The sequence below is a fragment of the Flavobacterium davisii genome (assembly GCF_019565505.1).
Classification (GTDB): Bacteria; Bacteroidota; Bacteroidia; order Flavobacteriales; family Flavobacteriaceae; genus Flavobacterium; species Flavobacterium davisii.
Genome location: NZ_CP067378.1, coordinates 3072501 through 3130171, shown reverse-complemented (window position 1 = coordinate 3130171; position 57671 = coordinate 3072501). Strand labels below are relative to the sequence as shown.

Here is a 57671-nt window from a genome sequence, read left to right as displayed (position 1 = left end):
AAATACAACCCAACAACCTAAACCTACTAAAGGAGATCTTGTTTTTTTTAATTATGAAATTAAAGATATAAAAGGGAACATAATTTATACTCAAACTGAACTAAAACCACAGACTTACAAAGTAGACCAACAAGATTTTATTAAAGGTCTGCAAGACGGAATAAAACTAATGCAAAAAGGAGAACAAGTAACCTTCTTATTACCATCCCATTTAGCTTTTGGATACCATGGAGATAACAATAAAATAGGAACTAATCAACCTTTAATTTGTACTATTATTCTTCATGATATTAAAAAGAAAAAAATAACAAAACAAACCCTCCTATAGATATAGAAAAAAATAATAACTAAAAATCAATTATTAACTAAAATGAGAAAAATGATAAGTTTAATTTTAAGTCTTTTTACTTTTTTATTTTCTTTTTCATCTTGTAATTCAAAAGGTGAAAAACAAACAGGCGAAGGATTATTTGCCGAAATAGAAACGAGTAAAGGAAAAATTGTAGTCGAACTAGAATTTGAAAAAACCCCTATCACAGTAGCCAACTTTGTTTCTTTAGCTGAAGGAAAAAATCCTATGGTAAATACAAAATACACAGGAAAACCTTTTTACAATGGTCTAAAATTTCACCGTGTAATTGCTGATTTTATGATTCAAGGTGGAGATCCTGATGGTAATGGTAGTGGCGGACCCGGATATAAATTTAAAGATGAAATTGTATCCGATTTAAAACACACAGGACCAGGAATCCTTTCTATGGCTAATGCAGGACCGGTACTAACGGAAGCCAATTTTTTATTACCCATAAGGCCACACCTTGGTTAGATGGTCGCCATACTGTTTTTGGTCATGTCGTAACAGGGCAAGATATAGTAAATAAAATTGCTCAAGACGATGTAATAAACAAAATAACAATTATAAGAAAAGGGGCAAAAGCTAAAAAATTTGATGCCGCAAAAATTTTCAGAGAAAGCGTTGACAAAGAAATAAAAGCCCAAAAAGAAATGGAAACTAAATTACTAAAAGTTAAAGCCGATAAAACTGCTTATTTTGCCCAAGCAAAAGTAAATGCCAACAAATCAGATACTGGCTTAACTTACCAAATAGTTACCAAAGGAACAGGTAAAAAACCAGAAGCAGGATCTACCGTATATGTTCATTATGCTGGTTATTTTGAAGATGGAACTCTATTTGACACTAGTTACGAACAAGTAGCCAAAACTTTTGGTAAATTAGATGAACGTAGAGCAGCAGCTAAAGGCTACCAACCTTTCCCTTTTCAAATTGGTAAAAAAGATGGCTTAATCCCGGGTTTCTTAGAAGGATTAGAAAAAATGAATATCGGAGACAAAGCTGTTTTATTCATCCCTTCAAATCTAGGTTACGGAGCACAAGGTGCTGGTGGAATAATTCCTCCTAATACTAATTTAATTTTTGAACTTGAATTATTAGATAAAATGCCAGATGCTAACGCTAATAGTAGATAAAATAGCAAAAAAATAATTACTTTAGCAAATACTATAACGAAAAAGGACTCTAATAATAGACTCCACCCAAAAGTTTAGACAAATTTAAACTTAATTTTGATAATAATGAGCTCGATATTTAATCGGGCTCATTCCTTTTAAATTAGACTTGACTCTTTCGTTGTTATAGTAATTTATATATTGTTTTATTTCCTTTTTAACTGTTCAATACTTACTAAACTTTTTTATATAAAAAAGTTCAGATTTAAGTGTACCAAAGAAATTTTCAATAATAGCATTATCTAAACAAATTCATAAATAAATATTTAAGTCCTTACTAACTCCTCTTATTTATAATAAAACCAAATTACGCATTAAAGATTTATTCTATATAAATGACTTTGAATCTAAAAAAGTGCTTTGTTTTTTGACTTCAATCAAAATATCTTAAAAGATTATAATCTTATTTCAATCAAAGCGAAACTCAAATAAAATAAATCACATAACTCCAACAATATAACCTCTTCTTTCGAAATCACAAATTACACCTTAAACTGGTTCTTTTTAGACACCTCATTTAGTAGAAAAAATTGCGTGTCTCTTGATCTTCTTTATTCTTCTATATTTATATCGAATCTGCTTAAATCCAAATTCAGCATTAGAAATCTATTCAACTTTATTTTATTCAAATTCAAGCACATAATCAAATTTTATTCATCGAAATAGTTCACTATTTCATCTTCTACAATTTTCCGTGAGCACTTAATTTATTGAAATTTTTTGCTTCAAAACGAAGCCTAATCCGGAATTCTATCCAACTTAGCTAAAATTATTCTATACAAGACAACATGGTGTTTGATCATTGATTGTCTAAAAGAGCTTCCAAATAGAAGCCTTTTTACATTTCATCCAAAACTTTGGGAGGGGATAAATTCAACGTTTTATACATAGGCTTCGCTGGCAAGTGCAAGTTAGCTCTCATTTGTCAAAGAACAATACTTTCTTGAAATCTGGGTTAAAAAATGTCCCCCTTTTTTAGAACAATAGCTTTAAAAAGGGGGACAAAATTCAAAAATAAGCAGATTTTTAAGCTTCTTTTATGGATACATTTTATTTCTGAATGTAACTATTTAACTTTAGAATAAATTATATCAACATCATAATTTATAAATTATCTTTTCAAATGTGTATCAAAATAATCCGCAATTTTAGCATACATGTGAATTCTATCTCTTCCTCCTACATTATGCTCATGATTAGGATACAAAAAATAATCTACCTGTTTACCCGCTTTAATACATGCCTCAATAAAATTCATACTATTTTGTTGTACGACAACAGGATCTTGTGCACCATGAATAATTAATAAACGTCCTTTTAAATTTTTAGCTTTATCCAATAAAGATGTTTTAGCATACCCTTCTGGATTTTCCTGTGGTGTATCCATATAACGTTCTCCATACATTATCTCATAATACTTCCAATCAATTACTGGACCACCAGCAACACCTACCTTAAAAGTATCAACTTGGCTTGTCATTAGGCTAGTCGTCATAAATCCACCAAAACTCCATCCAAAAACGCCAATTTTATCTTGATTCACAAATGATTTTGATTTTAAAAATTTAATCCCTTCCATTTGATCTGCCATTTCATTTACTCCTAACTGACGATGATTTATATCACAGAATTTTTTACCACGAGAATCACTCCCTCTGTTATCCATAGTAAACACCACATAACCATTTTGTGCCATATAATAATCAAAATACCCCGCTCCTCCTAACCAACGATTATTAACTAATTGCGCATGTGAACCTCCGTAAACATATATCATTACAGGATATTTTTTAGTAGCATCAAAATTAGCTGGATAAATAATTCTCCCATTTAAAGGTGTCTTACCATCAGCTGATGTAATTGTTACTAACTCCATTTTAGGCATATCTATTTTTCCTTCAAAAGGATTATTCGATTTTACCAATTCCGTTTCTTTTTTTGTTTTGATATCAATAACTGAAATTTTATTAGGAATTAGCGTATTACTATATTGATCTAATACCATAGTACCATCTGAAGAAACAGAAGCTATATGTGTTCCTGATACCGTTGTTAATTGTATTGTATTACCTGTTTTTAAATCAACTTGATATAGTTGTCGGTCTAATCCATTATTAGCAGTTCCTATATAATTAAGTTTTTCTGACTTTTCATCAAACCCTAAGAGTTCTTTTACTATTACCTCTTTATAACCTAAATTTTTTAACAACTTTCCTTCCGTATTATATAAATACATCTGATTAAACCCATTGTAATCTGTTTGATAAATAAATTCTGAAGAATTATTCGGTACAAAAGTCAATGAATGTTGTGGTTCAATCCAAGTCAAAGCTTTTTCTTCAAATAAAGTTTTTACAAAAACTCCTGTTTGTGCATCGTATTTATTAAATTTTAGATGATTTTGTTGTCGATTTAAAATTCCAATAAAAATATATTTCCCTGTTGGTTCCCATGAAACCATCGTTAAATATTGATCTTTGGGTTCTCCCGTTTGAATCGTTATTTTTTTATGTGAAGCTACATCAAAAACAACTACCGTAACATTTTCACTGGTCATCCCCACCATTGGGTATTTAATTTCCTTATTAACTGCTTCTGGCTCATTCCAATTAGTTAACGGATAATTAGCAACCATCGTTTCATCTTTCCTGTAATAAGCTAATTGGGTTCCTGCTTGATTCCACCATATACCGCCATCAATACCAAATTCTTGACGATGTACATAATCAGAACCATTAACAATACCTTTATTTGTATCGTTAGTAACATCTATAACATTTCCTGAAGAAGTTGTAATTCTTATATTATTGTCTTTTAACCAAGCTACGTTTCCATTGGATGCAAATTTTGCTTGACTTCCTTCATTACTATAAGTTAATACATTTAAAACCTTCTTATTAACAATATCATAAGTAACTTTATAATTATTTTTTTTACCTGCTATTTCTGTTTCAAAAGTATCAACCGTTTTCCATTCAATAATCGTTGGAAAACTTTTTAACGAAAACTCATCTAAATTTATTTTGTTTTTTAAAGCCGCTTCAAAATCATTTTTTGTAACTAAAACTGTTTCTTTCCAACCATTAGAAGCACTTTTTTCTAATAAACTTGAAAAATCAGGACTTACGTAGGTAATTGCTCTCGAATTTTTACGCCATTGCTGCGCTAATTGTGTACTTGGTGCAAATTTTCTTCCACCTGTAACAGTTTCCTCAATAGTCAACTTTTGTGCAAATGTCATACTCCCTATCAAAAGTAAACTAAAAGTGTATTTTTTCATTAATTATTTTTTTTTGAATTATTTCCAAAAATAAGAATACTTAATAAATTTAAATATTAATCAAAAGTTTTAGTTTTTTTTTCGGTATATAAATATATTATAATACTTTTATAGAAAATTTTAAAAAAAATGGACATCATAGATAAAAAATTATTGAAATTACTTCAAGAAGATAGTAAACAAACAACAAAGGAACTTTCTGGAAAACTCAATTTATCCGTTACAGCAGTGTATGAACGTATAAAAAAATTAGAAAAAGACGGTACTATTAAAAAATACGTAGCACTCGTTGATCGAAAAAAATAAATAAAAATTATGTTGTTTTTTGTCACATTAAACTAATACAACACAATCATGAGTTTATTGCTGATTTTGAAAATGCCATATTAAAATTAGATGAAGTCCTAGAATGCTTTCATGTCAGTGGTGATTATGATTATATTTTAAAAATTTGTGTTGCGGATATGGAAGAATATCGAGAGTTTATGGTTACCAAATTAACATCTATTAAACATATCGGAAGCACGCATTCCTCATTCATGATTGGAGAAGTAAAAAGCACAACAGTATATGATATTTAGATAAAATAGTACTTTAAACTATTATTGTCGTTCTAACTAAATCATTCTTTTTTTTAAAACATCAAATACTTACAGAAAACCTATTTAATCATAAAACCATATATAAAAGAAAAAAATTGAAACCTTTTTAGAAATCCTTGATAATTAAAAAGGAAGTACGTGCTTAAATTTAAATTAAAGTCAAAAAAAATGTTTCAACTCAAATTACGCGATAGACTTTATAATGAGGATGAAAAGGTAAAGAAAATAAAAATACACGGATTTTTTTCCTCCTAGACATGACTATTTTAAAAAGGAACAACTTAAGGTGTAGCCTATCTTTTCAACCAAAAAAATTACATTATCAATATTATGATTTTTACTATTATATAAGTAACAAAATTTCGATCTTTTAGAACCATTTATTAAGAACAAAAAGAATCTATTTTTTAGATTCAAATTCTTTTTGTTTATTAATAAATTATTAACACATAATCCCGTTTTAATACTACAAAAATAGAATCATTAAAAGTTTTTATAAATGAAAAAAGAAAATATATTTTGTCGTTCCTAATTAGAATTAAATATCACAAATTATCTCATTTTTTTCTATTATAAATTATTAATTTTGCAATCAACTTTTTTAAAACAACATAAAATAGATATTATGAGCTCATTTGACGTAGTTGTAATAGGTTCTGGGCCCGGTGGATATGTAGCAGCAATTCGTTGTGCGCAACTAGGAATGAAAACGGCTATTATTGAAAAATATGCCACTCTTGGAGGTACTTGTTTAAATGTAGGATGTATCCCTTCAAAAGCATTACTAGCTTCATCTCATCATTATGAAGAATTACAACATTTTGCAGATCACGGAATCGAGGTTTCTGGGGATGTAAAGATTAATCTTCAAAAAATGATTGAACGCAAACAATCTGTCGTTGATCAGACATGCGGTGGAGTTAAATTTTTAATGGATAAAAACAACATTACCGTGTTTCAAGGAGTTGGATCGTTTGAAAATGCAACTACTTTGAACATAACAAAGGAAGGTGGTTCTATTGAAAAAATTGAAGCAAAAAATACAATTATTGCCACAGGCTCCAAACCATCTAGCCTTCCATTCATAAAAATTGACAAAGAAAGAATTATTACTTCTACTGAAGCTTTAAAATTACCCGAAGTTCCTAAACATTTAATTATCATTGGTGGCGGTGTAATCGGATTAGAATTAGGCCAAGTTTATTTACGCCTAGGAGCTCAAGTATCAGTAGTAGAATTCATGGATAGAATTATTCCGGGTATGGACGGTGCTTTATCAAAAGAATTGACTAAAGTATTAAAAAAACAAGGAATGAAATTCTATACTTCACACAAAGTTAAAGAAGTATCTCGTAACGGAAATGACGTAATCGTAAAAGCAGATAATGCAAAAGGACAAGAATTAATCCTTGAAGGAGACTACGCTTTAGTAGCAGTAGGACGTCGTCCTTACACAGATGGTTTAAATACAGAAAAAGCAGGTGTAAAACTTACAGAAAGAGGGCAAGTAGAAGTTAACGATCATTTACAAACTACAAGTTCAAACATCTATGCTATTGGCGATGTAATCCGCGGCACCATGTTAGCACATAAAGCAGAGGAAGAAGGCGTTATGGTAGCAGAATATTTAGCAGGTCAAAAACCTCATATTGATTATAACTTAATCCCCGGGTAGTTTATACATGGCCAGAAGTGGCAGCAGTAGGTAAAACAGAAGAACAATTAAAAGCTGAAGGCAAAAACTACAAAACTGGTAATTTCCCATTCAAAGCTTTAGGACGTGCTCGTGCAAGTGCTGACACTGATGGTTTTATCAAGATTTTAGCAGATACTGCTACTGACGAAGTATTAGGCGTACATATAATTGGTGCCCGTGCAGCAGATTTAATAGCAGAGGCTGTTACAGCTATGGAATTCCGTGCAAGCGCAGAAGACATCTCCAGAATGTCGCATGCCCATCCTACTTTTGCCGAAGCAATTAAAGAAGCCGCTTTAGACGCTACTAACAAGAGAGCTTTGCACATTTAAAACTCATTTAAATATATCTCGTTAAAGGCTGTCCAAAAAGACAGCCTTTTTTATATTACTAAAACATTCGGACACCTATCGAAGGCAGTTTTCATATAAGTAATTCCCAGAAAAAAAGGGTTCGCCTATTAGAACACCTTCTTTTTATAAAAAAATTTAAATATTTACACCTCAAACCAAAATCTACCCAACTAATTAACAACAACTTACAAAAAAACAACAAAAAAAAAAAAAAACCTACAAAAAACCTTGTTTATCTAGAAAAGATATGTAAATTTGCAACGCAATCAAGCAATCACAAATACGTGAGGGGGAGATACTCAAGCGGCCAACGAGGACGGACTGTAAATCCGTTGGGAAACCTTCGCAGGTTCGAATCCTGCTCTCCCCACTAAAAAAACCGGTAAATATAATTTATCGGTTTTTTTTATACCTCAACACAAAAAGAATCAAGAACAAAAGTTGGGGATTAAGCAAAAAGATTGAATAATCTGAATAAGAAGAAACCCATATTTCCTAACCTTCCTAAATAGGTCAGAGTCATTTTCAGAGGATTTGACTATATGCAAAAAAGTTAGATAAGTAATGGATTTAAAATTTTTAAAGTTTTTCCACATTCAACAATCTTTTATTCTTCATCACAAACAAAAACTACTATCCACCTCAACAAACACAACATTTACAAAATACTCATAATTCACAAAAATCTCAAATAAATACAAAAAAACACTTACCAAAAATCATTTAGTAAGTGTTTCATCTAATCTAACTCCTTACAAGAAATCTTAGATTGACTTTTTTTTAATCAAAACTATTTATTACCCTTTTCGTAATCCGCAATAAATTGCGCTATCCCAATATCCGTCAAAGGATGTTTTAACAAACCTGTAATAGCAGACAAAGGCCCCGTCATAACATCCGCTCCTATTTTTGCACAATTTACAATATGCATCGTATGACGAACCGAAGCTGCTAGAATTTGTGTTTCAAAAGCATAGTTATCATAAATATCACGAATTTCTGATATTAAATTCAATCCATCTGTAGACACATCATCTAAACGTCCCAAAAAAGGTGAAACATAAGTAGCCCCAGCTTTTGCTGCTAACAATGCCTGCCCTGCTGAAAAAACTAATGTTACATTCGTTTTAATCCCTCTATCTGAAAAATATTTACAAGCTTTAATCCCTTCTTTAGTCATTGGTAACTTAACCACAATTTGCTCATGCAATTCTGCTAATTCTTCACCTTCTTTTATCATTCCTTCTAAATCCATCGCATTCACTTCTGCACTCACATCACCCTCTACTATATTACAGATATCAACATAATGTTTTAAAATATTATTTTTACCTGTAATACCTTCTTTCGCCATTAAGGAAGGATTGGTTGTTACACCATCTAAAATACCTAACGCTTGTGCTTCTTTAATTTGATCTAAATTGGCCGTGTCAATAAAAAACTTCATCTCTTTTTTTTTATGTTAAATTATAGTTGTGTCTAAAGCAAATTTACAAATTCAATTTTAATATAAATAATAATCACTCTAAACAATTCCGTCAAAATATAATAACAAACCTAAAGCTTATAATGATTCATCAACATTTTTTCATACACCTTGTCTGGCAATATTCTTTTTAAAAAAATGGATGTTTTTTGCATAAAAGCTCCTACTTTATAATGTATTTTAGGTTTTGAAGTACAAATTACACTCAAAACCGCTTTTGCCATTTCCATAGGATCATGTCCTCCATCAACATGATCATTCATTTCTTTCAAAGTATCACCATACACTTTTTCATAAACAGACCCTTTTATCAGAGGAGCATGATAACGTCCTGCCGCAATATTCGTTGCAAAATCTCCCGGCGCAATATTCGTTATTTCTATACCAAATTGCTTTGTTTCCATACGCAAAGCTTCTGTTAGCAATTCTAAAGCACCTTTAGAGGCTGAATAAATCCCTCTATACGGCAGCCCCATATAAGCTGCTATAGAAGTTATATTAATAATCAAACCTGATTTTTGTAAACGCATTTGCGGCAAAACAGCTTTAATAACCTCAATAGGTCCAAAAAAATTAGTTTCAAAATGAGCACGCATTTCTTTCGTCGGAATTTCCTCTATAGGTCCCGTAATACCTACACCTGCATTATTAATCAATACATCTATCCTACCCGATTCAGCAACAATTCTTTTTATCGCTTCATTTATAGTATTTACATCCCTGACATCCAATGCAACTAATGGAATTTTAGAATTTTGATTTTTTTCTGGATTTCTACTCGTTCCATACACCATATACCCCTTATCCTGTAAAAACTCTCCCACTGCTCTTCCTATACCGGAAGATCCTCCTGTAATAACTATTACTTTTTTATTCATTATTTTTATCTCCCTTTTTTCTATTCTTTATCTAATTGATATACCTAAACCAGGACACTCGCTCAAAACAACCTTACCCATTATTACTTCTGACCCATGAGCTATATCCGATGCTAACAAATTAGCACCATCTAAATCTACATAATCCACTAAAGGAGCTAATACTGCACCAGCAGAAATACCAACGGTGGACTCTGTCATACAACCTATCATTATCTTGTACTGTCTTTTCCTAGCTTCTGTAATAATTTTCAGAGCAGGAGTTAAACCTCCACATTTAACCAACTTTATATTTATACTTTTATAATGTTCTTCTAATTGTTTTAAATCCAAACTATCTTGAAAATCTTCATCTGCCATCCAATTAGCCTTACCTAGCCTATTCAAAATATTATATTGCCCAACTTTCATAGGTTGTTCCAAATAAACAAACTCAGAAATAAACTCTTGTTTTTCCAACCATTCACAATCTTCTTTTGTAAAACTCCCATTTGAGTCAATAGCTATACTTTTTTTCATTTGAGATAACAAATAAAGAGTTTCTCTTTCCAACCCTTTGCATTTCACTTTAAAATTATTCCAAGAAGACGCATTTATTTTTGCTTGTTGATTTTTTAATGAATCCACACTAATTGTAATAGAAGATTCGGGTATGACATCAGATTTTATCTTATTTAACTCTAAAAAACTTTTTTTTTCGAGTTTCCCGTACAAATCCCAATAAGCACAATCTAAAGCGGAACAAACAAAAGCAGAAAGAGAAGACTTAGAAATTATCTCATAAAACGCGAGAGGATGAACTATTTTTTGAGTTTCAACAATAGTTTTTATCTTTTTCAGTTCTTCGATTAAATTTTCAATTTTAATTTGATAATAATCTATTTCGGTACATTCTCCATACCCTGTAGTATTCGATTTTTTTAAAACTACAATCAAAGCATTTCTATAAGAATAATTCCCATAAGCTATAGAAAAAGTTTCTTTTAACGGTAATTTAATCTTTTGCCAAGTTAATTGCATGCAGTAAAATTTTGTCTAAAATAAAAAATCCCGAATAAATCGGGATTATATAGTGTAAACATTTTCTGGTCAAAAAGGCAAGCGACCTACATCGCACCGCTACAACCGCTTACCTTTGCTGCGTTCCCACCCCGGAGGAGTTTGCAGGAGCTGGTCGTGTAGGACTTGCCGTTGCAAATATACAACCTTTTTATATTTTTGCAAGCATTTTTGAGAAACAAAATACCTTTTGTATATTGTCATTGAAAAAAAACATACAATGAAAAAATATAACTTACTAACAATCATATCATTACTAGTAATAGGAACTGGTTGCGAAGGTGATAAAAAAAATTTATTTTCTATTGATGAGTCGCAATTTAAAGCTCTTTATCACCCAGGTGATGAAATTCCCATCATTATAACCAATAAAAATGAAAAGAATATTGATTCTGTTTCTTTTTTTAGCAACGAAAAAAGAATTGGATCAACAAAAGGAAATAACACCTTTAAATATATCTTAAATGAAGCAAAATTAGGTTATCAAAACCTAAAAGCTATTGTATATTACGAAGGAGATGTACAAGAATTAACATCTAGAGTAGAATTAGTTTCAAAAGAAGAGCCTAAACTTTTAAAATATCAGTTAATTGCTACTTATCCTCATGATTTAAAGGCTTATACACAAGGATTAGAGTTTTACAAAGGTTTTTTATATGAAGGCACAGGTAACGGCTCAGGTGTATCTACTGGTCAAAAAGGAATTTCTAGTCTTCGAAAAACAGATTATAAAACAGGGAAAGTTATTCAAAAAATAGAGTTACCTGAATCTATTTTTGGAGAAGGTATTACTTTTTTAAATAATAAAATTTACCAATTAACTTGGTTAAATAATGAGGGATACGTGTATGATGCTAATACATTTAAAAAAGAAAAAACTTTCCAATATTTTAAAAAAATGGAGGGATGGGGATTAACCACAGATGGCAAAAATTTTTATATGACTGATAGTTCTGAAAGAATTAGCATTATAAATCCTAATACTTTTAAAGAAGTAGATCATATCAATGTATATACTAATAGTACAAAAGTACCTGCTATTAACGAGTTAGAATGGATAAATGGCAAGATATACGCTAATGTTTACCAAAAAGATGCTATTGTTATTATTAACCCTGTATCAGGTGCTGTAGAATCGGTAATCGACTTAAGTGAATTAAAAACAAAAGTAACGCAACATCCTGATTTGGATGTATTAAATGGTATAGCTTATAATTCGAGTAACAAAACTTTATTTGTTACGGGCAAAAATTGGGATAAAATATTTGAAATCAAAATCATAGAGTAGCTGTTTTCATTCATTTTACAAAATGTTTTCATTCGTATCATTTAATTTCATTTAGTTCCTTTGTTCCTAGTTTTGGTTAGCTCGAACGAAGGAACTAAATAACGAAATTCCTATAATACTGATTATAAAAATGTTACTATTCTAAAACTAAATATTGATTTATTATTTTTCTTATCTTTTTCAACCACTATAAAATATAAATTAAAAATCTGCTTCTGTTTCTATAGTTAAACTGTTAAGAGTTATCGGATGCACAAAAGTTATAGATTTAGCATGCAAGTACAAACGATCCGCTTTCTTACCGTATAAATCATCACCTACTATTGCTGTATTTAACCCTGAAGGATGTGAGGCATGTACTCTTAACTGATGGGTACGTCCTGTTATTGGATAAAAGTTCACTCTTGTTTTATTATTTTGAACTGAAATTTTTTCCCAACTGGTTTGGGCTGGCTTACCATGTTCATAACAAACCATTTGTCTTGGACGATCTTCTAGATCTACTCGTAATGGTAAATCTATGAATCCGCTATCACTATTAAGCAAACCATCTAAAATGGCTTCATAACATTTTTTTACTGTTCGCTTAATAAATTGACTTTGTAATGCTATATAAATTTCTTCTGTTTTAGCTATTAACATAATTCCTGAAGTTGACATATCTAAACGATGAACAACTAGAGGCCCTGTAGCTTTTGGGTATTTTTTTTTAATTCGTTCATATACAGAATCTGACACTAGTTTACCCGGTACGGACAAAAATTCTGCTGGTTTATTAATTGCCAACATATAATCATCTTCGTATATAATTTTAATATCTTTTCCTTCTGCTGGATTATTATAAAATGGATTTTCATCTATTTCAAGCCCCTCTAACATGTGCCCTAATAAAATAGGTTCGCATTTTCCTTTGCATGCAGGATAAAACTGTTTGTGCTTTCGTACCTCACTCTTAGGCGATTGTCCCCACCAAAATTCAGCCATACATAAAGGCTTTAACTGCTTTTTAAAAGCATAATGTAATAACTTAGGTGCGGCACACTCCCCCGCACCAGCAGGAGGATTATTATTAAAAATTTCGCCTATACTTTTTGTTTTTCCAAATCGATTTAAAAAAGAATATTCTGCAAATAATCGTTGTTGTGTTTGAGCTGATAATTTTTTTCGTTGTTCTTTTAATAATAAAATTTGATTTTCAAAATATTGTTTTTTTTCTTTTGCTTCCTCTTTTTAAAATTCCAATATTTTGTCATTTTCTTTAATAAAATGGCTTCATTTTTACTCTGTTCACTCAACTGTATAAAATACAATCCTTGTTCCTCTTTGGTCATTGTAAGTAAAGCTTGATTGCGCAAATCCTCTCGTTTACTTTTTTGCTCTTTTATGTATTGCTTTTGCTTTTGAATATCTTTTTCTGCTTCTTCATTTATTTGTTTTAAAAGAGACAATGATTCAAGATAATCAAATTTTGTTTCTGCTAAATTAATCTGTTCATTCAACTCATTAATCTTAGCTTCTTCTTCTTTATAAAAACTTGAAGCATCTAACATATCATATACAGTAGGAACGAAATAATTAAGTTGATTTTGTTCTGCTAATTTACCTGAAAATGCCCATAAATACCCTATTTCTCCTGCTAAATTTTGACATACCAAAACACCAAACATTTTACCTATAACAAGTCCCTCTTGTCCTTCTTTTAAACCAAAATTATGTTCAAAATCATTTTGATTTTCTAAATATGTTTGCAGTTCTTGACTAGCTATTATGCTTAACTCGTGTGGATCATAATAGAATGGAAATGTAAACTTTTTAGGTAATATTATACTTGATATATCCCTCTTAAAGGACTGAAAAAACATTAAATTTTGCATGGGACAAAGATAGGTTAAAGCATCTAAAAAACGATAAAGACAAAAGTTTTCTAAATATGATTCTAGCATTTAAATCAAAACTATTTTTATAGTAGATTTGGATTTCTATTTTTATAATTCTACTTTTGATTGACTTGAAAAAATAACTTATGAATCACTTATTAGCTATTATTTGGAATCCAGTAGATGGCATTTCAATAGGCAATTTTACAATCCGTTTTTATAGTTTAATGTTTGTAATTGCATTTTCTTTAGGAATTGCCATTATGAAAAAAATCTTTATAAGAGAAGGTGAATCAATTGAAAAATTAGATTCTCTTTTTATTTGGATGGTAGTTTCTGTTTTACTAGGAGCCCGCTTAGGACATGTTTTCTTTTATGACTGGAGTTATTACAAAAACCATTTAGAAGAAATATTATTACCTTTTCGTTTTAGCCCTGAATTTGAATTTACTGGTTTTCAAGGATTAGCCAGCCATGGAGCTGCTATATCTGTAATTGCTTGCATGTATTTTTATTCTAAAAATATCATCAAAAGGCCTTTTTATGGGTATTAGACAGAATCGTAATACCTGTAGCAAGCGGAGCAGTATTTGTTCGATTAGGCAACTTTTTTAATTCAGAAATTGTGGGTGATCAAACTCAATCTATATTTGGAATAAAGTTTGTGCAAGATGCCATTTCTAAAAATGAAGCTATTAGCTCTACTGGCATCACAAATTACAGAGAAGCCTATACAGAACTAACCACAAACCCTAAATATGCTTCTTTAATAGAAAGTATTCCTGCTAAACATCCTTCACAATTGTACGAAGCTTTTGGCTATATTTTTGTCTTTGCCTTGCTATTTTACATGTACTGGAAAACAGATGCTAGAAACAAACAGGGCTTATTATTTGGTACCTTTTTAATTACTTTATTTACTATACGAATCATTGTGGAATCTGTTAAAGAAAGTCAAGGCGGTTTTGAAAATATATTAGGTATTATGAGTACTGGTCAATGGTTGAGTGTTCCTTTCATTCTTATAGGTATTTACCTAGTAACCAAAGCTTCTAAAAAATAATTGCTATTAAAATTTTAAAAAGGCTGTACAAAAAGTAGAAAATCAACATTTAGTTTGTCGTTCCAACGCCAGAAAGAATGTTATAATTTTATCATTTTTTGATCTATATTATAAGATTACTGACTTTTAGACAGCCTTCTAACATTACCAATATTTACTATTCTTTCTCTACTTTTAGTCCAGATTATGTGATAAACTTTGTGATGAAGATAGATAAAGTTACGACCTTTTATACAATCTATATTAAGATCAAAAAACAAAATCCTTTTTATTTCTAATACTATAAAAAGCAGTCTCTTAAATCTTTCTTATTGCATCTATAATAACAATATATATAATCCCCTTTTAACTTTATTCAAATTTTTATTGACATTAAGTATACAATCAAAAGGAGAAAATAATAGTTTATTTCCTATTCTTACAATCTTAGCATTCTAAATTTAGTCTAAATTCCGCATTAGACTCGAAATGAATTAGCGAAGTAAAATCTGTTTTTCTTTATTTCCTTACAATTCGAATACATAGACTAATTTTAATTATAAAAAGTGTCTGCTATTACTTTTTAAATTTTTCGTGAATACTTGAATTTGTATGAATTTTGTTTTACAACGAAGTCTAATAGTTAAACCCAGATTCAGCATTAGAAATCTATTCAACTTTATTTTTCTTCAAATTCAAGCACGTACTCAAATTTCAATCATCAAAATAGTTCACTATTTCTTCTTCTAAAATTTTCCGTGAGCACTTGAATTTATTGAAAAATTTTGTTTCACAATGAAGTCTAATGCGGAATCTGGGTTAAAAAAAGAAAATATGCTTTATCTAAAAAAAGAATTCTAACTATATTTGTTCTTTTTAAAACAACACACAAAATGCAGTTAACAGAATTAAATGCTATATCACCTATTGATGGTCGTTATAGAAATAAAACGATTGGTCTTTCTCCATTTTTTTCAGAAGAAGCCTTAATTAAATACCGTGTTTTAATAGAAGTTGAATATTTTATAGCACTCGTTGAAGCAGGTATACCACAGCTTAAAGATATTTCAAATACTACTTTTTCTGCATTACGAAAAATTTATCAAAATTTTTCAACTGACGACGCATTATGGATAAAAAACACTGAAAAAACAACTAATCATGATGTAAAGGCTGTTGAATACTTTATAAAAGAACAATTTGACAGATTGGGATTAGAACAATATAAAGAGTTCATTCATTTTGGGCTTACGTCACAAGATATTAACAATACTGCTATTCCTCTTTCTACAAAAGATGCTTTTGAACAAGTTTATTTACCAAGTCTAACTCGTATTATTGAAAAATTAAAAGAATTAGCAATAGAATGGAAAGACGTAGCTATGCTTGCTCGTACACATGGACAACCTGCCTCTCCTACTCGTTTAGGAAAAGAAATCTTTGTTTTTGTTCAACGTTTAGAAGAACAATTGAAATTATTATATAAGATTCCTTTCGCAGCTAAATTTGGAGGCGCTACAGGTAATTACAATGCTCATAAAATTGCCTATCCTAACCATGATTGGAAGGCTTTTGGATCTTATTTTGTAGAGCAAACACTTGGTTTACAACATTCCTTTCCTACAACACAAATAGAACATTACGATCATTTGGCTGCTTTCTTTGATACTTTAAAAAGAATCAATACAATTTTGATTGATTTGGATCGAGATATTTGGACGTATGTTTCAATGGATTATTTTAAGCAAAAGATAAAAGCTGGTGAAATTGGATCAAGTGCTATGCCTCATAAGGTAAATCCTATTGATTTTGAAAATTCAGAAGGTAATTTGGGTATAGCTAATGCTATTTTTGAGCATTTATCTGCCAAATTACCCATTTCAAGATTACAACGTGATTTAACAGACAGTACGGTTCTTAGAAATGTAGGTGTTCCTTTAGGGCATTCTCTCATTGCTTTTGAAGCTACACTTAAAGGACTCAATAAATTACTATTAAATGAAGAAAAATTTGCAGAGGATTTAGAAAAAAACTGGGCTGTTGTGGCAGAAGCTATTCAAACAATTCTTAGAAGAGAAGCCTACCCTAATCCTTACGAGGCCTTAAAAGACCTTACTCGAACGAATACTGTTATTAATAAAAACGCTATACACGCTTTTATTGATACATTAAACGTTTCGGATACTATTAAAAATGAACTTAAAGCTATTACTCCTAGTAATTATTTAGGGATTTAATTTTTTAACAAAACTTTTCCAAAAGGTGTCCAAAAAGTAATATCATATCAATTTTTGTTTAGAAAATAAACAGAATAAAATACTTATAAGCAACGTGATAATAATTTCATCTAGTTCGTTCAAGTATTTCTTAGTTAACTAAACGATATTAAGCAACAAAATTTTCAACTTTTAGGACACCTTCTGTTTATATTTTATTTTCAACCTTATTCCGTATTAGACTCGAGCGGAGTGAATGGAGAAGTCCCTCTATTACAGCAAGCATGTACTTCAATGTCAATCTTCAAAATAGTATCCTATTTCTTCTTCTAAAATTTTCCTTAAAAATTTAAATTTATTGATTTTTTGTTTCAAAACGAGGTTTAATACGCAATATGGATTAAAGAAAAAGGCTCTTTAAAAATTTAAAAATCAACGCATCGTTTATCATTCCAACACAAGGAGGAGTCTTATAATCAATAGCATATAATTTCTCCCTCTAATCGAACAATTATTCAAAAATTACCATTTAGCTTGTCACTGCTACGTAAAAAGGAGTCCTAGAATCAAACTCTTTTTTGTACATGTTGTATTATTCACTTTATATGATTCCTCCTTTCTCTTAGATGACAAGATTACCTCTTTTGAAACAGTCTCATCTTTCGTTCTATTTTTATGTATTAATTTCAAGATCTTTTATATAATCTTCATTTTCATAAAAAAATCGTTCAAAAGCATCCATTTGTTCATAAAAAAATCAAAAACACGATCCCAAGTTGACTTATTATTAATACTAATTTCTAAGAGTTCTACCCAAATACGGCTTACCACTTTCCCATTTTCAAGGTAATAATTACGTTCAAAAATGGCTTCTGGTAAATAGTCTTCTAATAATATATTTTTCAAAGATTCTACCTTTTCAAAATATATTTTCCTCTTTTCTTCATCTCTAGGCTCTATTTCTAATAAAACTTGTGCTTTTTTATTATCTATAAAGAATTTAAAACTAACATCTTTTATTTTTGTGTTGTACAATAACCATTTTCTAGGATAGGCTTCTGCAAATTTTGTCCAAAATTCTTTCTTTATTTGTATACTTTCTTCTTTACTATACATAGTTAAAAACATTTAATAATTGTATATCTCCAAAAATAGTTTTATTTTTAGTAGATTAAATATAGCACCATTTACGACACGATTGATTATATAGTATTATTAAAACTAGATCCAAATGGAATTTTCCAATTTTTTTAAAATACATTCCAAAAATAGCAAAAGAAACACTTCCCGCAATAAAGTCACATTCCAAAATGATTCCTCCAGAACGAATCAAACTTTTAGAAGGACTAAATATAGAAAACATTCTTTCTAGAAAAGCTGCTGTTATGATGTTATTTTATCCTAAAAACCATTTAACTCACTTAGCTTTAATAGTTAGAAACGCATATCCTCGGGGGTACATTCTTCACAAATAGCTTTTCCCCGGTGGAAAAGTCGAGCCATTTGACAAAAACTTATCAGAAACTGCTTTAAGAGAAACTTTTGAAGAAATTGGGGTATCTAAGGATCAAATAGAAGTAATAAGATCTTTTACAAAAGTATATATTCCTCCTAGTAATTATTTAGTTTCGCCTTTTTTAGGGATTTGTCATGAAGAAATTATATTCAAACCAAACCCAGAAGAAGTTAGTGATATAATAGAGTTACCCTTACAACATTTTTTAAATGATGATAATATTATTCATCTGAATATGAACACTTCTTACGCAAATGAAATTGAGGTTCCAGCTTTTAAAATAGATGGGTATATCATTTGGGGAGCAACGGCTATGATGATGAGCGAATTGAAAGATATCATAAAAAAAGTCTTATAATTTTTTTTTCATACATTTGCCTGCTCCAAATTAAAAAAATATGGGATTATTTAAACGAAATCCTTTCGGACATATATTATTTATTAAAAGATGGATTATTATTCTATTCGGAATTTGTACCCATCGTAGGTACCGAGGATTTAACCAACTTAACATTGAGGGATCAGAAATCATACGTAATTTACCCAATACGAATGTATTATTTATATCCAATCATCAGACTTATTTTGCTGATGTGGTGGCTATGTTTCATGTTTTTAATGCCAGTTTAAAAGGACGTGAAAACAATATAAAAAATATTTGGTACTTATGGAAACCTAAATTAAATCTTTATTACATAGGGGCTAAAGAAACACTAGATGCTAATTTGCTTACTAAAATCATGTCCTATGTAGGTGCTATATCTGTAGAAAGAACTTGGCGAGCAGATGGTAAAGATTTAGAAAAACACGAACAAAAGCAAGTTAACTTATCTGATTTTCGAAATATTGAAATTGCTTTGAATGATGGTTGGGTCATTACTTTTCCTCAAGGTACCACTAAATCCTTTAAACCTGTAAGAAAAGGAACTGCCCATATTATAAAAGAATACAAACCTATTGTTGTTCCTATTGTAATAGATGGTTTTAGAAGATCTTTTGACAAAAAGGTCTGATAACCAAAAAGAAAGGAATTCTACAGAGTTTTACAATTAAAGAACCTTTACAAATAGATTATGACAACGAATCTATTGAGTCTATCGTAGAAAAAATTGAATTTGCTATAGAACAACACCCTTCTTTTTTAAAAGTTTTATCTATAGAAGAAATTAAAGAACAAGAAGAGCTTAATAAATTAAGAAAGTGGCATATAGATTAAATAGAATAGGCAACTAAAAGTCAACAAGCTTATTTGTATCTTAGATTTCATTTATGTATTAATCATTATACTTTTATATTAGAATAAGTAACAAAATATTACATTTAACAAAAGGCTCAGATTGTAAAAATCCAAGCCTTAACTTTTTAACTTACATATATATATTTTATTCTTTTTAGAATCGTTAGTTGTGTTCATAAGTTCCATTAATTTCATACCTAATAAACCACTAACACCTCCATCCGTTCCATTTGAACCTGAAATTAATACCTCCGGAATTACTTTAATATTTCCTTTACCAATTTCTTCTGTAATTTTATATTTAGTAAAATTATCACCTCCCATTGCGGAAACTTGTAATTGATATGATTCTGCTGTAGACTTACCAATAGCCATAATTTTTTCCGCTTCTGCTAAACCTGTTTTTGATATTTTTTCGGCTTCTGCACTTGCATTTAATTTGGTTGCTTCTGCTTGAGCGGCTGCTTTTGCTTTAGTTGCTTCTGCCTCCGCAATAGCGCGCATTTTCGTTGCTTCTGCTTCCGCATTTACATTTAATTTTAAACTAGCAGCATCCCCTTCTGCTTTTTTAACGGTAGCATCTGCTGTACGCTGTGCTATTTCTACACTTTGAGCTGCACGAACAATTTCTTTTTGCATATCTGCAATAGCTGTTTCTTTTTCAACTCCTTGGCGTTGTTCTTGTGCCATTTTTTGTGTTTGGTAGGTTTTTTGCTCTTCTTCTGCTATTTTTCTATCCGTTAATGTTTTCATTAATGATTCAGGAGGAATAATATCTCCAATTAAGGTATCAACTGCGTTTACATTATATTCATCTAAAACCGTTTTTATATGCCCCTTTGCTGATTCCTGACGTTCTTTACGTGTACTTAAGAACGATATTACATCACTATCTTGTGCTGAATTACGAAAATAATTTCCTATCGTTGGTTCTAATACTTGAGAAACTAAATTAGTCATGCTACCAAAGCGAGCAATAACCTTAGGTGCTTCGTTTGCAGGCACATGAATAATTTGTGACACATCTAAATTAAACGGGAAACCATCTTTTGAACGTACTGTTATAGTTGATAAATTTTTATCTAAATCATGTGATTCACTACGTGCATTTGCCCAATTTAAAACCAAATTAGTTGTTGGCACTAATTCTAATTTAGTAGTATACCTATTTAATGCGTATTTACCCGGCCCAAGAGGTTCCATCCATACACCTCGTTGTCCTTTAGAAACAATATTACCATGCTTAAAGGTTTCTCCAGTAACATCTTGTCCATCTTCTCCTATATAGGAAATTACAACACCTACGTGACCAATTGGAACATCAGTCATAGGATTTTGTTCTATCTGTATTGCCCAAGGGTTTATATAATAAGATCCTGCTAACATCACTTGTGGTTGCAAACCACGATTCCCTCCTTGGTCTAAAAAACGATCAAAATTTTGAAAATTATTATGTCCATCCGCAAATTTTCCAGCAATTTGACCGTGAGGTATAGGCTCTCCATCAAGTGCTGTTACAATTCCCACCATGTTTTCAAAAATCTTAATTTGGTCTACAATAACGATCTCAAATAAATACGTATTAATACGATACGATCCACTCGTAATAAAGGCTGTTTGACGACCTTTTTGCCCTCCTTTATCCAAAAAGCCCGTAGCATCTTGGTAATTATCACATTCAACTCTGCGTGCTAAAATTCTACCTGTAGGAATTTCTTTCCCATCTTTACTTAATATTAAACCTATTTTACCTTCTGGGATAATCGTAAATGCGGTCATATCAACTGAATATTGCCAGATCCACATCCCCCAATACAATCCTCGGAGCCAACGTTTGTGCCTGAAACCCCGCTTCTCCTTTTGTTGCTATGATTCGACCATCTGGTAACGATTTATCCGTCCCAAACAACACAAACTTTTTGGTTACTAAACCTATCTTATCTTCTGGTACAATGACCATTCCAAAGAATACTCTTAAAACAAATTTGTAAAACACAATAGTTAATACCAACGGTAATAACCACCATAATGAAGCAATTGATGTCATAAATAATTAGTTTGAATAATACATTTTAATAAAATTTAATCAGATAAAAGGAAGTTTATCTTTCATTTATTACCAATAGAAATTCTTACTGCAGTAAAAATTTAGAATTTCTTTTTTAATTAGTAACACTGTCGTATCATTTTTACATTGATTAAATTTAAATACGTTAATTATACGTTTGTCGAAAATAAAAGTTACACAAAATAACAAAACATTTACACAAAAACATAAAAGACTAAATATCAACACTTTATTCAAAAAAAAGAAATAATATTCCCTTCCTATCTTATTACATAAAATAGAATTAACATTTTTTTATCACACATTTGTATATACAAATGTTATTTTTTTTTACATTTGCTGTATCAAATTTCTATAGAAATGAAAATAGAAGAAGAAATTAAAAGTACAGTCACCTTATCGCTAGCAAAAAGGGTACTTCTAAATCTTACGTTCACCCGAAATGTAGTAGGAGATAAATTTTTGGAATTATTAAAACCCTATGACCTATCGAGTGAGCAATATAATGTATTAAGAATTTTAAGAGGTCAAAAAGGAAAACCTGCTAATATGGCTTGCATACAAGAACGTATGTTAGCTAAAACTAGTAACACCACCCGATTGGTTGACAAATTATTAATAAAAGAACTAGTTGTACGTAAAGTTTGTTCTGAGAATAAAAGAAAAATGGAAATTACAATTACAGAAAAAGGACTAGAAGTTTTAGAAGCTTTAGATCCTTTAGTATTGGCACACGAAAATGAATTTGCAGATAAATTAACACCTGCAGAATTAGAAATTTTTAATGAATTATTAGAAAAATACAGAAGTTAAATAATGAATAATTTTATTGAACACCAAAATTGGCGATATGCCACCAAAAATTTGATTCTTCTAAGAAAGTAAATGAATCTGATTTAAACATATTAAAAGAGGCTATTCGATTAAGCACTTCTTCTTATGGTCTTCAACCTTATAAGGTACTAATCATTGATAATCCAATAATTCGTGAAGAATTAAAAGCATATTCTTGGAATCAATCACAAATAACAGATGCTTCTCATCTATTCGTTTTTGCTAACTATACTAATTTAGATGAAACTATTATTGAGAATTACATAAAAAGAATAAGCGACATTAGAGAGATATCACAAGAAAATTTAGCTGGTTATGCTGATTTTATGAAAAGTAAAATTTTGAGCTTAACTACTAGTGAACAAGCTTTTTGGACTTCTAAACAAACTTATTTGGCTCTTGGTAATCTGTTAAATGCTGCTGCAGAACTAAAAATAGATGTAACTCCTATGGAAGGTTTTGAAGCGGATAAATACAATGAAATACTGCATTTAAATTCTCAAAATTTAAATGCAAGTTTAGTCGCAACTATAGGTTATAGACATGAAGAAGACATAACTCAGTATAATAAAAAAGTAAGAAAATCAAACGAAGAATTATTTATTAATATCTAAAACTAAAATGAAAATGAAAATTTTAAAATCTTTTGCCTTAGCAATATTAGTAACTGTAGGTGGTATTTTTACTACCAGTGCTCAAACTTCAAAAAAAGTAGACGCATCAAAAAGTAAAGTTTTATGGTTAGCCAAAAAATTTGGCGGTCAACATGATGGAGATATAAAACTAAAAGAAGGTCAATTAATTTTTAATGGTAAAGAATTAAAAGGAGGAAATTTTACGGTAGACATGACTACTATTAACACTTTAGATTTACAAGGTGAATGGAAAAACAAACTAGACATACACCTTAAAGATGGTGACTTTTTTGCTGTTGATAAATTTCCTACTTCAACTTTGGTGTTCAAAAAAATCGGAAAAAAATCTACCAATATGTATGCTGTAGAAGCTGATTTAACTATAAAAGGGATTACAAATCCTATCAAATTTGATCTAATAACGAATAAAGGTGTTGCAAATGCAACCCTAATGGTAGACCGAACTAAATATGATGTAAAATATGCTTCTAAAAACTTTGGTGCTTTAGCAGACAAAGCGATTGATGACGAATTTGAATTAAAAGTTCAATTAAAATACTAATAAAAATCTATATTTAATCAAAGAGGGTGTCTGAAAAGTCAAAATTTAACATCTAGTCTATCACTTCAGCAACGGGAGAAGTCACATTATCAGTATCATGTGATTTCTCCCTATGACCGAAATGAAAGGGTGATACTTTTAGGACACCTTCTTTTTCTATTTTCTATAATGCTCTAAACGTCTTCTTTTGACTTCCAAATAATCTTTATCTTCTCCTTATTCTACTATTTTTTAGTACATAAGCCTAACGCAATGCAAAAAAGTCGAAATTACGGAACAAAACCTTTATTTTTTACTTTTGTTTAAAAAAATCAAATCACTTCTATTCTAAATCTTCTACATAAAAACTAGATAAAAAGGCTATTGATTTTTCAATATCATAATGTAATATTCTATCTTCTTTTACAAGAGGAACTTCTTCTCTGTATAATTTCAAGAAACTTTCTAAAAAATCACTCGTTTTTAAAGGTTTTCTGAAATCTATGGCTTGTGAAGCATTCATTAGTTCAATGGCCAAAATACGCTCTAGATTTTCCATTATCTTAAAGCACTTAGTTGCTGCATTAGCCCCCATAGAAACATGATCTTCTTGTCCATTACTAGAAACTATACTATCTGTACTAGCTGGAGTTGTTAACTGTTTGTTTTGACTTACAATACTAGCGGCAGTATACTGTGGAATCATAAATCCTGAATTTAATCTCGGATCCGTCACTAAAAAAGCGGGCAAGTCGCGTAAACCTGAAATTAATTGATAAGTTCTTCTTTCTGAAATATTTCCTAATTCAGCTAAAGCCATACCAAGAAAATCTAAAACCAAAGCTAAAGGCTGACCATGAAAGTTTCCTCCTGAAATAATTAAATCTTCTTCTACAAAAATATTAGGGTTATCAGTAACTGAATTAATTTCAGTTTTAAAAACTTTTTTCACATAATCAATTGTATCTTTTGAAGCACCGTGTACTTGTGGAATACAACGGAAAGAATAAGGATCTTGTACCTGTTTTTTGGGTTGTGCAATAATTTGACTACCCTCTAATAATTCTTGAAAACGTTGAGCAGTCACAATTTGTCCTTTATGAGGTCGAACCATGTGAATTAAATCATTAAATGGTTCGATTCTACCGTCAAAACCTTCTAATGAAATGGCTGCTATTACATCCGCAAGGTAACTATACTTTAATGCTTTTAATAGAAGATAGCTGCCATAAGCACTCATAAACTGTGTACCATTTAGCAATGCCAACCCTTCTTTCGATTGTAAAATAATAGGTTGCCAATTCATTTTTTCAAGTACTTTCATTGCTGGCTGGCGAAATCCGTCTACGTACACTTCCCCTTCCCCTATTAAAGGTAAACATAAATGAGCTAAAGGGGCTAAATCTCCCGAAGCACCTAATGATCCTTGGGTATAAACTATAGGAAAAATATCATTATTATAAAAATCTATCAATCGTTCTACTGTTGCTAATTGCACTCCTGAGTGTCCGTAACTTAAAGATTTAACTTTTAACAACAACATAATTTTCACAATTTCCTGTGGGACTTCATCCCCTGTTCCACAAGCATGTGATTTCATTAGATTTTCTTGAAGTTTCGATAAATTTTCATTTGAAATTTTTACATTACATAAAGAACCAAAACCTGTATTTATACCATAAATTGGTTCTTTATTTTCATTCATTTTTTTATCTAAATATTCACGACATTTTACAATATTTAATCGTGCTTCTTCTGACAATGCTAATTTTTGATTTTGCGAAATGATTTCTTGTAATGTTTCTAATGAAAATACATCGGAAGAAATATAATGAGTAGTGTCCATTTTATTCTAAAATTTGTTGCCCAAAATTCCATAAAAAGATTAAATTTCAAAAAGAAGTTTGTTATTTCAAATAAAAAAATAGTTCCTATTTAAATGTAGTTACAAACACGTGTAACAAAATATTCCTTTTGTCCTATTCTTTTCAATTATAAGTTCTTTTTTTAAATAAAATTATTCTATTCTTATTATTTCGCTTTGTTATCTGAGTAGTATAAATAAAAATTAAATGTGTTCGAAAGGAATAAAAACGAAGAAATAAAACATTTTTTACGCTATTTGAGATAATAATAACACCAAACTTTTATTTAAAAACCTTAATTTTGCAATCAATTTTTTACAAACTACTTTAAAATGAAAAACACAGCATTAACTCATATTCACGAGAATTTAGGAGCTAAGATGGTTCCTTTTGCAGGATTTAATATGCCTGTACAATACGAAGGTGTAAATATTGAACACGAAACGGTTCGTAATGGCGTAGGTGTATTTGATGTTTCTCACATGGGTGAGTTTTTTCTTAAAGGAGAAAATGCTTTAGCATTAATCCAAAAGGTAACTTCAAACGATGCTTCTAAATTAGTTAATGGTAAAGCACAATATTCATGCTTACCAAACAATGAAGGAGGTATTGTAGATGACTTAATCGTATACAAAATAGCGGACAATCATTATATGCTAGTGGTAAATGCTTCTAATATTGAAAAAGATTGGAACTGGATTTCGTCACATAATGATTTAGGAGTTACAATGGAAAATCATTCTGATGCTTATTCATTGTTAGCTATTCAAGGTCCTAAAGCGGCTGAAGCTATGCAAAGTCTAACTTCAATTGATTTAGCTAATATGGGCTATTACACTTTTCAAATGGGTGAATTTGCAGGTGTACATGACGTAATTGTGTCTGCTACTGGTTATACAGGTTCTGGAGGGTTTGAAATTTATTTCAAAAATGAAGATGCAGAAATTATTTGGAATAAAGTTTTTGAAGCAGGTGCCTCTTTTGGTATTAAACCTATTGGACTGGCTGCACGCGATACTTTACGCTTAGAAATGGGTTTTTGCTTATACGGAAATGATATTAATGATACAACATCTCCTCTTGAAGCAGGTTTAGGATGGATTACAAAATTTGAAAAAGAATTTACAAATTCTTTAAACTTAAAAAAGCAAAAAGAGGAAGGGATAACACGCAAATTAGTTGGTTTTGAATTATTAGAAAGAGGTATTCCTCGTCATGATTATGAAATTGTAGATGCTAATGGAACTGTTATTGGTGTTGTAACATCGGGTACACAATCGCCTTCTTTAAACAAAGGAATTGGTATGGGGTACGTTCCTTCAACTTTATCTGCTCCTGAGACTGAAATTTTTATTCGAATTAGAAATAAAGATGTTGCTGCAAAAGTAGTTAAGCTACCTTTTTATAAAAAATAAAGAGATTATTTCTTCCTTCTAAGTTCAAAATAAAAGATAACTTATATTATTTTGAACTTAGATGGGAAGAATTTTATTTTTTTAACTCAAAATAGCGGTTCGGATAATCTGAAATTAGCCCATCTACTCCATACGAAATTACCTTTTCCATTTCTTCCTTTTTATTAACTGTCCAAGGAATTACTTTTATATTTTTGCGTGCAAAAAGTCTACTTTTTGTTTATCTAACAAAATAAATTCTGGACTATAAACAGTTGGTTTAAAACCTAATTTTTTTAAATTTTTATTAATAGAAAATTTATTTTCGACTAAAAGAACTGTTTTAATTTCAGCATATTTTTGATGCAAATATTGTAAAGTTCTAACATCAAAAGACTGAATATACGTTTTATCTGTAATATTTTTATCTTTTAAGACTCCAATCAATAAGTCTACAAATTCATTTGGTAACGGATGGAATATATCATCTCCTTTGGGATCTGACTTTGTTTCTATGTTATAAAAAATTTTTCTTTCTGGGTATTTTTTTTGAATATAATCTTCAACAAAATCAATTACTTCATTTAATAAAGGCTTATGTGTTTTTATTTTTTCTTGTTCTAAAAATCTAGGATGAATTTTGCTCCCACAATCATATTTTTTTATTTCATCATAATTCATTTGAAACAAATTAAAAGACTGTTCTTTGGATTCTTCAATAGTCTGATTCATTTTATCTAAACATATTTCGCATGATAAAAATGGCTCATGTGATAATAAAACTTCTTTATCTTTACTTATTACAACATCCATTTCTAGGGTAGTAACTCCTAAATCAATCGCTTTTTTCATTGCCTGTATTGAATTTTCGGGAAGTAATCCTCGGCACCCTCGATGTCCTTGGATATCAAACTCTTGTGCTTGACTTAGCAAGGGTAAAACGAGAATAAGCATTATTTTTTTCATATTTTTTTAATAGCTTCAATTAAACAATCAATATCTTCTAGAGTATTATATTTAGAAAATGAAATTCGAATATTAGGTCTTCTCAAATGGTCATTTGAAATAAATGCTTCTAAAACATGTGAAGGTTTTGAACTTCCTGATTGGCAAGCACTCCCTCTAGAAATAGCTATACCATTCATATCCATTAAAAAGACAATCATTCCTGATTTATTTTCATCTAATGGTAAGATGATATTTACAATGTTATGTTGAGTTAATTCAGGATTTCCAACAAAAATACTTTCTGAAAAATGATTTTGAAATTGTTTGATTAAATAGTCTTTTAATCCTTTAATATATTCTTTGTTGGTTTCTAAATTGGTTAATGAAATTTCTAAGGCTTTTGCCATTCCTACTATATTATGAATACTTTCGGTACCAGCTCTAAGTCCTTTTTCTTGCTCTCCTCCATAAAATAGGGGTTCTAAAACAATATTTTTTTTAATGAATAGAAAACCAACTCCTTTAGGACCATGAAATTTATGTGCACTAGCTACTAAAAAATCAATTGAAATAGTTGATAAATCTACAACTGTTTTGCCTATACCTTGGACTGCATCTGTATGAAAATAGGCCTTGTTTTTTTTTAGCTAAATCAGCCACTTTTTTTAGATCTAAAACCGTTCCTATTTCATTATTAACGTGCATTAATGAAATTAGGGTTTTTATATCATAACGTAATAATTCTTCTAAATGACTATAATTAATTGTTCCATCTGGATTAATAGAAACGAAATCTACTTGTATTTCCATTTCTTTTTGCAACACTTTTACTGTATGCAAAACGGCATGATGTTCTATTTTAGTAGTAATAATTCTTTTTACGCCTAAAGTTTTTATTGCAGAACGAAGGATTAAATTATTAGCTTCTGTTGCACAAGATGTAAAAATAATTTCTTGCGCATTACATTTAAGATTTTTTGCAATTGTTTTCCGAGCTAATTCAAGTTCATTTTTTGCTTCTCTTCCTATTTGATGAGAAGATGATGGATTTCCGTATTGAGTGCTTAATATTCGGGTCATTTCTGTAATAACCTCAGGATATAATTCTGTTGTAGAAGCGTTATCTAAATATACTTTTTTCATTTTTAAATCTTAAACAGATTAAAAAAATAGCTTATTCATTTATTGCTATTTTTTTTAATTATCGTTTGTTTTTATTCCTTTCAAATTTAATGATTTTATATATTTGATCCTGAAAATATTTTGGAATTAAGGAAGATTATGTACACAAATTATCACCTTCTTTTTCTGAATTAATCTTTATTTTTTCCTTTAAATGAAAAAAATTTTATTACTATCGGATACTCATGGACACATAGATGAATCTATATTAAAACATGTAAATTGGGCAGATGAAGTCTGGCATGCTGGAGATATAGGAAATCTAATCGTTACGGATACTCTAAAAAAATACAAACCATTACGTGCTGTTTATGGTAATATTGATGGCACAAATGCTCGAATGGAATTCCCTCTACACAATCGCTTTTATTGTGAAAAAGTAGATGTTTTAATTACACACATTGGCGGTTATCCTAATAAGTATAATCCTGAAATTAAAGAAGAGCTCTATAAAAATCCTCCTAAATTATTTATTTGTGGTCATTCTCATATTCTAAAAGTCCAATATGATAAAAAATTAAATCTTTTGCACATGAATCCCGGAGCTTGTGGTAAAAGTGGTTTTCATCAAATGCGAACTATGTTACGTTTTGTTATTGATGATGAATCTATTAAGGAATTAGAAGTTATTGAACTAGGGGCTAGGTAGTTTTTTTATTTATATCCTTTTTTCTTCTTCTAATTTTTTTTTGTTTCACAACGAAGTCTAACGCCATATTTGGGATTAACCCGGATATGGCGTTAGAAATTTATTACAAGTAAATAAGGAATTTAACTCTAAAAAGGGTGTTTATTGTATATTCATATTAGATTGATTCAAAAGTTAGCCATCTTATCGTTTATACAAAAGGAGAAATAACATACTATTGCTTATAAGAATTTTCCCTTTAGTGAGATTACATTTTTTTCTAGATTTATAAGAAAATGGTTTTGCATTTTTTTATCCTTCCCCTTTCATTTTCACTACTAAGTCGAATGTGTAATTTGGGTTAAATAAAAAATGAGTTATACTAAATCTTAAACATTCTTATTTTTTCTTTAAACGCTCTTTAAAAACTTTTTCAAATTTTTCTAATTTGGGTTGAATAACATATTGACAGTAACTTTTAGTCTTATTATTTTCGTAATAATTTTGGTGATAATTTTCAGCTTTTGTGAAGCCTTTAAATGGCTCTAATGTAGTTACAATTTTAGCTCTATATGCTTTTGATTTTTCTAATGCTGCCAATAAATCTTTTGCTTTATTTTTTTGGTTTTCATTAGCATAAAAAATAACAGAACGATATTGAGATCCTACATCTGCACCTTGCCGATTTAGAGTGGTGGGATCGTGTACTGTAAAGAATATTTTAAAAATTTCATCTAAATTAGTTTTTGTCGTATCGTATTTTACCTGAACTACTTCCGCAAAACCTGTTTCTCCTGTAGACACTTCTTGATAGGTAGGATTTAGAATAGTTCCTCCTGAATATCCCGATTCAGCTGAAATAACACCATCTAGATTATCAAAAACAGCTTCAATACACCAAAAACAACCACCTCCTAATGTAATGGTTTCAATATTATTTTTTTTTGTTTGAGCTGCAACTATCATGTTAAAAAAACTGATTAAAATAATGATTGTCTTTTTCATATTTTTATTTTTTTATTTTAGAATCGGGTTCAAAATCTAAAGCTATTGAATTCATACAATAGCGTTTCCCAGTAGGTTCTGGACCATCATCAAATAAATGACCTAAATGGCCATCACAACGACTACATAAGGCTTCTATTCTACTCATTCCATGTGACTTATCATCTTTAAAAACGATACTTTTTTTATTTACTTGTTCAAAAAAACTAGGCCATCCACATGAGCTTGCAAATTTAGCGTCTGATCGAAATAATGTATTTCCACAAGCGGCACAATAATAAGTTCCTTTTCCTGTATAATTCCAATATTTTCCTGTAAAGGAAGCTTCTGTATGTGCTTTTCTAGATACTAAATACAAATCTTCTGATAAAATAGACTTCCATTCTTTGTCACTCAATTTTAATTTATCAGTAGCTGTATGAGAATAATATGGGTTTTTTATTTTTCCGTTTTGAGCATTCATACTGTTTAACATAGTAAGTAGTAAAAAGAGAATACTTTTTTTTAAAATCGTAATCATAGTGGTTCTTTTATATTGTATACCAAAGGTAAGTGTGTTCAAATTTGTTAAATGTAAACTAGGTTACATCTATCAATTTCTTAACATAGTATTGTCATTTTTTAAAACTTAATATTTTTAATTAAGAACGAAAAAGGTGCTCAATTTATGAGCACCTAATCAAACAAACTTAACTAAAAAATAACACTTTACTATACGAAGCATTATCCGTTTCTATTAACCAAAAGCCTTTTTTAGCGATATAACTTTTGAAAAATAATGTTTTTGTTTTATCTAATGAGTTTAGATATTTTCGCAATGATTCTGAACTATTTATAAAATAAAGGGTTTCTTTATCCATTCTAAATTCTTTGAATAGATCTATAATTAAATTAGATCGTATTCCATTTTCGTAAATACCATTTTGATCTGAATTAAATTTTAAAAAATGATCTGATCTTTTTTCTCCTGTATCATTTTGTATTGCAATTACATCTGAATAATTCAAATCTTTTGAACTTACAGTACATAAGACCTCATCTTTGCGTATTCGTAATGACAAGTTGATATTAGAGCTATCTTGTCTTTGATTAAAACCTGTTATGTCTGTTATTTCTTGTACTGATTCCCAAATTAATTTTCCTTTAGTATCAAATTTAAATACATATAATCCTAATGGTATATTAGTATTTTCACCTAATTCTTTTGGTTCATTTCCAAAAATACCAAATACATATACATGTCCTGTACTTTTATCAATTACGTAATTATTTATTGCTAATTCAGAAAGTTTTTTATTTTTTTTATCATCAATTATTGTACCACCTCCATTGTCAGCAAATAATAAAAAATATTTAGGTACATCTATTAGGTATGAAAAATCACCAATTTTAGTTCCATTCAAATCATATACGCTTCTATAAATTGTTGCTGATTTATAGTTTTTATTGATTGATTTGGTAATAAAACTAATATTATCTTCATTTATACGAACATCAAAATTTACTCCTTCTGAATAAACAGTTGTTGTTTTATTTTCAATTTTATTCAAATCAGGCTTAATTAACTTATTTTGAGTTGCTTGACCTGAAAACAAATCGACTACTTTTAAAAATAAATCATCATTTTTAAGGTCGACTTTTTCGCTGTTTTTTTGATTAACTATTGAAAGTCCATAGATATCATTAAAATATCTAAAGTTTTCATTAATCTTAAAAAAATTACTTGAGGAACCATCTAAATTAAGTTTGTATTCTTTTGGAAACTCATTTTTATCTGAAATTTTACCTATTAAAAAAGCGGTTTCTATTGGTGAAAAAACACAATTGGCTAATCTTTCATTTGAAATTAATTTTTGTGTAAATCCATCTTTATCTAAAGCCCATATATCCTGTATTTCATTTTTATATACTTTATTTACGGGCTTTCCTTGAATTATAACAACTTTATCTTGGTTAGGTAAATAAACATACTCTAATGGTTGTTTTTCTTCTTTATATGAAATTTCAGAAATTACTTTTTGTCCAAAACTAGTACTTACTGCACCACAGGCTAAAATAATTAAACTTCGCATTTTATTAAAATCCTTGTTTAAATGTTACACCAAAAGTAAATGTTCTAGTTAAACCATCAGGACGAACTTGACGTATTACAAACGGAGCTGCTAAAGATGTTTCGATACTACTATTAGCACCCAACTTATAATTTGCAATAATATTTCCATTAAGTGTTAAACCATTGGAATTGGCTATTGTAACTTTTTGATTAAATTGATCTATATATGAATCATTTCCTAAATGGTAAATAAATAATAAATTAGGTTTTAATGTTAATTGCTCATTTGCCAACAATATTTTATAACTCGATCTAAATAATACATCTGGTTTTCTATGCAATAAGTTAGAGGAAACAAATTCTTGCGTTGGAGATAAATTACTTAAGTAAGAATTTTTATTGTCATTTAATGGTATTTGAGCTGCTAAATTAAAATCCCATTTTTTTAGTCCTGCTTCAATACCACCTATTATATCATAGGTTCCTAAACTTGACTGATAAGGCATAGGTAAAGAAATATTACTAATTTTATCATTCGCATTTGTCAACGGAATTTTTACTCCTAATAATCCTGACCATTTTAATTGGTCTGAATCATTTAATCTATAATTGGCTGTTACAAATAAATCTCCTACATTGGCTCTTTTTCCAAAATCTCCACTTGCTGCTAAACCTGTAATTTTTACATTCATAGCAAATTTGTCTGTAAATAAGCGCGTATAAGCTAAATGCGATGATAAAATATTTACATTTTGTTCACCTAAACCATAACCTGCATTAAGCTCTATATAGTTTTTTACATCTTTATTTGTAGTTTTAAAAGGATTTCCTACAGAACAAAATCCAGCATCGCTACATCCTTGTGCTGTTAAAGATTGGGCACCAACACCTAATAATAAGAATAGTGTAATTTTTATTTTAGCATTCATACTTTTGTGTTATTTATTGATTATTTGTTTATTGTTTATTGTTTATTTTTTTTATTATTAATTATTTTAGCAAGGCTGTTGCAAAAATATGATCGTATTGCTGGCAATGAATTAAAACATAACGATATTCTTTTATATTAATTCCCGATGGTATTAAATAGGTAGTTGTTTCATTATTCATAAAATTACCTAGATTAATGACGGAATTTGTTGTATCAGATTTAGATAAATAAACTCTTAGGTCTGGTCCTGATGATACCATAACATCCGACAATTTTAATTTATACTGTTCTTTATCTAAAAATAAATCTACTTTACCTACAGCTGAAATTCCCGAAGTAGGCAAAAAATTTCCTGTTTGCAACAAAACTGCTGATTCGCTAACTTTCAGAGTTGTATTTTGTTTTACTAATACGCCTTCTTGCTCACAAGAAAAAATTAAAAAAGACAATCCAAGAAGTATTTTTTTTTCATATTTATTATAATTCAATTTATTTATTTGCAAAAAGATTCTTTCTTTTTTCTTGTAATTATATAGTTTATATTATCTATAGTATATTAACACAAAATTAGTTTTCAAAACGACGACTAAATGTTAACTAGATTACATTATATAAATTTGTTTCAATTTTTTTTTTTCTATTAATTTGTCACATGATAAATCCATCAGCACACGGTTGGGTACACAAATTTTTCTTTGAGCAATCCTCACAAGAGCAGTTTAATATATTTGATTCTGAAAGCTTTTATATAGCTACTAGAAACAGTGGCTTTTTAGTAGGTTATACAACTTGTTTCATAACACCTATACCCATTGAAATTGATTCACTTACTATAGAAGAAATTTCAAAAATTGCTTTACTAAATTCTTTATTTGGAATTTATCAAATCATAAAAAGAATAATAACAGCATACAATTTACTCAAGATATTATTACATTTTATCAAGAATTACATCCAATAGATTCTGGGCTTTTTGACTTTTTTTTACCAAATGATAGTTTTGAAAGTAAATTAGAAAAAATCATTTCTAATCGTATCAAGACAAATGATAATATTATTAGTAAAAATTTTTCACATATCGTAACAAATGCTTTATTATTCATTGATGTACTAGCATTCAAAAAATACATTGAAAACGGTTATTTACCTAAAAAATATCTAAAAAAAATTGAAGAAATAATTGTAAACGTTATTTCATTAGCATTAAATACGAAAACTACAAAATCTGTATATGATGATCTTTTGCAAAGATTATTTGATTCTTCTGTTCGCTATTCTAAATTTAACAGAACAAATACGAAAACGACTTTAGAAAATATTGATCTTTCCTATCTAATAGATGATTACGAAAAATTCTACCTCATGGATCTTACCAATATGGCATTATGGAATGACGGTCAAATGGATGAATCTGAACGTCATTTTTTAAAACTTTTAAATCATCAATTAAATCTTTCAGATTCTTTTGTTAGTAAAAGTATTAATGACATGGATCTATTTTTAGGTCTTCACAAAAAACGTATTCCTTATTTTAATTATTCAAATCCTGTTAAACATTTTTATGACCAAACTAGTTTAAATATTCAAACATTAATACAAAGAAATAAGAAACGTCTTTTAATTGAACTATCACAAAGCAAAGAACTCGTTATATTATTATCACAATCTACCACAAGGGAACTTAATCCCGAAGAAAAGAAAAAAGTTAAGAACCAAATATTAGACATTTGTAAAACAATTCCCTCACTTACCATTTTTCTAGTACACGGAGGTAGTTTATTATTACCTATACTTATAAAATTTATTCCTAAGCTTCTTCCTTCTGCTTTTAATGAAAATTTAGATAAACACTAATTAGTTGTTTCTTCTAACCATGCACTCATCATCCAGATGGTTTTTTCTTGTTCTTTTATAAAATCACTCATCATAGAGCTAGTTCCTTCATCATCTATGATATCTGAGTTCTTTAAAATCTTACGTTCTATTACTAATAAAGTCGTAATGGATTCTACAATTAGCTTAATAGCTTTTTCATCATTAGAAATATTTTTACCAGCTATAAGTTCACTATTTTTTAAATAATCTTCAAAAGTATGATAAGGTATAGCTCCTAAAGTTAAAATGCGTTCAGCTATCATATCAATTTTAAGCTGTGAATCATTATATAACTCTTCAAATTTTAGATGTAAATCGAAAAATCTTTTTCCACGTATATTCCAATGTAAACCTCTCAGGTTTTGATAATAAATTTGAAAATTAGATAATAACATATTCAATTGAATTGTTAATTCTTTTGTTTCTTCTACTGGTAATCCTAAGTTATTTATTTTCATTTCAGTCTGTTATTTAATTATTTTTATCTCTTTTTCATTATTAAATTTTGACAAAATTATTTTTAATCATTACGGATTAATCTTATCTTTAACAACAAAATAAATACAAAATGTTAAATTGTATCATTTATTCAATAAAGCATTCCTTTTCAGTTCAAAAGTATTTTTATTTAACTACTTTATACTATAAAATAAATTGATTCTATTTATATTTGTATAAAAAAACCTTATCAAATGACTATTACACAATTACAGTATGTATTGGCTGTAGCAGAACATAAAAATTTTACACAAGCAGCTGAAAAATGTTTTGTAACGCAACCTACACTGAGTATGCAGATTCAAAAAATTGAGGAAGAACTGGATATTATCATTTTTGACAGAACAAAGAAACCTATTCAACTTACTGAAGTTGGAAGAAAAATTGTAGAGCAAGCTAAGAATATAGTAAATGAAGCTGATCGAATTCAGGATATTGTTGATCAAGAAAAGGGTTTCATAGGAGGTGAATTTAGAATTGGTATTATACCAACGGTAATGCCTACCTTATTACCTATGTTTTTAAATAATTTTATAAAAAAATATCCAAAAGTTAAACTAATTATAGAGGAATTAAATACAGCTGAAATAATAACTAAATTAAAAAATGGTCATTTAGATGCTGCAATAGCTGCTACTCCTTTAGAAGAAGAAAAAATTAAAGAAGTTGTACTATACTATGAACCTTTTATGGTTTATGTTCCTGAAAGTCATAGTAAATTTAGCAAAACGGAATTGGAAATTGAAGATTTAAATGTTGAAGAAATTTTGTTATTACAAGATGGTCATTGCTTTAGAGATGGTATTTTAAATCTTTGTCAAAACAAAAATATATCTAAAGAGAATAAATTTCAATTAGAAAGTGGTAGTTTTGAAACACTTATACGATTAGCAAACGAAGGACTAGGTGTTACTTTACTTCCTTATTTACATACTCTTGACTTATCCGAGAAAGAAAAATTAAAATTACGTCATTTTAAAGATCCTAAACCATCAAGAGAAGTGAGTTTGTTAATCCCAAAAAATGAATTGAAAATTCATATTATAGATGCTTTACGTAATGTAATTTCAGGAGTTTTAAGAGGAGCCATTGCTTTTCAAAATGTTGAAATTATTAGTCCTCTTTCAAAAAAATAAAAGTGTTTGCTATTTAAACTAAAAACTTCTTTTTTTTAAAAAAATAACTTTTTACATCTACCAATTCAAATTATCAAATTAAAAACATACAAAAAAGCTATCCTTTATTTTATAGGATAGCTTTTGATAATTAGTTATAACTTTATTTTAATCCCGCTAAACTCTGTTCGATAGTAAGAATTTTAGCCAAAGCATCCGCTTCTTTTTTACGTTCATTAGTAATTACTTGTTCAGGAGCCCCTAAAACAAATTTTTCATTAGAAAGTTTACCTTGAACAGATTTTAAAAAACCTTTCGTATAATTTAACTCTTCTGTTAATTTTTTTATTTCAGCCTCAATATCAATCCCCTCGCCTACTGGAATAAAAAATTCATTTGATTTTACACGATAAGATAACGCTCCATTTACTTTTTCTGAAACATATTCTAAACTAGATATATTTCCTAATTTTGTAATTACGCTGTCAAAAAAAGTAGAAGCTTTTTCATTATTTACCACCTTTAATTCAATAGCATCTTTAAACGATATATTTTTATCTTTCCGGATAGTACGTATTCCTGATATTACCTCTGTTGTAAAATCAAAATCTGCAATTAATTTTTCATCATATAGCTTTACTTCTGGCCATTGAGAAATAATTAATGCTTCTTCAGGAGTTCTATCTGCAATATATTGCCAAATTTCTTCTGTTAAAAATGGCATAAACGGATGTAACAATTTTAAGTTAGCTTCTAACATTTCAATTGCTTTATCAAAAGTAGTTTTATCAATAGGTTGTTGATACCTCGGTTTAATCATTTCTAAAAACCAAGAACAAAAATCATCCCAAACTAATTTATAAATAGCCATTAAAGCATCGGATATTCTATATTTCTCAAAATTATCTTCTATTTCAGCTAATGTTTTTTGTAATTTGGCTTCATACCAAGCAATTGCTGATTTAGAAGCTTCAGGTTGTTCAATATCTGCTACTTCCCAACCTTTGATTAAACGAAAAGCATTCCATATTTTATTCGCAAATCCTTTCCCTTGATTACACAATTCTTCATCAAACAAAATATCGTTACCAGCAGATGCACTTAATAACAAACCACAACGAACTCCATCAGCTCCAAATTTCTCGATTAAATCTAATGGATCTGGTGAATTTCCTAACGACTTAGACATTTTGCGCCCTTGTTTATCACGTACTAAACCTGTTAAATAAACATTAGTGAACGGTTTAGCATCTGCATACTCATAACCTGCTATAATCATACGAGCTACCCAAAAGAATAAAATATCGGGACCTGTAACTAAATCATTGGTAGGATAATAGTATTTAAAATCTTCATTTTCAGCATCTAACATACCACCAAAAACAGCTATTGGCCATAACCATGAAGAAAACCAAGTATCTAATGCGTCTTGATCTTGCTTTAAATCCTTTATGGTTAATTGTACGTTATTAGTTACTTTTTGAGCTAATAATAAAGCTTCTTCCTTCGTTTCTGCTACTACAAAATCTTCCTTCCCTTCACCATAATAGTAAGCTGGAATTTGTTGCCCCCACCATAACTGACGTGAGATATTCCAATCGCGAATGTTTTCCATCCAATGACGATACGTATTATTAAAACGAGAAGGATATAATTTTACTTCTTCTGTTTCTAATACTGCTTTAATAGCTGGTTTAACTAATTCCTCCATTCGTAAGAACCACTGATCAGATAATCTTGGTTCAATAACTGCTTTGGTTCTTTCGGAAGTACCTACTTTATTTAAGTGATTTTCTACTTTAGATAAAGCACCAATAATTTCCAATTCCTTTGTAATTTCTTCACGTACAACAAAACGATCTTTACCTTGATAATGTAGTCCAAAAGAGTTCAAAGTAGCATCTTCATTAAAAATATCAATAATTTCTAATTTATGTTTATCTCCTAATTCTTTATCATTCACATCGTGAGCAGGCGTTACTTTCAAACAACCTGTTCCAAATTCCATATCCACATAATCATCGAAAATAATTGGGATAACACGATTACAAATAGGTACAATTGCCTTTTTCCCTTTTAAATGTTGGTAGCGTTCATCTTCTGGATGAATACAGATGGCCGTATCACCTAGAATAGTTTCAGGACGAGTAGTTGCTATAATTACACATTCTTCACTTCCTTCAATTTGATATTTTAAATGATATAATTTACCTTGACGTTCTTCATAAATAACTTCTTCATCAGAAAGCGTAGTTTTAGCTTCTGGATCCCAATTTACCATACGATAACCACGATAAATCATCCCTTTATTATATAAATCCACAAATGATTTGATAACCGAAGCTGTCATGTCATCATCCATAGTAAACTTAGTGCGATCCCAATCACAAGAACAACCTAATTGCTTTAATTGTTCTAGGATAGTTCCTCCATATTTTTCTGTCCATTCCCAAGCATGTTTTAAAAAATCTTCACGTGATAAATCATTTTTATTAATACCTTCAGATTTTAATTTAGCAACCACTTTAGCTTCGGTAGCAATAGACGCATGATCCGTTCCGGAACCCAACAAGCGTTGAATCCTTTTAAACGAGCACGGCGAATTAATACATCTTGAATAGTATTATTTAACATGTGTCCCATGTGCAACACGCCTGTTACATTAGGTGGCGGAATAGTAATTGTATAAGGTTTTCTATGGTCTGGTGTAGAACGGAAATACTTGTTTTCCATCCAATAGTCATACCATTTTTTTTCTACTGACTTTGGATCGAATTGTGCTGGTATCATATTATGAATTTTATTTTTAAATTTTTAAATTTTAAAATGTTATGAATAGCTAAATAATTTCAATGAAAACAACCGCAATACAGTTAAAACATCGAAATATTAAGGATTACTGACACAAAAGACAGACTCGTTCCTGTAGAAAAATAGAAGTATTTTTTTGGTACACTTTTTGTATTTTTATGCAAAAGTAAATAAACCACTTAAAAATAAAAAGTTTAAATTTTTTTTTTTGTAGGTTTACCTAAAAGAAAGTATTTTTATCCATTCTAAATTAAACCAAATGAAGCGAACTTTATTTTTTACGATACTAGCATTATTAAGTTTTTCCTTACAAGCTCAAAGTGGAGCTAAAATAGAATTTAAAACAAATGAAATTGATTATGGTACTATTAGTAAGTCCAGTGATAACGGTATTCGTTTTTTTGAATTTACTAATACAGGAGATGCTCCACTTATTATAAAAAATGTACAGTCTACTTGTGGATGTACAATTCCTTCTTTTTCTAAAGACCCTGTTGATCCCGGAAAATCTGGAAAAATCGAAGTAAAATACAATATGAATCCAGGACCTATTCGTAAATCAATCATGGTAGAAAGTAACGCTATTAATACGGAAAGTGGCCTAACCCCTTTAAAAATAAAAGGAATTGTAGAACTTTAGTTAATTTTATTAAACATAAAAATATAAAAAGAAGGTGTCCTAAAAGGTCAAAATCTTGTCATTTAGACCAAGGGAGCCCTGAAAGTTTTACTCCAATAGGCGAAGCAAATCGTACTGATAATGCAACTTCTCCTTTCGTCGAAGTCACAGATTAGACGTTAAATTTTGACTTTTCAAACACCTTCTTAGACACTTAGTACTTTATTGTTATTTATGCAAAAAAGTCCTTATACCATTTATACTATTTTATTTCTTTATAAATTCTCTTGCTTTTTCTAAATCCTCAGGTGTATCTATGCCTATGCTTCCATGAGTAGTTTCAACCATACGAATGCGTTTACCATATTCTAAATAACGTAATTGCTCTAATTTTTCTGAAGCTTCTAATGACAGCATAGGTAAACGGTAAAAATCCATTAAAGCCTCTTTTCTAAAACCATAAATCCCAATATGCTTCATATACCTAACTCCTACATTTTTCTCTCGTGGATAAGGAATTATTGAACGTGAAAAATACAATGCAAAACCTTGTTGATCCACAATAACTTTAACATTATTCGGATTTTCAATTTCTACTTTATCTTCTATTTCAAACATTAAAGAAGCTAAATCTACTTTTCTATTTACATCTTCTTTAAAAATTTTAATAATCTTTTTAACGGTTCCGCATCAATAAAAGGTTCATCTCCTTGTACATTAATTACTATATCTACTTCCAAGTTTTCAACAGCTTCTGCTATACGATCACTCCCACTTTCATGCTCTTTGAGACTCATTATAGCTTTTCCTCCATTAGACACAATTTCATTATAAATCAGATCTGAATCTGTTACAACAAATACATCATCAAATAACTGAGCATCTACAGCAGATTCATAGGTACGAAGTATGACACTCTTACCTCCTAAATCTTGCATCAATTTAGCAGGAAAACGAGTTGAAGCATAACGAGCAGGTATTACGGCTATTATTTTCATTTTAACTTTTTTAAAAACATATACGACAGCAAATTCTATTCCAAAATTTTACAACTAAAACGAAATTATAAATACTTAACTATTAAAAAATTCATCTTTAAAACCGATCAGATATAATTTATCCTTTGCACGTGTCATAGCAGTATATAACCAACGCACAAAATCTCTATCTATATCACCAGACAAATAAGGTTGTTCTATAAAAACTGTATTCCATTGTCCTCCTTGCGATTTATGACATGTAATAGCATACGAAAATTTTACTTGAAGTGCATTAAAATATTCATTACTTTTTACCTTTTGATATTTTTTATATAGTGCCCGTTCATTTTCATAATCCTTCATAATTTCTTGATAAAGTTGAGTAGATTCTTCATATGTTAAAGAGGGCGACTCGCTCGTAATAGTATTTAATAATAAAATAGTATCCAAAGGACGTTGATTGGGATAATCAACCATTCTTATTTTTACTATAGCAAATCTAAAACCATATAATTCCTTTATAGAGCGAATTTCTAAGACCTCAATAATATCGCCATTTGCAATAAATCCTGCTTCATCTGAATCTTTCAACCAAAAATAATTATTTTTTACAACCATTAAAAAATCTCCCGAAGACAACTCACTCTCTTTACTCAAAATTTTAGCTCGTATCTGCTGATTGTACTGATTGGCTCTTTTATTAGAACGAACAATAAAAGTTGTATCCTCTATACTATAATTACTATAAGACTGATTAATTGCATCTTGTATATCATATCCATCTGTAAGTCTAATAATATCCTTAAATCCTTTTAACTTAAATTGAAAATTTGTAATAAAAGACTCCTTCAACAATTCTCTTAATTCAGTAGCATTGTATAATATACCTGAATTAGTTTCTTGACGCATGACTTCATCTAATTCTATAGAATAAACCTCTTTATCATAATTCAAACCTAAAGTCTCTATATTTAAAGCAGGTGAAATATCCAAATTAACAGGTGGTAACTGAGCTGTATCACCTATAAAAATCATTTTACAATTTTTTCCTGAATATACATACGAAATCAAATCATCCAATAACGATCCTTTTTCATACATTTTAGAATCTGTATCTACATCGGAAATCATAGATGATTCATCTACAATAAAAATAGTGTTAGTATGCTTATTAGTTTGCATCGTAAAACTAACCCCTCCTCCACTTCCTTTCTTAGGAAAATAAATTTTTTTGTGTATAGTAAAAGCTTGTTTATCCGAATAATTAGTAATTACCTTCGCAGCTCTACCTGTAGGAGCTAATAAAACATATTTTTTTTCAACTTCTGCTAAATGATTTACTATCGTAGAAATTAGAGTCGTTTTACCCGTACCCGCATATCCTTTTAATACAAACAGTTCATTCTTATTAGAACTTTCTATAAACTCAGCCACCTTCCCAAAAAAAAACATCCTGTTTTACAGTAGGTTGAAAGGGAAATTTTTTTCGTAAAATACTGTAAAATAATGTAGAACTCATAGTTATAGTTAATCTTTTTAAAAGAGGTCAAATATAAAACATATCAACAAAGAAATTATATCCATAAAGCACAAATCAACTCAGTATGTTAAAAAAATATTTATAAATGAGCTCCAAAATATTAACAATCTAATGTCTTCAAAAACGTTTCTTTAACAAAAAAATCGTAGTTTTGTCTCTATTAAGGGTATAGATAAGAATGCAAACATCAACTAATACAATACTTAACAAAAAATATAAAAAATTAATACTTCAAATTTCATTACATGAGGTACTATTTTGTTTATACGATACTTTAGAATCTAAAATAGAAATTTTTGGTGATTATATTTTAACTCCAAATAATACATTAAAAGAAACAGAAGAAGAAATTTTAGATCTAATACGTCAAAGTACTATTTTACAAACAGGTTTTGACGATGTTCTAATATTGCATGACAACGGATTAAATAGTTTCGTTCCGCAAACACTTTTTAACGAACAATATCTAAAATCTTATTTACAATACAATATAAAAGTATCTCCAAATGATTTTGTAACCTATGACGAAGTAATAGGTAATGATATGAACAATATATACATTCCTTTTATAAAACTTAATAATGCACTAGCCCAACTATATGGTCAATTTCATTACAAACATACTTCTACCATACTCGTCAAAAAAATTTTAGAAATCAGCAAAAATGTAGGAGAACCTCAAATTTTCGTTCACATCCAAGAAAAACAATTTCAAATTATAATTGTAAAAAATCAAAAATTATTACTCTACAATTCATTCGAATATAACAAAACAGAAGACTTTATATATCACCTATTATTCACAGCCGAACAATTAAAATTAAACCCAGAATCTGTTATCGTTAAACTACTTGGAAAAATCACAAAAAACAACGAATTATTTGAAATAGCATATAAATACATCCGAAATGTAAGTCTGTATACCGAAAACTTACAATTAGACCAATCAATATCCGAAGACAACTATTTAAAAAATTTTATTTTAATACACGCATGCGAATAATTTCAGGAAAATACAAAGGTAGACGCTTAATTGCACCTAAAAATCTACCCGTAAGACCTACAACAGATATGGCTAAAGAATCTCTCTTCAACATATTAAATAACTACTTTAATTTTAATGGCTTACGCGTATTAGATCTATTCAGCGGAACTGGTAATATAAGTTACGAATTTTCATCTAGAGGAGCAGAAAACATTATCAGTGTAGACGGAGACTTTGGTTGTATAAATTATATAAAAAAAACAGCTAAAGAATTTGATATGAATATTACCCCAATAAAAAGTGATGTCTTCAAATTCTTAGAAAAAAACAAAAACAATTACGACATTATTTTTGCCGATCCTCCTTACGATTTAGATCAAAAAAACTTTGAAAAAATATTAGATCTCATTTTTGAAAACAATCTACTTGATACAGACGGAATGCTTATCATAGAACATTCAAAACATACTAAACTATCAAATAAAGAAAATTTTTCATTCGAAAAAACCTACGGAGGATCAGTTTTTACTTTTTTTGAGTTTGAGCAAGAAGAAGATGATGAATACGATGAAGAAGAATTAATAGACGAATAAACAAAAGAATACATCTATCAACTATTTTTTTTTAATTATACATATACTATTTTTGTAACAATAAAAAATCAATAAACATTCACATAGTCCAATATAAATAGAAATGGGAAGAGCGTTTGAATTTAGAAAAGCACGAAAAATGAAACGTTGGTCTGCAATGGCCAAAACGTTTACAAAAATTGGTAAAGACATTGTAATGGCCGTAAAAGAAGGTGGTCCAAATCCTGAAACCAACTCTCGACTAAGAGCTGTTATACAAAATGCTAAAGCCGCTAACATGCCTAAAGACAATGTAGAGCGCGCCATAAAAAAAGCAAGCGACAAAGATACAGCTAATTATAAAGAAGTACTATTTGAAGGCTATGCACCACACGGAATAGCTATATTAATAGAAACCGCAACAGACAACAATAACAGAACAGTAGCTAATATCAGAAGTTATTTCAACAAATGCAATGGAACCCTAGGAACACAAGGATCAGTCGAATTCATGTTTGACCATACCTGCAACTTTAGAATCCCTTCCGAAGGACAAGATGTAGAAGAATTAGAATTAGAAATGATCGACTTTGGTGTAGAAGAAATATTTGCCGATGAAGACGGAATAGTCATGTATGCACCTTTTGAAAGCTTTGGAGCCATACAAAAAGAATTAGAAAACAGAGGCATAGAAGTCTTATCTTCTGGATTCGAAAGAATTCCACAAGTAACTAAAGAATTAACACCAGAACAAATAGCGGATATTGAAAAATTACTTGAAAAAATAGAAGAAGATGATGACGTGATGAATGTATTTCATACCATGCAAGAGTAATAAAACTCAATTATATAATTAAAAGAGACTATCCAAAATGCACTGCCCCCAAAAAGTTAGATATTATTTGGGGGTATTTTTTTTTATGGAAAGAAAAGTCAAATATGATTATGAGCCAAACTTCACTATGTAAAAGAAGTTTAAAAAAATATCAAGCAATAACTATTGTAGCCAAAGAAAATGACATGGGAAAAACCAGTCTTAAAGATTGGATTAGTCGCTATCAAGAATTTGGCAATGAAGGTATTTTACCAACACAGAAAAATAAAAAATTATAACGCAGAATTTAAATTAAAAGTTCTGAAAACTATTAAAAACAAGGCGTTATCTTTGAGTAAAGCTTACTTGTTGTTCAATATTCCGTCAAGTACCATTATAAGACACTGGCACATTCGTTATATTGAAGAAAGTTTAACAGGCTTAAAACCAAAAGCAGACCAATCGTTATAAATTTTAAAAGAAAACAAAGAAAAACAGACAAACCGTTAACAAGAGAAGAAGCACTTCTTTTAGAAAATGAAGCCTTACGCTGTGAACTTGAATATTTAAAAAAGTTACAGCCTTGATTCAGACCAAAGAAAAAGAAATCAAATTCCCTGAAAATGTCTCTGTCCCCCTTTTTATATCGTTTAAACTTTGAAAACACTGTAAAAAGCATTCATGTAAAACGGATAGTCTGTTATTGATTTAATTGTTTTATCATCAGATATTTTAATCAATTCTTCCATTTTTTGGTTTAAGTCGTCTAAAGTATCATAAATTTTCATTGCAATTTTATCTTTCATCCATTGCCACATTTTCTCAGCAGGGTTAAGTTCTGGGCAATATGGTGGAATTGGCAAAAGAAATATATTGTCAGGAATTATCACATCCTTTGTGGAATGAAATGCGGCATTATCAATTATCATAATCTTTAACTCTGTTGGCTTGTGATTGCTGAAATCTTCCAGATATTTTACAAATAATTCTTTGCAAACACTTTGTATTGTCATACAAAAACTCTCACCTGTTATGGGGAAAAACTTCCCCAGAGCCAATTATAAAGATAGCTATGTTTATAAGTACCGATGGCTTTTATTCCTTTTGCGGTAATAACTCTTTTCTGTTTTGTAATCAAACCGAAACGACTTTCATCCTGAAAATAGAGGTTTACAGATTCAAAGTTATTTTTATTAAGAATAATTCTACACTCTTCAAATTTGTTTTCAAGGTTTTTTTAAAAAACGCCTCTGCGTTTTCATCCTTTTTATAGTGGGATTTTCTTGCAACTTTCAATTTTGATTGATGCTTGCGTTTGCAATGAGCATATAAAGCACCATAATTAACCGATTCGTTAAGCTCTTTTTCGAGAATCTTCAACAATTCAACATACGATGTTATTGTTGTTTTTGGATCATTCAATTTCTGCTCAATAGCATTGGCCATTTTCTCAGATATTTTCTTTGTATTATTTCCTCCACTTCTAACACTTAACATTTCAGAAATACCGCTTTTCAGATACTCCTGTGCCCAACCTCGTACAGTCTTCTCGGTTCTCCCTAATTTTTTAGCAATGGAACTATAAAAAACATATTTTCCTTTCTTAATTAGAATCAAAGTCTTTATTCTGTCTTTTTTCAAAGATCCAGATGTCTTTACTAGTAATTTATCTAAAAAATCAACATCTTCTTTTATTGCTATTTGGATTTTCTTTGGCATGCCTAAAGGTAAGTAATATCCCAGTAAATTCAAAATTTAAATAGTATTACTTAATCCCCAACTTTTGTTCTTGATTCCACGGTAGCTTGCTACGCCCGCTCACGCGGTGATTGCGGTATTCCATTAGCAATTTCTATAAAACAAAAACCCCTCATCGTATAGATGAAGGGTTTTAAAGAAAGGCAGCGATCTACTCTCCCACAATATGCAGTACCATCGACGCTGGCGGGCTTAACTTCTCTGTTCGAAATGGGAAGAGGTGAGCCCCGCCGCAATAACCACCTTAAGGTTTTAAAGGCATTAGCTAATAGCCATAAGCCACTAGTTTGTGCTTTTCCATTAAACTCTTGGCTTATGCCTTTTGCCTAATGGCTAATATTTTAACATATTGAGATAAATATTCAATTTAGAAAGAATTTTACGCCCCACCTCGGCTCCTCCCCTTTGGGGAGGTTGGGTGGGGCTACAATAAGCTTACGGGTTATTAGTACTACTTGACTCTGACATTACTGCCTTTACATCTATAGCCTATCAACGTGGTCATCTTCCACGACCCTTAAAAGAAATCTCATCTTGTGGTGGGTTTCGCGCTTATATGCTTTCAGCGCTTATCCCTTCCCAACGTAGCTACTCTGCGGTGCTCCCGGCGGAACAACAGATACACCAGCGGTTGGTCCAACTCGGTCCTCTCGTACTAGAGTCAGATCCACTCAAATTTCTAACGCCCACAGTAGATAGAGACCGAACTGTCTCACGACGTTCTGAACCCAGCTCGCGTGCCACTTTAATGGGCGAACAGCCCAACCCTTGGGACCTTCTCCAGCCCCAGGATGTGACGAGCCGACATCGAGGTGCCAAACCCCCCGTCGATGTGAGCTCTTGGGGGAGATCAGCCTGTTATCCCCGGCGTACCTTTTATCCTTTGAGCGATGGCCCTTCCATGCGGAACCACCGGATCACTATGCTCTACTTTCGTACCTGATCGACCTGTATGTCTCTCAGTCAAGCTCCCTTTTGCCATTGCACTCTACGCACGGTTACCAAGCGTGCTGAGGGAACCTTTAGAAGCCTCCGTTACTCTTTTGGAGGCGACCACCCCAGTCAAACTACCCACCAAGCAATGTCCTCCTTTTTTAGGAGTTAGACCTCAGATAAGCAAAGGGTGGTATTTCAACAATGACTCCACAACGCCTAGCGACGCCATTTCACAGTCTCCCACCTATCCTACACATCACTTATCCAAGACCAATACTAAGCTATAGTAAAGGTGCACAGGGTCTTTTCGTCCCACTGCGGGTAATCGGCATCTTCACCGATACTACAATTTCACCGAGCTCATGGCTGAGACAGTGTCCAGATCGTTACACCATTCGTGCAGGTCGGAACTTACCCGACAAGGAATTTCGCTACCTTAGGACCGTTATAGTTACGGCCGCCGTTTACTGGGGCTTCAATTCAATGCTTCTCCGAAGATAACATCTCCTCTTAACCTTCCAGCACCGGGCAGGTGTCAGGCCCTATACGTCATCTTACGATTTTGCAGAGCCCTGTGTTTTTGATAAACAGTCGCCCGGACCTTTTCACTGCGGCCAGCTTGCGCTGGCGACCTTTCTCCCGAAGTTACAGGTCTATTTTGCCTAATTCCTTAGCCATGAATCTCTCGAGCGCCTTAGGATACTCTCCTCAACTACCTGTGTCGGTTTACGGTACGGGTACTTATAATCTATGTTTAGAAGGTTTTCTTGGCAGCCTTTAGGTACACTATCCCTTCATCCGAAGAATCCGAGTACTATCGCATTTCACCAGTCCCAGCGGATTTGCCTACCGGGCCTTTAGCTAAGTGCTTTAACGAACTATTCCGTCAGTTCGCGGTACTTTCACCACTGCGTCACTCCATCACAATTATAACTAGTACGGGAATATTAACCCGTTGGCCATCGACTACTCCTTTCGGATTTGCCTTAGGACCCGACTAACCCGCAGCTGATTAGCATAGCTGCGGAAACCTTAGTTTTTCGGCGGGGGTGTTTCTCGCACCCCTTATCGTTACTTATGCCTACATTTTCTTTTCTAACCTCTCCAGCACCTCTCACAAGATACCTTCGGCGATGTTAGAATGCTCCCCTACCACTTGTACTTAGTACAAATCCATAGCTTCGGTAGTATACTTATGCCCGATTATTATCCATGCTCGATCGCTCGACTAGTGAGCTGTTACGCACTCTTTAAATGAATGGCTGCTTCCAAGCCAACATCCTAGCTGTCGATGCAATCAAACCGCGTTTGTTCAACTTAGCATACATTTGGGGACCTTAGCTGATGGTCTGGGTTCTTTCCCTCTCGGACTTGGACCTTAGCACCCAAGCCCTCACTGCTCAATATATTATATAGCATTCGGAGTTTGTCAGGAATTGGTAGGCGGTGAAGCCCCCGCATCCAATCAGTAGCTCTACCTCTATATAACTTAACTTGAGCGCTGCACCTAAATGCATTTCGGGGAGTACGAGCTATTTCCGAGTTTGATTGGCCTTTCACCCCTACCCACAGATCATCCCAAGACTTTTCAACGTCAACGGGTTCGGACCTCCACTTTGGGTTAACAAAGCTTCATCCTGTCCATGGGTAGATCACACGGTTTCGCGTCTACCACTACTGACTTAAGCGCCCTATTCAGACTCGCTTTCGCTACGGATCCGTGACTTAATCACTTAACCTTGCCAGCAACGGTAACTCGTAGGCTCATTATGCAAAAGGCACGCCGTCACAGATTATGCTGCTCCGACCGCTTGTAGGCGTATGGTTTCAGGTTCTATTTCACTCCGTTATTCACGGTTCTTTTCACCTTTCCCTCACGGTACTGGTTCACTATCGGTCTCTCAGGAGTATTTAGCCTTAGCGGATGGTCCCGCCAGATTCAGACAGGGTTTCACGTGCCCCGCCCTACTCAGGATAACACTATTCTTTATATTCTTTACTTATACGGGACTATCACCCTCTTGGGTTAACCTTTCCAAGGTTATTCTAATTCAGTTTACAAGAAATATTGTGGTCCTACAACCCCGTTATTGCCGTAACAACAACGGTTTGGGCTAATGCGCTTTCGCTCGCCACTACTTACGCAATCACTTTTGTTTTCTTCTCCTCCGCCTACTTAGATGTTTCAGTTCAGCGGGTTCGCCTCCTATCGGATACTATGTCTTCAACATAGTGGGTTGCCCCATTGGGATATCTGCGGATCAATTCGTATGTGCCGATCCCCGCAGCTTTTCGCAGCTTATCACGTCCTTCTTCGCCTCTGAGAGCCTAGGCATTCCCCATACGCCCTTATTTTGCTTATTGTTTTCTTTATTCTTTTAGCCATTAGTCAATAGCCATAAGCCACTAGTGCCTATTGCTTTTTTACTAATCACTAAAGATGTTCTTTCTACTTGTTTGTATGTTTATCTCAATATGTCAATGAACTTTGAGCCCCCTCCAGCTCCCCCGAAGGGGGAGAGCCGATTGCTCTGTGTTCCTCCCCTTTGGGAAGGTTAGGAGGGGCTGTTGTGGAGAATATCGGAGTCGAACCGATGACCTCCTGCGTGCAAGGCAGGCGCTCTAGCCAGCTGAGCTAATCCCCCATTGTCTATTTTGAATGTTGAATTATTTTTTTGAATTATTTTTCAAATTCATCATTTAAAATTTATAATTCAAAATTCGCTTCTAGAATTTCCTTTTTATAACTTTAAATAGTAGTCCCGGGCAGACTCGAACTGCCGACCCCTACATTATCAGTGTAGTACTCTAACCAGCTGAGCTACGAGACTCTGTATTTTAAGCCTTTTCTTTTTTTTGAATTAACAGCGAGAGTAAGATTTTAATTTAAATTTAATTTTAAATCACATCCTTTTTTTTGTCTCTAGAAAGGAGGTGTTCCAGCCGCACCTTCCGGTACGGCTACCTTGTTACGACTTAGCCCTAGTTACCAGTTTTACCCTAGGCAGCTCCTTGCGGTCACCGACTTCAGGTACCCCCAGCTTCCATGGCTTGACGGGCGGTGTGTACAAGGCCCGGGAACGTATTCACCGCAGCATGGCTGATCTGCGATTACTAGCGAATCCAGCTTCACGGAGTCGAGTTGCAGACTCCGATCCGAACTGAGAACGGTTTTTTTAGATTCGCGCCTACTTGCGTAGTGGCTGCTCTCTGTACCGTCCATTGTAGCACGTGTGTAGCCCAAGGCGTAAGGGCCGTGATGATTTGACGTCATCCCCACCTTCCTCACGGTTTGCACCGGCAGTCTTGTTAGAGTTCCCGACCTTACTCGATGGCAACTAACAACAGGGGTTGCGCTCGTTATAGGACTTAACCTGACACCTCACGGCACGAGCTGACGACAACCATGCAGCACCTTGAAAAACGTCCGAAGAAAGATCTGTTTCCAAATCTGTCGTTTCCCATTTAAGCCTTGGTAAGGTTCCTCGCGTATCATCGAATTAAACCACATGCTCCTCCGCTTGTGCGGGCCCCCGTCAATTCCTTTGAGTTTCACTCTTGCGAGCGTACTCCCGGTGGGATACTTATCACTTTCGCTTAGCCACTCAGGTTGCCCCAAACAGCTAGTATCCATCGTTTACGGCGTGGACTACCGGGTATCTAATCCTGTTCGCTCCCCACGCTTTCGTCCATCAGCGTCAATATACTCGTAGTAACCTGCCTTCGCAATTGGTATTCCATGTAATCTCTAAGCATTTCACCGCTACACTACATATTCTAGTTACTTCCAAGTAATTCAAGTCTTACAGTATCAATGGCCGTTTGATCGTTGAGCGACCAGATTTCACCACTGACTTATAAAACCGCCTACGGACCCTTTAAACCCAATGATTCCGGATAACGCTTGGATCCTCCGTATTACCGCGGCTGCTGGCACGGAGTTAGCCGATCCTTATTCTTACAGTACCGTCAAGCTCCCTCGCAAGGGAGTGTTTCTTCCTGTACAAAAGCAGTTTACACACCATAGATGCGTCATCCTGCACGCGGCATGGCTGGGTCAGTCTTGCGACCATTGCCCAATATTCCTCACTGCTGCCTCCCGTAGGAGTCTGGTCCGTGTCTCAGTACCAGTGTGGGGGATCTCCCTCTCAGGACCCCTACCCATCGTGGCCATGGTAAGCCGTTACCTTACCATCTAGCTAATGGGACGCATGCTCATCTTGTACCGTTGGAACTTTAATCATAATGTGAGGCCACATCATAATACTATGGGGTATTAATCCAAATTTCTCTGGGCTATCCCCCTGTACAAGGTAGATTACATACGCGTTACGCACCCGTGCGCCGGTCTCAAAGGAGCAAGCTCCTTCTACCCCTCGACTTGCATGTGTTAAGCCTGCCGCTAGCGTTCATCCTGAGCCAGGATCAAACTCTTCATCGTATATCTTTTGTAACCCTAAGGTTAAATATTGTGGACAAAGAATGCTAGTTTTCTTACTCTCTTAAATTTTATTGTTTTAATATCTCTATTAAAACGTGCTGTCAATCCAATATGTCTATGAACTTTTTATTCTTATTTTTCGCTTTTGACTTAGCGTCTTAGCGGGTGCAAAGATAGTGTTTCTTTTAGTATTTCCAAGGGTTTTCTTATTTTTTTTTTTAAAATTTTAAAATTCTTGGTTTTCAATCTATTTAGGAACTTTTGTACTTTGCGAGGATAAAAAATCCCCTGATCTACAGGGGAATTTTATGTCGATTCCAACTATTTTGGAATAAAGAAAGGCAGCGATCTACTCTCCCACAATATGCAGTACCATCGACGCTGGCGGGCTTAACTTCTCTGTTCGAAATGGGAAGAGGTGAGCCCCGCCGCAATAACCACCTTAAGGTTTTAAAGGCATTAGCTAATAGCCATAAGCCACTAGTTTGTGCTTTTCCATTAAACTCTTGGCTTATGCCTTTTGCCTAATGGCTAATATTTTAACATATTGAGATAAATATTCAAATTTGTTTATAATCCTTTTTAGGTAAAGAAAGAATTTTACGCCCCACCCTGACTCCTCCCCTTTGGGGAGGTTGGGTGGGGCTACAATAAGCTTACGGGTTATTAGTACTACTTGACTCTGACATTACTGCCTTTACATCTATAGCCTATCAACGTGGTCATCTTCCACGACCCTTAAAAGAAATCTCATCTTGTGGTGGGTTTCGCGCTTATATGCTTTCAGCGCTTATCCCTTCCCAACGTAGCTACTCTGCGGTGCTCCCGGCGGAACAACAGATACACCAGCGGTTGGTCCAACTCGGTCCTCTCGTACTAGAGTCAGATCCACTCAAATTTCTAACGCCCACAGTAGATAGAGACCGAACTGTCTCACGACGTTCTGAACCCAGCTCGCGTGCCACTTTAATGGGCGAACAGCCCAACCCTTGGGACCTTCTCCAGCCCCGAGGATGTGACGAGCCGACATCGAGGTGCCAAACCCCCCGTCGATGTGAGCTCTTGGGGGAGATCAGCCTGTTATCCCCGGCGTACCTTTTATCCTTTGAGCGATGGCCCTTCCATGCGGAACCACCGGATCACTATGCTCTACTTTCGTACCTGATCGACCTGTATGTCTCTCAGTCAAGCTCCCTTTTGCCATTGCACTCTACGCACGGTTACCAAGCGTGCTGAGGGAACCTTTAGAAGCCTCCGTTACTCTTTTGGAGGCGACCACCCCAGTCAAACTACCCACCAAGCAATGTCCTCCTTTTTTAGGAGTTAGACCTCAGATAAGCAAAGGGTGGTATTTCAACAATGACTCCACAACGCCTAGCGACGCCATTTCACAGTCTCCCACCTATCCTACACATCACTTATCCAAGACCAATACTAAGCTATAGTAAAGGTGCACAGGGTCTTTTCGTCCCACTGCGGGTAATCGGCATCTTCACCGATACTACAATTTCACCGAGCTCATGGCTGAGACAGTGTCCAGATCGTTACACCATTCGTGCAGGTCGGAACTTACCCGACAAGGAATTTCGCTACCTTAGGACCGTTATAGTTACGGCCGCCGTTTACTGGGGCTTCAATTCAATGCTTCTCCGAAGATAACATCTCCTCTTAACCTTCCAGCACCGGGCAGGTGTCAGGCCCTATACGTCATCTTACGATTTTGCAGAGCCCTGTGTTTTTGATAAACAGTCGCCTGGACCTTTTCACTGCGGCCAGCTTGCGCTGGCGACCTTTCTCCCGAAGTTACAGGTCTATTTTGCCTAATTCCTTAGCCATGAATCTCTCGAGCGCCTTAGGATACTCTCCTCAACTACCTGTGTCGGTTTACGGTACGGGTACTTATAATCTATGTTTAGAAGGTTTTCTTGGCAGCCTTTAGGTACACTATCCCTTCATCCGAAGAATCCGAGTACTATCGCATTTCACCAGTCCCAGCGGATTTGCCTACCGGGCCTTTAGCTAAGTGCTTTAACGAACTATTCCGTCAGTTCGCGGTACTTTCACCACTGCGTCACTCCATCACAATTATAACTAGTACGGGAATATTAACCCGTTGGCCATCGACTACTCCTTTCGGATTTGCCTTAGGACCCGACTAACCCGCAGCTGATTAGCATAGCTGCGGAAACCTTAGTTTTTCGGCGGGGGTGTTTCTCGCACCCCTTATCGTTACTTATGCCTACATTTTCTTTTCTAACCTCTCCAGCACCTCTCACAAGATACCTTCGGCGATGTTAGAATGCTCCCCTACCACTTGTACTTAGTACAAATCCATAGCTTCGGTAGTATACTTATGCCCGATTATTATCCATGCTCGATCGCTCGACTAGTGAGCTGTTACGCACTCTTTAAATGAATGGCTGCTTCCAAGCCAACATCCTAGCTGTCGATGCAATCAAACCGCGTTTGTTCAACTTAGCATACATTTGGGGACCTTAGCTGATGGTCTGGGTTCTTTCCCTCTCGGACTTGGACCTTAGCACCCAAGCCCTCACTGCTCAATATATTATATAGCATTCGGAGTTTGTCAGGAATTGGTAGGCGGTGAAGCCCCCGCATCCAATCAGTAGCTCTACCTCTATATAACTTAACTTGAGCGCTGCACCTAAATGCATTTCGGGGAGTACGAGCTATTTCCGAGTTTGATTGGCCTTTCACCCCTACCCACAGATCATCCCAAGACTTTTCAACGTCAACGGGTTCGGACCTCCACTTTGGGTTAACAAAGCTTCATCCTGTCCATGGGTAGATCACACGGTTTCGCGTCTACCACTACTGACTTAAGCGCCCTATTCAGACTCGCTTTCGCTACGGATCCGTGACTTAATCACTTAACCTTGCCAGCAACGGTAACTCGTAGGCTCATTATGCAAAAGGCACGCCGTCACAGATTATGCTGCTCCGACCGCTTGTAGGCGTATGGTTTCAGGTTCTATTTCACTCCGTTATTCACGGTTCTTTTCACCTTTCCCTCACGGTACTGGTTCACTATCGGTCTCTCAGGAGTATTTAGCCTTAGCGGATGGTCCCGCCAGATTCAGACAGGGTTTCACGTGCCCCGCCCTACTCAGGATAACACTATTCTTTATATTCTTTACTTATACGGGACTATCACCCTCTTGGGTTAACCTTTCCGAGTTATTCTAATTCAGTTTACAAGAAATATTGTGGTCCTACAACCCCGTTATTGCCGTAACAACAACGGTTTGGGCTAATGCGCTTTCGCTCGCCACTACTTACGCAATCACTTTTGTTTTCTTCTCCTCCGCCTACTTAGATGTTTCAGTTCAGCGGGTTCGCCTCCTATCGGATACTATGTCTTCAACATAGTGGGTTGCCCCATTGGGATATCTGCGGATCAATTCGTATGTGCCGATCCCCGCAGCTTTTCGCAGCTTATCACGTCCTTCTTCGCCTCTGAGAGCCTAGGCATTCCCCATACGCCCTTATTTTGCTTATTGTTTTCTTTATTCTTTTAGCCATTAGTCAATAGCCATAAGCCACTAGTGCCTATTGCTTTTTTACTAATCACTAAAGATGTTCTTTCTACTTGTTTGTATGTTTATCTCAATATGTCAATGAACTTTGAGCCCCCTCCAGCTCCCCCGAAGGGGGAGAGCCGATTGCTCTGTGTTCCTCCCCTTTGGGAAGGTTAGGAGGGGCTGTTGTGGAGAATATCGGAGTCGAACCGATGACCTCCTGCGTGCAAGGCAGGCGCTCTAGCCAGCTGAGCTAATCCCCCATTGTCTATTTTGAATGTTGAATTATTTTTTTGAATTATTTTTCAAATTCATCATTTAAAATTTATAATTCAAAATTCGCTTCTAGAATTTCCTTTTTATAACTTTAAATAGTAGTCCCGGGCAGACTCGAACTGCCGACCCCTACATTATCAGTGTAGTACTCTAACCAGCTGAGCTACGAGACTCTGTATTTTAAGCCTTTTCTTTTTTTTGAATTAACAGCGAGAGTAAGATTTTAATTTAAATTTAATTTTAAATCACATCCTTTTTTTTGTCTCTAGAAAGGAGGTGTTCCAGCCGCACCTTCCGGTACGGCTACCTTGTTACGACTTAGCCCTAGTTACCAGTTTTACCCTAGGCAGCTCCTTGCGGTCACCGACTTCAGGTACCCCCAGCTTCCATGGCTTGACGGGCGGTGTGTACAAGGCCCGGGAACGTATTCACCGCAGCATGGCTGATCTGCGATTACTAGCGAATCCAGCTTCACGGAGTCGAGTTGCAGACTCCGATCCGAACTGAGAACGGTTTTTTTAGATTCGCGCCTACTTGCGTAGTGGCTGCTCTCTGTACCGTCCATTGTAGCACGTGTGTAGCCCAAGGCGTAAGGGCCGTGATGATTTGACGTCATCCCCACCTTCCTCACGGTTTGCACCGGCAGTCTTGTTAGAGTTCCCGACCTTACTCGATGGCAACTAACAACAGGGGTTGCGCTCGTTATAGGACTTAACCTGACACCTCACGGCACGAGCTGACGACAACCATGCAGCACCTTGAAAAACGTCC

General features: G+C 32.6%; 39 protein-coding genes, 5 tRNA genes, 6 rRNA genes, 1 other RNA gene and 11 pseudogenes (2 of these 62 cut by a window edge). 25 read left to right on the top strand and 37 right to left on the bottom strand.

What is annotated here, in order from left to right; genetic code table 11:
* On the top strand, window positions 1-328 hold the 3' portion of the coding sequence (gene gldI, locus JJC05_RS14825; RefSeq protein ID WP_235877718.1) for a gliding motility-associated peptidyl-prolyl isomerase GldI. Its footprint begins 245 nt before the window's first position; 328 of the gene's 573 nt are visible here — the last part of the coding sequence; its start codon lies off the left edge, out of view; it ends in the stop codon at window positions 326-328.
* A 42-nt stretch (window positions 329-370) separates the two neighbouring features.
* Window positions 371-1488 (top strand): annotated as a pseudogene (locus JJC05_RS14820) (peptidylprolyl isomerase).
* A gap of 90 nt (window positions 1489-1578) precedes the next feature.
* Here JJC05_RS14820 and JJC05_RS18970 read toward each other — a convergent pair.
* Together JJC05_RS18970 and JJC05_RS14810 are read right to left on the bottom strand one after the other, a co-directional pair.
* Window positions 1579-1776 (bottom strand): annotated as a pseudogene (locus JJC05_RS18970) (IS3 family transposase); the annotation flags it as partial.
* Window positions 1777-2638: 862 nt separating this feature from the next.
* Window positions 2639-4807 carry a S9 family peptidase gene (locus JJC05_RS14810; protein WP_105196828.1) on the bottom strand — a complete coding sequence of 723 codons (2169 nt, stop codon included), beginning with the start codon at window positions 4805-4807 and terminating at the stop codon, window positions 2639-2641.
* 129 nt (window positions 4808-4936) lie between these two features.
* On the opposite strand from JJC05_RS14810, the pseudogene JJC05_RS14805 reads away from it, so the two are divergent.
* The 3 genes and pseudogenes from JJC05_RS14805 (at window position 4937) to JJC05_RS14795 (ending at window position 7828) form a co-directional block, all read left to right on the top strand.
* Window positions 4937-5388 (top strand): annotated as a pseudogene (locus JJC05_RS14805) (Lrp/AsnC family transcriptional regulator).
* Between the two features lie 646 nt (window positions 5389-6034).
* Window positions 6035-7437: pseudogene (lpdA, locus tag JJC05_RS14800) on the top strand (dihydrolipoyl dehydrogenase).
* Between the two features lie 310 nt (window positions 7438-7747).
* A tRNA-Tyr gene (locus tag JJC05_RS14795) sits at window positions 7748-7828 on the top strand.
* Window positions 7829-8248: 420 nt separating this feature from the next.
* Here the strand turns inward: JJC05_RS14795 and fsa are convergent.
* From fsa to ffs, 4 genes are all read right to left on the bottom strand, one after another.
* Window positions 8249-8905: a fructose-6-phosphate aldolase gene (fsa, locus tag JJC05_RS14790; RefSeq protein ID WP_088393817.1), complete on the bottom strand. Its 657-nt coding sequence runs from the start codon at window positions 8903-8905 to the stop codon at window positions 8249-8251.
* Window positions 8906-9015: 110 nt separating this feature from the next.
* A complete protein-coding gene (locus JJC05_RS14785) occupies window positions 9016-9822 on the bottom strand; it encodes an SDR family oxidoreductase (protein WP_088393819.1) in 807 nt (268 codons plus the stop codon).
* Between the two features lie 27 nt (window positions 9823-9849).
* Window positions 9850-10842, bottom strand: a complete 993-nt coding sequence (locus JJC05_RS14780) for an enolase C-terminal domain-like protein (protein ID WP_088393821.1) — start codon at window positions 10840-10842, stop codon at window positions 9850-9852.
* A gap of 72 nt (window positions 10843-10914) precedes the next feature.
* Window positions 10915-11013, bottom strand: an RNA gene (gene ffs / locus JJC05_RS14775) — signal recognition particle sRNA small type.
* An 88-nt stretch (window positions 11014-11101) separates the two neighbouring features.
* Here ffs and JJC05_RS14770 point away from each other — a divergent pair.
* Window positions 11102-12169, top strand: coding sequence for a glutaminyl-peptide cyclotransferase (locus JJC05_RS14770; RefSeq protein WP_105196519.1), 1068 nt, complete (start codon window positions 11102-11104; stop codon window positions 12167-12169).
* 201 nt (window positions 12170-12370) lie between these two features.
* On the opposite strand, the gene JJC05_RS18550 is transcribed toward JJC05_RS14770, so the two are convergent.
* A complete protein-coding gene (locus JJC05_RS18550; RefSeq protein ID WP_309597356.1) occupies window positions 12371-13153 on the bottom strand; it encodes an RluA family pseudouridine synthase in 783 nt (260 codons plus the stop codon).
* A 191-nt stretch (window positions 13154-13344) separates the two neighbouring features.
* Window positions 13345-14112 carry a hypothetical protein gene (locus JJC05_RS18545; RefSeq protein WP_309597355.1) on the bottom strand — a complete coding sequence of 256 codons (768 nt, stop codon included), beginning with the start codon at window positions 14110-14112 and terminating at the stop codon, window positions 13345-13347.
* An 80-nt stretch (window positions 14113-14192) separates the two neighbouring features.
* On the opposite strand from JJC05_RS18545, the pseudogene lgt reads away from it, so the two are divergent.
* Both lgt and purB read left to right on the top strand, forming a co-directional pair.
* Window positions 14193-15109 (top strand): annotated as a pseudogene (lgt, locus tag JJC05_RS14760) (prolipoprotein diacylglyceryl transferase).
* 872 nt (window positions 15110-15981) lie between these two features.
* Entirely contained in the window at window positions 15982-17325 is a 1344-nt protein-coding gene (gene purB / locus JJC05_RS14755) for an adenylosuccinate lyase (protein WP_105196904.1), read from the top strand.
* A 652-nt stretch (window positions 17326-17977) separates the two neighbouring features.
* Here purB and JJC05_RS14750 read toward each other — a convergent pair.
* Window positions 17978-18420 (bottom strand): annotated as a pseudogene (locus JJC05_RS14750) (DUF4268 domain-containing protein).
* Between the two features lie 194 nt (window positions 18421-18614).
* Between JJC05_RS14750 and JJC05_RS18540 the strand changes: the two are divergent.
* The 4 genes and pseudogenes from JJC05_RS18540 to JJC05_RS14740 all read left to right on the top strand — a co-directional run bounded on the left by JJC05_RS18540 (window position 18615) and on the right by JJC05_RS14740 (window position 20036).
* The gene (locus JJC05_RS18540; RefSeq protein WP_309597354.1) at window positions 18615-18779 is read left to right on the top strand and encodes a hypothetical protein; all 165 of its coding nucleotides are present in this window, start codon (window positions 18615-18617) and stop codon (window positions 18777-18779) included.
* A gap of 63 nt (window positions 18780-18842) precedes the next feature.
* A pseudogene (locus tag JJC05_RS18965) lies at window positions 18843-18965 on the top strand (coenzyme A pyrophosphatase); the annotation flags it as partial.
* 90 nt (window positions 18966-19055) lie between these two features.
* The gene (locus tag JJC05_RS18530) at window positions 19056-19178 is read left to right on the top strand and encodes a hypothetical protein (RefSeq protein WP_309597353.1); all 123 of its coding nucleotides are present in this window, start codon (window positions 19056-19058) and stop codon (window positions 19176-19178) included.
* Window positions 19179-19218: 40 nt separating this feature from the next.
* Window positions 19219-20036: pseudogene (locus tag JJC05_RS14740) on the top strand (lysophospholipid acyltransferase family protein).
* Window positions 20037-20174: 138 nt separating this feature from the next.
* Here JJC05_RS14740 and JJC05_RS14735 read toward each other — a convergent pair.
* Both JJC05_RS14735 and JJC05_RS17680 read right to left on the bottom strand, forming a co-directional pair.
* Window positions 20175-21836, bottom strand: coding sequence for an SPFH domain-containing protein (locus JJC05_RS14735; RefSeq protein WP_258929285.1), 1662 nt, complete (start codon window positions 21834-21836; stop codon window positions 20175-20177).
* Between the two features lies 1 nt (window position 21837).
* On the bottom strand, window positions 21838-22104 hold the full coding sequence (locus tag JJC05_RS17680; protein WP_258929284.1) for a hypothetical protein: 267 nt from the start codon (window positions 22102-22104) through the stop codon (window positions 21838-21840).
* Between the two features lie 381 nt (window positions 22105-22485).
* Here JJC05_RS17680 and JJC05_RS14730 point away from each other — a divergent pair, with 381 nt between their 5' ends.
* Genes JJC05_RS14730 through JJC05_RS14720 form a run of 3 tightly spaced genes read left to right on the top strand, consistent with a single transcriptional unit; the run spans window position 22486 to window position 24156 of the window.
* Window positions 22486-22938: a MarR family winged helix-turn-helix transcriptional regulator gene (locus tag JJC05_RS14730; protein ID WP_105196900.1), complete on the top strand. Its 453-nt coding sequence runs from the start codon at window positions 22486-22488 to the stop codon at window positions 22936-22938.
* A gap of 29 nt (window positions 22939-22967) precedes the next feature.
* Window positions 22968-23573 carry an NAD(P)H-dependent oxidoreductase gene (locus tag JJC05_RS14725; protein WP_309597352.1) on the top strand — a complete coding sequence of 202 codons (606 nt, stop codon included), beginning with the start codon at window positions 22968-22970 and terminating at the stop codon, window positions 23571-23573.
* 13 nt (window positions 23574-23586) lie between these two features.
* A complete protein-coding gene (locus JJC05_RS14720) occupies window positions 23587-24156 on the top strand; it encodes a YceI family protein (RefSeq protein WP_105196906.1) in 570 nt (189 codons plus the stop codon).
* A gap of 322 nt (window positions 24157-24478) precedes the next feature.
* Here the strand turns inward: JJC05_RS14720 and hutH are convergent, their stop codons facing one another.
* Entirely contained in the window at window positions 24479-25981 is a 1503-nt protein-coding gene (gene hutH, locus JJC05_RS14715; RefSeq protein WP_235877716.1) for a histidine ammonia-lyase, read from the bottom strand.
* Between the two features lie 351 nt (window positions 25982-26332).
* On the opposite strand from hutH, the gene gcvT reads away from it, so the two are divergent.
* Window positions 26333-27415: a glycine cleavage system aminomethyltransferase GcvT gene (gene gcvT, locus JJC05_RS14710; RefSeq protein WP_235877714.1), complete on the top strand. Its 1083-nt coding sequence runs from the start codon at window positions 26333-26335 to the stop codon at window positions 27413-27415.
* A 73-nt stretch (window positions 27416-27488) separates the two neighbouring features.
* Here the strand turns inward: gcvT and JJC05_RS14705 are convergent, their stop codons facing one another.
* From JJC05_RS14705 to JJC05_RS18520, 4 genes are read right to left on the bottom strand one after another with little or no spacing between them, the layout of a single operon-like run.
* Window positions 27489-27596 carry a glycerophosphodiester phosphodiesterase family protein gene (locus tag JJC05_RS14705; RefSeq protein ID WP_258929727.1) on the bottom strand — a complete coding sequence of 36 codons (108 nt, stop codon included), beginning with the start codon at window positions 27594-27596 and terminating at the stop codon, window positions 27489-27491.
* 5 nt (window positions 27597-27601) lie between these two features.
* Window positions 27602-28360 (bottom strand): glycerophosphodiester phosphodiesterase family protein, encoded by a 759-nt coding sequence (locus JJC05_RS14700; protein WP_235877712.1) that lies wholly within the window; start codon window positions 28358-28360, stop codon window positions 27602-27604.
* Complete coding sequence (locus JJC05_RS18525; protein ID WP_309597490.1) at window positions 28357-28944, bottom strand: cysteine desulfurase family protein; 588 nt, start codon at window positions 28942-28944, stop codon at window positions 28357-28359. Before JJC05_RS18525 ends, JJC05_RS14700 begins: the two co-directional genes overlap by 4 nt.
* Window positions 28904-29485, bottom strand: a complete 582-nt coding sequence (locus tag JJC05_RS18520; protein ID WP_309597351.1) for a cysteine desulfurase family protein — start codon at window positions 29483-29485, stop codon at window positions 28904-28906. The genes JJC05_RS18525 and JJC05_RS18520 overlap by 41 nt, the downstream gene beginning before the upstream one ends.
* 193 nt (window positions 29486-29678) lie before the next feature.
* Here JJC05_RS18520 and JJC05_RS14690 point away from each other — a divergent pair, with 193 nt between their 5' ends.
* On the top strand, window positions 29679-30173 hold the full coding sequence (locus JJC05_RS14690; RefSeq protein ID WP_105196895.1) for a metallophosphoesterase family protein: 495 nt from the start codon (window positions 29679-29681) through the stop codon (window positions 30171-30173).
* Between the two features lie 378 nt (window positions 30174-30551).
* Here the strand turns inward: JJC05_RS14690 and msrA are convergent, their stop codons facing one another.
* The 5 genes from msrA to JJC05_RS14665 form a co-directional block, all read right to left on the bottom strand.
* Window positions 30552-31157, bottom strand: a complete 606-nt coding sequence (gene msrA, locus JJC05_RS14685) for a peptide-methionine (S)-S-oxide reductase MsrA (RefSeq protein WP_088394914.1) — start codon at window positions 31155-31157, stop codon at window positions 30552-30554.
* Between the two features lie 4 nt (window positions 31158-31161).
* The gene (gene msrB / locus JJC05_RS14680) at window positions 31162-31632 is read right to left on the bottom strand and encodes a peptide-methionine (R)-S-oxide reductase MsrB (protein ID WP_240668930.1); all 471 of its coding nucleotides are present in this window, start codon (window positions 31630-31632) and stop codon (window positions 31162-31164) included.
* Between the two features lie 214 nt (window positions 31633-31846).
* On the bottom strand, window positions 31847-33229 hold the full coding sequence (locus JJC05_RS14675) for a hypothetical protein (RefSeq protein ID WP_105196893.1): 1383 nt from the start codon (window positions 33227-33229) through the stop codon (window positions 31847-31849).
* Window positions 33230-33233: 4 nt separating this feature from the next.
* Window positions 33234-34139, bottom strand: coding sequence for a hypothetical protein (locus JJC05_RS14670; protein ID WP_105196892.1), 906 nt, complete (start codon window positions 34137-34139; stop codon window positions 33234-33236).
* 61 nt (window positions 34140-34200) lie between these two features.
* Window positions 34201-34644: a DM13 domain-containing protein gene (locus JJC05_RS14665; RefSeq protein ID WP_235877710.1), complete on the bottom strand. Its 444-nt coding sequence runs from the start codon at window positions 34642-34644 to the stop codon at window positions 34201-34203.
* A gap of 149 nt (window positions 34645-34793) precedes the next feature.
* Between JJC05_RS14665 and JJC05_RS17675 the strand changes: the two genes are divergently transcribed.
* Both JJC05_RS17675 and JJC05_RS14660 read left to right on the top strand, forming a co-directional pair.
* The gene (locus tag JJC05_RS17675; RefSeq protein ID WP_258929282.1) at window positions 34794-35102 is read left to right on the top strand and encodes a hypothetical protein; all 309 of its coding nucleotides are present in this window, start codon (window positions 34794-34796) and stop codon (window positions 35100-35102) included.
* Window positions 35012-35995, top strand: a complete 984-nt coding sequence (locus JJC05_RS14660) for an LETM1-related biofilm-associated protein (RefSeq protein WP_309597489.1) — start codon at window positions 35012-35014, stop codon at window positions 35993-35995. The genes JJC05_RS17675 and JJC05_RS14660 overlap by 91 nt, the downstream gene beginning before the upstream one ends.
* Here the strand turns inward: JJC05_RS14660 and JJC05_RS14655 are convergent.
* Window positions 35992-36474 (bottom strand): Dps family protein, encoded by a 483-nt coding sequence (locus JJC05_RS14655; protein WP_105196889.1) that lies wholly within the window; start codon window positions 36472-36474, stop codon window positions 35992-35994. The two genes, JJC05_RS14660 and JJC05_RS14655, sit on opposite strands and share 4 nt — an antisense overlap.
* Before the next feature lie 234 nt (window positions 36475-36708).
* Between JJC05_RS14655 and JJC05_RS14650 the strand changes: the two genes are divergently transcribed.
* Window positions 36709-37650 (top strand): LysR substrate-binding domain-containing protein, encoded by a 942-nt coding sequence (locus tag JJC05_RS14650; RefSeq protein ID WP_105196888.1) that lies wholly within the window; start codon window positions 36709-36711, stop codon window positions 37648-37650.
* Between the two features lie 142 nt (window positions 37651-37792).
* Here JJC05_RS14650 and JJC05_RS14645 read toward each other — a convergent pair.
* Window positions 37793-40419 (bottom strand): annotated as a pseudogene (locus JJC05_RS14645) (valine--tRNA ligase).
* A 280-nt stretch (window positions 40420-40699) separates the two neighbouring features.
* Between JJC05_RS14645 and JJC05_RS14640 the strand changes: the two are divergent.
* Window positions 40700-41080, top strand: coding sequence for a DUF1573 domain-containing protein (locus JJC05_RS14640; RefSeq protein WP_088394521.1), 381 nt, complete (start codon window positions 40700-40702; stop codon window positions 41078-41080).
* A gap of 246 nt (window positions 41081-41326) precedes the next feature.
* Here the strand turns inward: JJC05_RS14640 and kdsB are convergent.
* Window positions 41327-42057 (bottom strand): annotated as a pseudogene (kdsB, locus tag JJC05_RS14635) (3-deoxy-manno-octulosonate cytidylyltransferase).
* Window positions 42058-42132: 75 nt separating this feature from the next.
* Window positions 42133-43558, bottom strand: a pseudogene (locus JJC05_RS14630) (ATP-dependent DNA helicase).
* A gap of 199 nt (window positions 43559-43757) precedes the next feature.
* Between JJC05_RS14630 and JJC05_RS14625 the strand changes: the two are divergent.
* The 4 genes from JJC05_RS14625 to JJC05_RS14610 all read left to right on the top strand — a co-directional run bounded on the left by JJC05_RS14625 (window position 43758) and on the right by JJC05_RS14610 (window position 46249).
* Window positions 43758-44582 carry a DUF3822 family protein gene (locus JJC05_RS14625; protein WP_088394385.1) on the top strand — a complete coding sequence of 275 codons (825 nt, stop codon included), beginning with the start codon at window positions 43758-43760 and terminating at the stop codon, window positions 44580-44582.
* Window positions 44573-45157, top strand: coding sequence for a 16S rRNA (guanine(966)-N(2))-methyltransferase RsmD (rsmD, locus tag JJC05_RS14620; RefSeq protein ID WP_088394383.1), 585 nt, complete (start codon window positions 44573-44575; stop codon window positions 45155-45157). The genes JJC05_RS14625 and rsmD overlap by 10 nt, the downstream gene beginning before the upstream one ends.
* Before the next feature lie 103 nt (window positions 45158-45260).
* The gene (locus tag JJC05_RS14615) at window positions 45261-45971 is read left to right on the top strand and encodes a YebC/PmpR family DNA-binding transcriptional regulator (protein WP_088394381.1); all 711 of its coding nucleotides are present in this window, start codon (window positions 45261-45263) and stop codon (window positions 45969-45971) included.
* Between the two features lie 110 nt (window positions 45972-46081).
* Window positions 46082-46249 (top strand): helix-turn-helix domain-containing protein, encoded by a 168-nt coding sequence (locus tag JJC05_RS14610; RefSeq protein WP_165764922.1) that lies wholly within the window; start codon window positions 46082-46084, stop codon window positions 46247-46249.
* Window positions 46250-46600: 351 nt separating this feature from the next.
* Here JJC05_RS14610 and JJC05_RS14605 read toward each other — a convergent pair whose 3' ends face one another.
* The 12 genes from JJC05_RS14605 to JJC05_RS14550 all read right to left on the bottom strand — a co-directional run.
* Window positions 46601-47008, bottom strand: a complete 408-nt coding sequence (locus JJC05_RS14605) for a transposase (protein WP_258929281.1) — start codon at window positions 47006-47008, stop codon at window positions 46601-46603.
* Between the two features lie 112 nt (window positions 47009-47120).
* Complete coding sequence (locus JJC05_RS14600) at window positions 47121-47702, bottom strand: helix-turn-helix domain-containing protein (protein WP_258929279.1); 582 nt, start codon at window positions 47700-47702, stop codon at window positions 47121-47123.
* Window positions 47703-47846: 144 nt separating this feature from the next.
* Window positions 47847-47955: ribosomal RNA gene (gene rrf, locus JJC05_RS14595) — 5S ribosomal RNA — on the bottom strand.
* A 178-nt stretch (window positions 47956-48133) separates the two neighbouring features.
* A 23S ribosomal RNA gene (locus JJC05_RS14590) occupies window positions 48134-51008 on the bottom strand.
* A gap of 207 nt (window positions 51009-51215) precedes the next feature.
* Window positions 51216-51289: transfer RNA gene (locus JJC05_RS14585), tRNA-Ala, on the bottom strand.
* Between the two features lie 112 nt (window positions 51290-51401).
* Window positions 51402-51475: transfer RNA gene (locus tag JJC05_RS14580), tRNA-Ile, on the bottom strand.
* A gap of 96 nt (window positions 51476-51571) precedes the next feature.
* Window positions 51572-53085, bottom strand: a 16S ribosomal RNA gene (locus JJC05_RS14575).
* A 336-nt stretch (window positions 53086-53421) separates the two neighbouring features.
* A 5S ribosomal RNA gene (gene rrf / locus JJC05_RS14570) occupies window positions 53422-53530 on the bottom strand.
* 201 nt (window positions 53531-53731) lie between these two features.
* Window positions 53732-56606, bottom strand: a 23S ribosomal RNA gene (locus JJC05_RS14565).
* A 207-nt stretch (window positions 56607-56813) separates the two neighbouring features.
* Window positions 56814-56887: transfer RNA gene (locus JJC05_RS14560), tRNA-Ala, on the bottom strand.
* Between the two features lie 112 nt (window positions 56888-56999).
* Window positions 57000-57073, bottom strand: a tRNA-Ile gene (locus JJC05_RS14555).
* A gap of 96 nt (window positions 57074-57169) precedes the next feature.
* A 16S ribosomal RNA gene (locus JJC05_RS14550) occupies window positions 57170-57671 on the bottom strand; it runs 1013 nt beyond the window's last position.
* The 16S, 23S and 5S rRNA genes sit together here with 4 tRNA genes alongside, the layout of an rRNA operon.

Excerpts from the sequence above, each read along its gene's own strand:
- JJC05_RS14810 (WP_105196828.1), bottom strand. The coding sequence starts at position 4,807 with ATGAAAAAATACACTTTTAGTTTACTTTTGATAGGGAGTATGACATTT.
- fsa (WP_088393817.1), bottom strand. The coding sequence starts at position 8,905 with ATGAAGTTTTTTATTGACACGGCCAATTTAGATCAAATTAAAGAAGCA.
- JJC05_RS14785 (WP_088393819.1), bottom strand. The coding sequence starts at position 9,822 with ATGAATAAAAAAGTAATAGTTATTACAGGAGGATCTTCCGGTATAGGA.
- JJC05_RS14780 (WP_088393821.1), bottom strand. The coding sequence starts at position 10,842 with ATGCAATTAACTTGGCAAAAGATTAAATTACCGTTAAAAGAAACTTTT.
- JJC05_RS14770 (WP_105196519.1), top strand. The coding sequence starts at position 11,102 with ATGAAAAAATATAACTTACTAACAATCATATCATTACTAGTAATAGGA.
- JJC05_RS18550 (WP_309597356.1), bottom strand. The coding sequence starts at position 13,153 with ATGGCTGAATTTTGGTGGGGACAATCGCCTAAGAGTGAGGTACGAAAG.
- JJC05_RS18545 (WP_309597355.1), bottom strand. The coding sequence starts at position 14,112 with ATGCTAGAATCATATTTAGAAAACTTTTGTCTTTATCGTTTTTTAGAT.
- purB (WP_105196904.1), top strand. The coding sequence starts at position 15,982 with ATGCAGTTAACAGAATTAAATGCTATATCACCTATTGATGGTCGTTAT.
- JJC05_RS18540 (WP_309597354.1), top strand. The coding sequence starts at position 18,615 with ATGATTCCTCCAGAACGAATCAAACTTTTAGAAGGACTAAATATAGAA.
- JJC05_RS18530 (WP_309597353.1), top strand. The coding sequence starts at position 19,056 with ATGAACACTTCTTACGCAAATGAAATTGAGGTTCCAGCTTTTAAAATA.
- JJC05_RS14735 (WP_258929285.1), bottom strand. The coding sequence starts at position 21,836 with ATGACCGCATTTACGATTATCCCAGAAGGTAAAATAGGTTTAATATTA.
- JJC05_RS17680 (WP_258929284.1), bottom strand. The coding sequence starts at position 22,104 with ATGACATCAATTGCTTCATTATGGTGGTTATTACCGTTGGTATTAACT.
- JJC05_RS14730 (WP_105196900.1), top strand. The coding sequence starts at position 22,486 with ATGAAAATAGAAGAAGAAATTAAAAGTACAGTCACCTTATCGCTAGCA.
- JJC05_RS14720 (WP_105196906.1), top strand. The coding sequence starts at position 23,587 with ATGAAAATTTTAAAATCTTTTGCCTTAGCAATATTAGTAACTGTAGGT.
- hutH (WP_235877716.1), bottom strand. The coding sequence starts at position 25,981 with ATGGACACTACTCATTATATTTCTTCCGATGTATTTTCATTAGAAACA.
- gcvT (WP_235877714.1), top strand. The coding sequence starts at position 26,333 with ATGAAAAACACAGCATTAACTCATATTCACGAGAATTTAGGAGCTAAG.
- JJC05_RS14700 (WP_235877712.1), bottom strand. The coding sequence starts at position 28,360 with ATGAAAAAAATAATGCTTATTCTCGTTTTACCCTTGCTAAGTCAAGCA.
- JJC05_RS18520 (WP_309597351.1), bottom strand. The coding sequence starts at position 29,485 with ATGAAAAAAGTATATTTAGATAACGCTTCTACAACAGAATTATATCCT.
- JJC05_RS14690 (WP_105196895.1), top strand. The coding sequence starts at position 29,679 with ATGAAAAAAATTTTATTACTATCGGATACTCATGGACACATAGATGAA.
- msrA (WP_088394914.1), bottom strand. The coding sequence starts at position 31,157 with ATGAAAAAGACAATCATTATTTTAATCAGTTTTTTTAACATGATAGTT.
- msrB (WP_240668930.1), bottom strand. The coding sequence starts at position 31,632 with ATGTTAAACAGTATGAATGCTCAAAACGGAAAAATAAAAAACCCATAT.
- JJC05_RS14675 (WP_105196893.1), bottom strand. The coding sequence starts at position 33,229 with ATGCGAAGTTTAATTATTTTAGCCTGTGGTGCAGTAAGTACTAGTTTT.
- JJC05_RS14670 (WP_105196892.1), bottom strand. The coding sequence starts at position 34,139 with ATGAATGCTAAAATAAAAATTACACTATTCTTATTATTAGGTGTTGGT.
- JJC05_RS17675 (WP_258929282.1), top strand. The coding sequence starts at position 34,794 with ATGATAAATCCATCAGCACACGGTTGGGTACACAAATTTTTCTTTGAG.
- JJC05_RS14655 (WP_105196889.1), bottom strand. The coding sequence starts at position 36,474 with ATGAAAATAAATAACTTAGGATTACCAGTAGAAGAAACAAAAGAATTA.
- JJC05_RS14650 (WP_105196888.1), top strand. The coding sequence starts at position 36,709 with ATGACTATTACACAATTACAGTATGTATTGGCTGTAGCAGAACATAAA.
- JJC05_RS14640 (WP_088394521.1), top strand. The coding sequence starts at position 40,700 with ATGAAGCGAACTTTATTTTTTACGATACTAGCATTATTAAGTTTTTCC.
- JJC05_RS14625 (WP_088394385.1), top strand. The coding sequence starts at position 43,758 with ATGCAAACATCAACTAATACAATACTTAACAAAAAATATAAAAAATTA.
- rsmD (WP_088394383.1), top strand. The coding sequence starts at position 44,573 with ATGCGAATAATTTCAGGAAAATACAAAGGTAGACGCTTAATTGCACCT.
- JJC05_RS14615 (WP_088394381.1), top strand. The coding sequence starts at position 45,261 with ATGGGAAGAGCGTTTGAATTTAGAAAAGCACGAAAAATGAAACGTTGG.
- JJC05_RS14610 (WP_165764922.1), top strand. The coding sequence starts at position 46,082 with ATGAGCCAAACTTCACTATGTAAAAGAAGTTTAAAAAAATATCAAGCA.